The organism is Candidatus Binatia bacterium, assembly GCA_029243485.1.
Classification (GTDB): Bacteria; Desulfobacterota; Binatia; order UBA12015; family UBA12015; genus VGTG01.
Map to the genome: position 1 here is coordinate 113,050 of JAQWRY010000028.1, position 54,932 is coordinate 167,981.

At 65.8% G+C, this 54,932-nt stretch carries 56 protein-coding genes and 1 pseudogene (2 of these 57 only partly in view); 28 read left to right on the forward strand and 29 right to left on the reverse strand.

What is annotated here, in order from left to right:
* Both P8R42_09475 and P8R42_09480 read left to right on the forward strand, forming a co-directional pair.
* A protein-coding gene (locus P8R42_09475) for a protein kinase (protein ID MDG2304871.1) crosses the window boundary here: on the forward strand, window positions 1-1,270 show its 3' portion. It extends 719 nt beyond the left edge of the window; 1,270 of the gene's 1,989 nt are visible here — the last part of the coding sequence; its start codon lies beyond the left edge, outside the window; the stop codon is at window positions 1,268-1,270.
* A gap of 77 nt (window positions 1,271-1,347) precedes the next feature.
* Window positions 1,348-1,926: a histidine phosphatase family protein gene (locus P8R42_09480; GenBank protein MDG2304872.1), complete on the forward strand. Its 579-nt coding sequence runs from the start codon at window positions 1,348-1,350 to the stop codon at window positions 1,924-1,926.
* 24 nt (window positions 1,927-1,950) lie between these two features.
* Here P8R42_09480 and P8R42_09485 read toward each other — a convergent pair whose 3' ends face one another.
* The 3 genes from P8R42_09485 to P8R42_09495 form a co-directional block, all read right to left on the reverse strand.
* The gene (locus tag P8R42_09485) at window positions 1,951-2,982 is read right to left on the reverse strand and encodes an LLM class F420-dependent oxidoreductase (GenBank protein MDG2304873.1); all 1,032 of its coding nucleotides are present in this window, start codon (window positions 2,980-2,982) and stop codon (window positions 1,951-1,953) included.
* 22 nt (window positions 2,983-3,004) lie between these two features.
* Window positions 3,005-3,496 carry a hypothetical protein gene (locus tag P8R42_09490; GenBank protein ID MDG2304874.1) on the reverse strand — a complete coding sequence of 164 codons (492 nt, stop codon included), beginning with the start codon at window positions 3,494-3,496 and terminating at the stop codon, window positions 3,005-3,007.
* A gap of 83 nt (window positions 3,497-3,579) precedes the next feature.
* Complete coding sequence (locus tag P8R42_09495; protein MDG2304875.1) at window positions 3,580-3,795, reverse strand: hypothetical protein; 216 nt, start codon at window positions 3,793-3,795, stop codon at window positions 3,580-3,582.
* Window positions 3,796-3,992: 197 nt separating this feature from the next.
* Here P8R42_09495 and P8R42_09500 point away from each other — a divergent pair, with 197 nt between their 5' ends.
* Complete coding sequence (locus tag P8R42_09500; protein MDG2304876.1) at window positions 3,993-4,403, forward strand: hypothetical protein; 411 nt, start codon at window positions 3,993-3,995, stop codon at window positions 4,401-4,403.
* 368 nt (window positions 4,404-4,771) lie between these two features.
* Here P8R42_09500 and P8R42_09505 read toward each other — a convergent pair whose 3' ends face one another.
* From P8R42_09505 to P8R42_09515, 3 genes are read right to left on the reverse strand one after another with little or no spacing between them, the layout of a single operon-like run.
* Window positions 4,772-5,173 (reverse strand): hypothetical protein, encoded by a 402-nt coding sequence (locus P8R42_09505; protein MDG2304877.1) that lies wholly within the window; start codon window positions 5,171-5,173, stop codon window positions 4,772-4,774.
* Between the two features lie 12 nt (window positions 5,174-5,185).
* Window positions 5,186-5,863 carry an alkylhydroperoxidase-related (seleno)protein gene (locus P8R42_09510; GenBank protein MDG2304878.1) on the reverse strand — a complete coding sequence of 226 codons (678 nt, stop codon included), beginning with the start codon at window positions 5,861-5,863 and terminating at the stop codon, window positions 5,186-5,188.
* A 59-nt stretch (window positions 5,864-5,922) separates the two neighbouring features.
* Window positions 5,923-6,906 carry a hypothetical protein gene (locus P8R42_09515; protein ID MDG2304879.1) on the reverse strand — a complete coding sequence of 328 codons (984 nt, stop codon included), beginning with the start codon at window positions 6,904-6,906 and terminating at the stop codon, window positions 5,923-5,925.
* A 120-nt stretch (window positions 6,907-7,026) separates the two neighbouring features.
* On the opposite strand from P8R42_09515, the gene P8R42_09520 reads away from it, so the two are divergent.
* The 5 genes from P8R42_09520 to P8R42_09540 are packed head-to-tail and all read left to right on the forward strand — an operon-like array spanning window position 7,027 to window position 12,230.
* A complete protein-coding gene (locus P8R42_09520) occupies window positions 7,027-8,193 on the forward strand; it encodes an extracellular solute-binding protein (protein MDG2304880.1) in 1,167 nt (388 codons plus the stop codon).
* Window positions 8,190-9,011: a sugar ABC transporter permease gene (locus tag P8R42_09525; GenBank protein MDG2304881.1), complete on the forward strand. Its 822-nt coding sequence runs from the start codon at window positions 8,190-8,192 to the stop codon at window positions 9,009-9,011. The genes P8R42_09520 and P8R42_09525 overlap by 4 nt, the downstream gene beginning before the upstream one ends.
* Complete coding sequence (locus P8R42_09530) at window positions 9,008-9,811, forward strand: carbohydrate ABC transporter permease (GenBank protein ID MDG2304882.1); 804 nt, start codon at window positions 9,008-9,010, stop codon at window positions 9,809-9,811. The genes P8R42_09525 and P8R42_09530 overlap by 4 nt, the downstream gene beginning before the upstream one ends.
* Complete coding sequence (locus P8R42_09535; protein MDG2304883.1) at window positions 9,811-10,875, forward strand: ATP-binding cassette domain-containing protein; 1,065 nt, start codon at window positions 9,811-9,813, stop codon at window positions 10,873-10,875. The genes P8R42_09530 and P8R42_09535 overlap by 1 nt, the downstream gene beginning before the upstream one ends.
* A complete protein-coding gene (locus tag P8R42_09540; GenBank protein ID MDG2304884.1) occupies window positions 10,872-12,230 on the forward strand; it encodes an MATE family efflux transporter in 1,359 nt (452 codons plus the stop codon). Before P8R42_09535 ends, P8R42_09540 begins: the two co-directional genes overlap by 4 nt.
* A 6-nt stretch (window positions 12,231-12,236) precedes the next feature.
* On the opposite strand, the gene P8R42_09545 is transcribed toward P8R42_09540, so the two are convergent.
* Window positions 12,237-14,045 carry a cation:proton antiporter gene (locus P8R42_09545; protein ID MDG2304885.1) on the reverse strand — a complete coding sequence of 603 codons (1,809 nt, stop codon included), beginning with the start codon at window positions 14,043-14,045 and terminating at the stop codon, window positions 12,237-12,239.
* A 148-nt stretch (window positions 14,046-14,193) separates the two neighbouring features.
* Here P8R42_09545 and P8R42_09550 point away from each other — a divergent pair, with 148 nt between their 5' ends.
* The gene (locus tag P8R42_09550; protein ID MDG2304886.1) at window positions 14,194-16,374 is read left to right on the forward strand and encodes a bifunctional alpha,alpha-trehalose-phosphate synthase (UDP-forming)/trehalose-phosphatase; all 2,181 of its coding nucleotides are present in this window, start codon (window positions 14,194-14,196) and stop codon (window positions 16,372-16,374) included.
* Window positions 16,375-16,389: 15 nt separating this feature from the next.
* Here P8R42_09550 and P8R42_09555 read toward each other — a convergent pair whose 3' ends face one another.
* A complete protein-coding gene (locus P8R42_09555; protein ID MDG2304887.1) occupies window positions 16,390-17,403 on the reverse strand; it encodes a HupE/UreJ family protein in 1,014 nt (337 codons plus the stop codon).
* A complete protein-coding gene (locus P8R42_09560; protein MDG2304888.1) occupies window positions 17,393-18,427 on the reverse strand; it encodes a peptidylprolyl isomerase in 1,035 nt (344 codons plus the stop codon). The genes P8R42_09555 and P8R42_09560 overlap by 11 nt, the downstream gene beginning before the upstream one ends.
* Window positions 18,428-18,603: 176 nt before the next feature.
* On the opposite strand from P8R42_09560, the gene P8R42_09565 reads away from it, so the two are divergent.
* From P8R42_09565 to P8R42_09575, 3 genes are all read left to right on the forward strand, one after another.
* Window positions 18,604-19,515, forward strand: a complete 912-nt coding sequence (locus tag P8R42_09565) for an RluA family pseudouridine synthase (protein ID MDG2304889.1) — start codon at window positions 18,604-18,606, stop codon at window positions 19,513-19,515.
* A gap of 60 nt (window positions 19,516-19,575) precedes the next feature.
* Window positions 19,576-20,721, forward strand: a complete 1,146-nt coding sequence (locus P8R42_09570) for an acyl-CoA dehydrogenase family protein (protein ID MDG2304890.1) — start codon at window positions 19,576-19,578, stop codon at window positions 20,719-20,721.
* Window positions 20,722-20,818: 97 nt separating this feature from the next.
* A complete protein-coding gene (locus tag P8R42_09575; GenBank protein MDG2304891.1) occupies window positions 20,819-21,415 on the forward strand; it encodes a hypothetical protein in 597 nt (198 codons plus the stop codon).
* Here the strand turns inward: P8R42_09575 and P8R42_09580 are convergent.
* Window positions 21,412-22,410, reverse strand: a complete 999-nt coding sequence (locus P8R42_09580) for a GDSL-type esterase/lipase family protein (protein ID MDG2304892.1) — start codon at window positions 22,408-22,410, stop codon at window positions 21,412-21,414. The genes P8R42_09575 and P8R42_09580 overlap by 4 nt on opposite strands.
* 54 nt (window positions 22,411-22,464) lie before the next feature.
* A complete protein-coding gene (locus P8R42_09585) occupies window positions 22,465-23,103 on the reverse strand; it encodes a methyltransferase domain-containing protein (protein MDG2304893.1) in 639 nt (212 codons plus the stop codon).
* A 113-nt stretch (window positions 23,104-23,216) separates the two neighbouring features.
* On the opposite strand from P8R42_09585, the gene ftsH reads away from it, so the two are divergent.
* The gene (gene ftsH, locus P8R42_09590) at window positions 23,217-25,178 is read left to right on the forward strand and encodes an ATP-dependent zinc metalloprotease FtsH (protein MDG2304894.1); all 1,962 of its coding nucleotides are present in this window, start codon (window positions 23,217-23,219) and stop codon (window positions 25,176-25,178) included.
* A gap of 56 nt (window positions 25,179-25,234) precedes the next feature.
* Here the strand turns inward: ftsH and rsgA are convergent, their stop codons facing one another.
* Genes rsgA through P8R42_09605 form a run of 3 tightly spaced genes read right to left on the reverse strand, consistent with a single transcriptional unit; the run spans window position 25,235 to window position 26,885 of the window.
* The gene (gene rsgA, locus P8R42_09595) at window positions 25,235-26,281 is read right to left on the reverse strand and encodes a ribosome small subunit-dependent GTPase A (GenBank protein ID MDG2304895.1); all 1,047 of its coding nucleotides are present in this window, start codon (window positions 26,279-26,281) and stop codon (window positions 25,235-25,237) included.
* A gap of 41 nt (window positions 26,282-26,322) precedes the next feature.
* Complete coding sequence (locus P8R42_09600) at window positions 26,323-26,556, reverse strand: hypothetical protein (GenBank protein MDG2304896.1); 234 nt, start codon at window positions 26,554-26,556, stop codon at window positions 26,323-26,325.
* Window positions 26,553-26,885 (reverse strand): hypothetical protein, encoded by a 333-nt coding sequence (locus tag P8R42_09605; GenBank protein ID MDG2304897.1) that lies wholly within the window; start codon window positions 26,883-26,885, stop codon window positions 26,553-26,555. Before P8R42_09605 ends, P8R42_09600 begins: the two co-directional genes overlap by 4 nt.
* A gap of 453 nt (window positions 26,886-27,338) precedes the next feature.
* Between P8R42_09605 and P8R42_09610 the strand changes: the two genes are divergently transcribed.
* Complete coding sequence (locus P8R42_09610; GenBank protein ID MDG2304898.1) at window positions 27,339-27,797, forward strand: nuclear transport factor 2 family protein; 459 nt, start codon at window positions 27,339-27,341, stop codon at window positions 27,795-27,797.
* 8 nt (window positions 27,798-27,805) lie between these two features.
* The gene (locus P8R42_09615; GenBank protein MDG2304899.1) at window positions 27,806-29,122 is read left to right on the forward strand and encodes an aromatic ring-hydroxylating dioxygenase subunit alpha; all 1,317 of its coding nucleotides are present in this window, start codon (window positions 27,806-27,808) and stop codon (window positions 29,120-29,122) included.
* On the opposite strand, the gene P8R42_09620 is transcribed toward P8R42_09615, so the two are convergent.
* The 7 genes from P8R42_09620 to P8R42_09650 all read right to left on the reverse strand — a co-directional run bounded on the left by P8R42_09620 (window position 29,119) and on the right by P8R42_09650 (window position 35,909).
* Complete coding sequence (locus tag P8R42_09620; GenBank protein ID MDG2304900.1) at window positions 29,119-29,346, reverse strand: hypothetical protein; 228 nt, start codon at window positions 29,344-29,346, stop codon at window positions 29,119-29,121. The two genes, P8R42_09615 and P8R42_09620, sit on opposite strands and share 4 nt — an antisense overlap.
* Window positions 29,343-30,227 carry a VOC family protein gene (locus P8R42_09625; protein ID MDG2304901.1) on the reverse strand — a complete coding sequence of 295 codons (885 nt, stop codon included), beginning with the start codon at window positions 30,225-30,227 and terminating at the stop codon, window positions 29,343-29,345. Before P8R42_09625 ends, P8R42_09620 begins: the two co-directional genes overlap by 4 nt.
* A 504-nt stretch (window positions 30,228-30,731) precedes the next feature.
* Window positions 30,732-31,349, reverse strand: coding sequence for a glutathione S-transferase family protein (locus P8R42_09630; GenBank protein ID MDG2304902.1), 618 nt, complete (start codon window positions 31,347-31,349; stop codon window positions 30,732-30,734).
* Between the two features lie 148 nt (window positions 31,350-31,497).
* Window positions 31,498-32,508: an alpha/beta fold hydrolase gene (locus P8R42_09635; protein ID MDG2304903.1), complete on the reverse strand. Its 1,011-nt coding sequence runs from the start codon at window positions 32,506-32,508 to the stop codon at window positions 31,498-31,500.
* A 7-nt stretch (window positions 32,509-32,515) separates the two neighbouring features.
* A complete protein-coding gene (locus P8R42_09640; GenBank protein ID MDG2304904.1) occupies window positions 32,516-33,280 on the reverse strand; it encodes a succinate dehydrogenase/fumarate reductase iron-sulfur subunit in 765 nt (254 codons plus the stop codon).
* Window positions 33,277-35,211 (reverse strand): fumarate reductase/succinate dehydrogenase flavoprotein subunit, encoded by a 1,935-nt coding sequence (locus tag P8R42_09645; GenBank protein ID MDG2304905.1) that lies wholly within the window; start codon window positions 35,209-35,211, stop codon window positions 33,277-33,279. Before P8R42_09645 ends, P8R42_09640 begins: the two co-directional genes overlap by 4 nt.
* Window positions 35,211-35,909 carry a succinate dehydrogenase cytochrome b subunit gene (locus P8R42_09650; protein MDG2304906.1) on the reverse strand — a complete coding sequence of 233 codons (699 nt, stop codon included), beginning with the start codon at window positions 35,907-35,909 and terminating at the stop codon, window positions 35,211-35,213. The genes P8R42_09645 and P8R42_09650 overlap by 1 nt, the downstream gene beginning before the upstream one ends.
* Window positions 35,910-36,378: 469 nt before the next feature.
* On the opposite strand from P8R42_09650, the gene P8R42_09655 reads away from it, so the two are divergent.
* On the forward strand, window positions 36,379-37,203 hold the full coding sequence (locus P8R42_09655) for an enoyl-CoA hydratase-related protein (protein MDG2304907.1): 825 nt from the start codon (window positions 36,379-36,381) through the stop codon (window positions 37,201-37,203).
* A gap of 4 nt (window positions 37,204-37,207) precedes the next feature.
* On the opposite strand, the gene P8R42_09660 is transcribed toward P8R42_09655, so the two are convergent.
* On the reverse strand, window positions 37,208-38,041 hold the full coding sequence (locus tag P8R42_09660) for an SDR family NAD(P)-dependent oxidoreductase (protein ID MDG2304908.1): 834 nt from the start codon (window positions 38,039-38,041) through the stop codon (window positions 37,208-37,210).
* Window positions 38,042-38,275: 234 nt separating this feature from the next.
* On the opposite strand from P8R42_09660, the gene P8R42_09665 reads away from it, so the two are divergent.
* The 3 genes from P8R42_09665 to P8R42_09675 are packed head-to-tail and all read left to right on the forward strand — an operon-like array spanning window position 38,276 to window position 41,402.
* Window positions 38,276-39,547 carry a glycosyltransferase family 4 protein gene (locus tag P8R42_09665; protein ID MDG2304909.1) on the forward strand — a complete coding sequence of 424 codons (1,272 nt, stop codon included), beginning with the start codon at window positions 38,276-38,278 and terminating at the stop codon, window positions 39,545-39,547.
* Complete coding sequence (locus tag P8R42_09670; protein MDG2304910.1) at window positions 39,541-40,275, forward strand: class I SAM-dependent methyltransferase; 735 nt, start codon at window positions 39,541-39,543, stop codon at window positions 40,273-40,275. Before P8R42_09665 ends, P8R42_09670 begins: the two co-directional genes overlap by 7 nt.
* On the forward strand, window positions 40,275-41,402 hold the full coding sequence (locus P8R42_09675; protein MDG2304911.1) for a prenyltransferase: 1,128 nt from the start codon (window positions 40,275-40,277) through the stop codon (window positions 41,400-41,402). The genes P8R42_09670 and P8R42_09675 overlap by 1 nt, the downstream gene beginning before the upstream one ends.
* A gap of 85 nt (window positions 41,403-41,487) precedes the next feature.
* On the opposite strand, the gene P8R42_09680 is transcribed toward P8R42_09675, so the two are convergent.
* The 5 genes from P8R42_09680 to P8R42_09700 form a co-directional block, all read right to left on the reverse strand.
* Window positions 41,488-42,123 (reverse strand): class I SAM-dependent methyltransferase, encoded by a 636-nt coding sequence (locus tag P8R42_09680; protein MDG2304912.1) that lies wholly within the window; start codon window positions 42,121-42,123, stop codon window positions 41,488-41,490.
* Between the two features lie 42 nt (window positions 42,124-42,165).
* On the reverse strand, window positions 42,166-42,882 hold the full coding sequence (locus P8R42_09685; GenBank protein ID MDG2304913.1) for an acyltransferase: 717 nt from the start codon (window positions 42,880-42,882) through the stop codon (window positions 42,166-42,168).
* Window positions 42,872-44,377 carry a hypothetical protein gene (locus tag P8R42_09690; protein ID MDG2304914.1) on the reverse strand — a complete coding sequence of 502 codons (1,506 nt, stop codon included), beginning with the start codon at window positions 44,375-44,377 and terminating at the stop codon, window positions 42,872-42,874. Before P8R42_09690 ends, P8R42_09685 begins: the two co-directional genes overlap by 11 nt.
* A 575-nt stretch (window positions 44,378-44,952) precedes the next feature.
* Window positions 44,953-45,324, reverse strand: a complete 372-nt coding sequence (locus P8R42_09695) for a TetR/AcrR family transcriptional regulator (GenBank protein MDG2304915.1) — start codon at window positions 45,322-45,324, stop codon at window positions 44,953-44,955.
* Window positions 45,325-45,409: 85 nt separating this feature from the next.
* Window positions 45,410-46,279 carry a phytanoyl-CoA dioxygenase family protein gene (locus P8R42_09700; protein ID MDG2304916.1) on the reverse strand — a complete coding sequence of 290 codons (870 nt, stop codon included), beginning with the start codon at window positions 46,277-46,279 and terminating at the stop codon, window positions 45,410-45,412.
* A gap of 96 nt (window positions 46,280-46,375) precedes the next feature.
* Here P8R42_09700 and tauD point away from each other — a divergent pair, with 96 nt between their 5' ends.
* On the forward strand, window positions 46,376-47,281 hold the full coding sequence (gene tauD, locus P8R42_09705) for a taurine dioxygenase (protein ID MDG2304917.1): 906 nt from the start codon (window positions 46,376-46,378) through the stop codon (window positions 47,279-47,281).
* On the opposite strand, the gene P8R42_09710 is transcribed toward tauD, so the two are convergent.
* Window positions 47,194-47,895, reverse strand: coding sequence for a GMP synthase (locus P8R42_09710; GenBank protein ID MDG2304918.1), 702 nt, complete (start codon window positions 47,893-47,895; stop codon window positions 47,194-47,196). The two genes, tauD and P8R42_09710, sit on opposite strands and share 88 nt — an antisense overlap.
* A 426-nt stretch (window positions 47,896-48,321) precedes the next feature.
* On the opposite strand from P8R42_09710, the gene P8R42_09715 reads away from it, so the two are divergent.
* The gene (locus P8R42_09715) at window positions 48,322-50,103 is read left to right on the forward strand and encodes a CehA/McbA family metallohydrolase (protein MDG2304919.1); all 1,782 of its coding nucleotides are present in this window, start codon (window positions 48,322-48,324) and stop codon (window positions 50,101-50,103) included.
* Here P8R42_09715 and P8R42_09720 read toward each other — a convergent pair.
* Window positions 50,018-50,662 (reverse strand): GNAT family N-acetyltransferase, encoded by a 645-nt coding sequence (locus tag P8R42_09720; protein MDG2304920.1) that lies wholly within the window; start codon window positions 50,660-50,662, stop codon window positions 50,018-50,020. The genes P8R42_09715 and P8R42_09720 overlap by 86 nt on opposite strands.
* Window positions 50,663-50,917: 255 nt before the next feature.
* Between P8R42_09720 and P8R42_09725 the strand changes: the two genes are divergently transcribed.
* From P8R42_09725 to P8R42_09755, 7 genes and pseudogenes are all read left to right on the forward strand, one after another.
* Window positions 50,918-51,100 (forward strand): hypothetical protein, encoded by a 183-nt coding sequence (locus tag P8R42_09725; protein MDG2304921.1) that lies wholly within the window; start codon window positions 50,918-50,920, stop codon window positions 51,098-51,100.
* Window positions 51,085-51,237: pseudogene (locus P8R42_09730) on the forward strand (sigma 54-interacting transcriptional regulator). The gene P8R42_09725 and the pseudogene P8R42_09730 overlap by 16 nt, the downstream one beginning before the upstream one ends.
* Before the next feature lie 213 nt (window positions 51,238-51,450).
* Window positions 51,451-51,654 (forward strand): helix-turn-helix domain-containing protein, encoded by a 204-nt coding sequence (locus P8R42_09735; GenBank protein MDG2304922.1) that lies wholly within the window; start codon window positions 51,451-51,453, stop codon window positions 51,652-51,654.
* Window positions 51,655-51,708: 54 nt separating this feature from the next.
* Complete coding sequence (locus P8R42_09740) at window positions 51,709-52,341, forward strand: hypothetical protein (GenBank protein MDG2304923.1); 633 nt, start codon at window positions 51,709-51,711, stop codon at window positions 52,339-52,341.
* Between the two features lie 5 nt (window positions 52,342-52,346).
* Window positions 52,347-53,075, forward strand: coding sequence for a sulfite exporter TauE/SafE family protein (locus P8R42_09745; GenBank protein ID MDG2304924.1), 729 nt, complete (start codon window positions 52,347-52,349; stop codon window positions 53,073-53,075).
* A 31-nt stretch (window positions 53,076-53,106) separates the two neighbouring features.
* Window positions 53,107-54,783: a carbon starvation protein A gene (locus P8R42_09750; GenBank protein ID MDG2304925.1), complete on the forward strand. Its 1,677-nt coding sequence runs from the start codon at window positions 53,107-53,109 to the stop codon at window positions 54,781-54,783.
* 3 nt (window positions 54,784-54,786) lie between these two features.
* On the forward strand, window positions 54,787-54,932 hold the beginning of the coding sequence (locus P8R42_09755; GenBank protein ID MDG2304926.1) for an endonuclease/exonuclease/phosphatase family protein. Its footprint extends 1,381 nt past the window's final position; 146 of the gene's 1,527 nt are visible here — the first part of the coding sequence; its start codon is at window positions 54,787-54,789; the stop codon falls past the right edge of the window.

Genomic DNA, 54,932 nt, shown 5'->3' on the forward strand with positions numbered 1-54,932 from the left:
CCACAAGTCGGGAGTACGGCGAACCGCCGGGACCCCGGTCTACATGGCGCCCGAGATGGTCGAGGCGACCGGTGATGGCCTCGGTCCCTGGACCGACGTTTATCTGCTCGGAGGACTGCTGCACGAAATCCTCACGGGTCGTCCGCCGCACAAGGGTTCGAAGCTGCTCGATGTGCTCCTCTCCGCGTTCGACTCGTCGCCCCCGATCTTCGCGGCCGAGGTTCCGGTCGAGCTGCAGGACGTGTGTCGCCGCGCGCTCGCGCGGGAACCCGCCGATCGATACGCGACCGTGGTCGAGTTCCGCGATGCGGTTCGCGAGTACCTTGCGCACAGCGAGAGCCTACGAATCTGTCAGCGGTCGGCGCTTCGCCTGGCGGAGGCTCGAGAGACGCTCGAATCCGGGATCGACGTCGAGAATCGTGCGCAGGTGTACTCGGAGCTCCGTGACGTCATCGCCGGTTTCGCCGCGGCTCGCGATGTGTGGGACGAGAACCGGGTGGCGACCGAGGGGGAGTCCGATGCGCGCCTGCTCCTCGCGCAATCTGCTCTGGAGATGGGCGAGCTCGGGACCGCGGAGTCGGCGCTGCGCGGGCAGTCCAGTGACGAGGCCGAGACGCTCCGGGTTCAGATCGGCGACACCGCGCTTACGCGAGAACGGACGCTGCGAACGACCCGCCACGTCAGTGTTTCCCTGCTCCTGCTCCAGCTGGCGATTGGCCTCGCGCTCGCGTTCTGGGGTTTCTTCGAGCTGCGCGCGTACCACCACGAGGTCGAGGTCGCGGAGTTGAAACGGCTCACGCCGCTTGCCGCGCTGATCGTGAAGGGCGCCAGGACGACCGACTCCGCCGAGCTGAATCCCCTGATCGCTCGGATCGTTCGTGACATGGCGAGCCAGGGGCCCCTGCGGCTGACGGTCACGGATCCAAGCGGCGACGTCGTCGCCGATTCGGAAGCGGATCCGTCCGAGCTCCCGAATCATGCCACACGGCCCGAATTCATAGCGGCTGCTCGGCTAGGAGCAGGCACCTCGACACGGATGAGCAACACGCTGCATGAGGAGATGGTCTACTTTGCGCTGCCGGTCCGGGATGCGGCCGGGGAGCCAATACTGTTCGTGCGGGCCGCGCTACCGCTGGACTTCGTGACCACGAAGCTCCGGGCGCTCGTGGCGGCGGTGGGTGTGTCGTTTCTCGTCTCGATCGTGGCGATGTGCCTGGTCACGATGCTGCTGACTCGACATCTGACGCGCGCGATCGAGCGAATTCGTTAGCGGCCGGATCGACCTGGCGTCGCTCCGAGAAGCGTGCCGCGGATGTACTTGCCGGCGGGTTTCCGCGATAAGCGGGCATGAGATCCGAGCGACACAAGGTCGTCCTCGCGCGCCACGGTGAAACCGAGTGGAGCAAAGCGTGGAAGCACACCTCGTACACCGACATCCCGCTGACGGAGAACGGCCGTGCGCGCGCCGAGTCTCTCGTGACGCAGATGGCGAAGTGGGAGCCCGTTCTGGTTTTGTCGAGCCCGCTGGTCCGAGCGTTCGAGACCTGCCGGATCGCTGGCCTCGCAGACCGCGCTGAGATCGAGCCGGATCTGGTCGAGTGGAACTACGGCGAGTATGAGGGCATCACGACGGCGGAGATCCGCAAGACGGTCCCCGGCTGGACGGTATTCAGCCACCCCTCGCCCGGGGGAGAGACGGCGGAACAGGTGGCGGAGCGGGTCGATCGCGTGATCGCCCGCGCGCGAGCCGCCGATGGCGACGTCGTGCTCTTCGCGCACGGCCACGTCCTGCGCGTATTGACGGCCCGCTGGCTCGAGCTCGACCCCCGGATGGGAAAGCACTTCGTACTCTCCACCGGAACGGTGTCCGTTCTGGGGTGGGAACGCGACACACCGGCGCTCGAACTCTGGAACAGCGGCGGCTGAGCGCGCGGCCGGGCCGGCCCGTGGTCAGCGCGCGAGGCGCGCGATCAGTTCCATGGCCTCGGGCTGTGCGGCGTGGACCGTCAGGCCGGTCGCGCCGGAGTCCTGCCATGCGCGGAACTTGGCCGTGATGCGTGTCTCGTCGCCGATCATCGCGCCCTCGTCTAGGTACTCGTCGGGAACCGCGTCGACGGCCTCCTGCCGTTTCCCGGCGAGGAAGAGCTCCTGAATTCGGGTCGCGGCTTCGGCGAAGCCACGGCGTTCCATCTGGTCTTTGTGGAAATTCTTCTTCTCGTGGCCCATTCCGCCGACGTAGAGCGCCGTGACCGGCTTCATTGCGGCGAGTGCGCCTTTGACGTCGTCGGTGATGGAGATCTGGGATTGGGCCTGGATCTCGAAGTTCGCGAACGACTTTCCGTTGCCCGCGCGACGGAATCCCTCTTCCAGCCACGGCCGGTAGACCTTCATCATGCCCGGCACGAAGCCCATGGGCAGCCAGCCATCGGCGATCTCGGCGGTGAGTTTCACCATCGCTTCGTTGCCGGTGGCGAGCCAGATGGGGAGGTCCGGGTTCATGTGCAGGATCGACTTCAGCGGTTTCCCGATGCCGAGAGCGCCGTCCCCTTTGAACGGAAGCTGAAACTCCCGTCCGTCGTGCTCGACCGGTCCCTCGCGGCGGAACACCTTGCGCATGATCTCGACGTAGTCGCGCATCCGGTAGTACGGCTTACCCCACGGCTGACCGTACCAACCCTCGACGATCTGGGGTCCCGACACCCCGAGGCCGGCGATCGCGCGGCCGCGTCCGGCCAACTCGTCGATCGTTCCCATCTGCATCGCAGTCATCGCCGGCGTGCGTCCGGCGAGTTGGGCGATGCCGGTTCCGAGCCGGAGCTTCTCCGTCTTGCCGGCGAGGAAGGCGAGGGGAGTGATCGCATCGGAGCCGTACGCCTCGGCGCTCCATACCGAATCGAACCCGAGACGTTCGGCGTGTTGGATCCTCTCGACGGGGATGTCGAAGCGCGCGCCGGAGTAGTTGAGGAAGAAGCCGAGTTTCATGGGAGTCTCCTATTCGTCCCGGTCAGTTCGCGCTCGCGCTCGCGAAGGCGGCCCGGGCTGCGATCCCGAGCGAGAGGAGTACGAGAATCGCGGCGACGAACGCCGGCGCGAATCCGAAGACGCCGGCGAGGCTCGCTTCGCCGAATCGATTCGCTCCCATGCTGAGGGCGCGGTTCGGAGCCAGCGGCCCGAACGCGTAGAAGCCGACGTTTCCCCAGGCCGTGAAGAGGAGGCCCCAGGACACCCACTTCGCTGCGCGCAGCGAGAGCGACAACGTAGGCAGGGCCAGGGCGACGGCGACGACCATCAGGCCGTTCAGGATGGAGCCCGTGTGGGCGACGGCCCAGCCACGCGGTGTTCCGGGGATCGATGCGGCGACCGCCGGGAACGGCCAGATGTCGATCGCTTCCAGGAGAGAGAAGCCGAGCAGGAACCCGAACAGCATCCCGGCGATCATCACTAGGAAGCCGTGGCCGAGCATCATCGCCTGGATCCGTTTGGTGTCCGCGTCCATCCGAGCCTCCTTCGCTGCAAAGGAGCGGCACCGTATCAATCCGTCGGCGGGAAGCGAACCTTCCCGACCACCTAGTGCACGGCCTAGTCGAGCACGGCCGCGGGGCCCGGCTTCAGAACACCGCCTGAGTCGAAGAGGCCCCAGTGCGAGCTGACGCCGTCCCATTCGGTGTCGTCCTTCCACGGCTCGTCGAAGGCGGCGAACCTCGCTAGACCGACGTCCTCGTGCTCGCTCCAGGCGAGCACTTCGGTGAGGTGGCGCTCCTGGTTCTCAGGTGTCGCGACGGCGAGTCCGCTCACGAACCACCCGTGGTCGGTGCCGCCAGGCTTGTCGAATCGGCCGGCCCGGCCGCGTGGAGGTTCAGGGTCGATCCGAAAAGGTCGCCTGGGCGCGGCGCGTTCTGTCCGGTTCGCATTGCGGCGTGCGTTGTCTCGGCAATCGAAGCCTGGCAGTATACGAAATGAGGCCGACACGAGCCTCCAAGAGGAGAGAATCGATGACTCGCTGGAACGTATCGGGATGGATGGCGGCCGTACTGGTCGGAGGGACGATGTTGGCCGGGTGTACTGCAATCAAACGCGACAACGCCCTGCAGACGGAGCGCACGCTCGCCGCGGCGGGCTTTCAGATGAAGTTCGCCGATGACTCCGGCAAGCTCTCGAACGCTGGCCAGATCCAGCCGCAGCGCACGCTGGTGACGCAGAGCCTCGATGGCGAGGCACGCTTCGTTTATGCCGACGCCGAGTTCTGCAAATGCGTCTACGTCGGAACCCCACGCGCATATCAGCAGTACCAGAAGCTCGCGATCCAGCAGCAAATCTCGCAGGCCCGTCTGTCGGCCGCTCAGGCGCAGGCGAGTGCGGCGATGAACTGGGGCATGTGGGGCGGCTGGGGTCCCTGGTACTGACGGAGCTCTCTCCGAAAAGGAAGCGCGCGCCGCCCTTTGGTGTGGCCAGGCTGAAGCCATGATGGAACAGCGCGCGTTTCTTCGGATGGGGCTGGGCGGCGCGGTGCAGTCACGGTTCTCTCCGCGGGCCCCCGTGGCTGGCTTGCATTGCGAACGCCGCCGCAGCAGCGGGCGAAGGTCGCTTTGGGCCGGTCTTGGTGCCCGACGAGAACGGCATCCGGTTGCCGCGAGGCTGCAAGTCGCGGTTGTTGATTCGTTCCCCGGTGCTCAGCTCAGTGGCGTCGACAACATTGATGGGAGCCGCAGCGGTGATCTGATCATCGCGCAAGACGGCGGGAACATGGAACTCGTGGTGATTACGCCGCTCCTCATCGGAAGAGCTTCTCTAAGGTCTCCGTTTTGTGGTCTCCGCTCGTGGGACGGAGGTCGGTGTTCGATGCCCCGGCGTACGACTCGAGGCCGAGTGCCTCGCGGAACTCTCCGGACGCGTCGCGTGTGCCGTCATCGAGGGGGATGCCGCTGGCATCCGCGGTGCGAACCAGGCCGTTGAAGATGCCGACGATCCCTGCGGCCTCGACGAACCCGGCGGGGCCGACGGCTTCGATCAGTGCGTCTCGTGCCCCGCCGGCGTCTTCCCCCTTCGAGACGGCTTCACCGAAGCGAACGATCTCCTCGCCGTGCGGTAGGCCTCCACTCCCACCGCGGCCCACGGTCGCGTCCAGCGTAGCGTTCTCACCGATTGCCTCGCTGCTCGCACGGAGCAGCGTCACATGGGAGGTCGTTCAATAGAAGCACTCGTTCACGGAGGAGACGCGTGCGGCCAGGAGCTCGACCTGCGGGCGGCTGAGGGGGCCGTCTTCCCACACCATCTCGAAGAAGCTCTGTGGGCCGCCGTACATCGTCATGACGATCCCGAAGAACATCGCGTTTTGCGCGGGCACGAGACTGAGCGCGCGCCCGACGTTTGGTCCTTGCCACGGGTCCTGCAGCGGCACGTACGCGCCCGCGTCGACGGTCTGTTCGTTCTTTACGCCGTCGGGTTCGCCGGCCTGCGGTTCCGGGAGGGGCTCGCAGGGGACGCCTAGTGCCTCGGCAAACGTGTCGATCGCGCAGGTCGTGGCGACCAGCGCGGCGATCTCGACGTACGCCGCATCGCCGAGTTCCGAAATCTTTGGCTCGGCCCACGCTCGATCGATCTTGTGTGCGTCGGCGGCAATCGTCCGCGCGACCTCGACCGCTGCCGCTGGCAGGAGATCGCCGGCGTCGGGGAGGCCGTCGCGCAGCCACGGTGGATTTCTACGCTGACGGCGGGCCTCGCGCGCCTGCGTCGCGAGCGCGACGCGTTGGGCGCCGGTCCACGCGCAGCCTGCCGCGGCAATCATGTCCCACGCAGCACGCTGCGCCGCAATGATGTCTGCCCGCACCGGATGCGCGAGACCGCGGTAAGCGAACCGCTCCACGCCGCGTAGGCTATACCGAACCGGGCTACGAAGCGAGGCAGGAAAGAATCCTGGGGGCCTTACGCATCTCCCTCGAGAGTGCGCAGGAACTCGCTCAGGCCGTAGCCGACCTGGCCATCGAGCGTCCATTCCGTCATGCCTTCGCCGATCTGGGTGGTCATGCCGCCCCGTCGGTTCCGGAGCGGGATGAATCCCAGCACCTTGCCGTCGATGTGCAGCTCTTCGCCGCTTCCCGTTTTGACGTCGGCGCGCACCGTGCGGTGGAACGGGGTGCCTTCCTCGTACTCGGCGGTGACGTCCGCGTAGACGAGCGGTTCCAGCTTGTCGCCTCGGATCATGACGCCGCCGCGGCGGATGTTGTCCTCATCTCTCTTGATGACGGAGACCATGAGACCGAGATCCGGCCCGAAGTTCATGGTGAGCCACTCGTACGCCGCGATCGACTGCCAGTAGCGCGGGCCCCAGGAGTGATCGCGGAGGCCATGGCCGGACAGGTGGATGGTCTCGCCGTCGACTTTGAGCGTTCCGGAGACGGCCATGTGTTGCTCGTAGTGCGCCTTGCCGAACTGTTCCTCCGCCGGTCGGTCGGCCTCCTTCTTGTCCTTCGAGCCGCCGTACATCGCGCCGACCGCGTCGTGGACGAGGTCGAGCTCGATCTTCTTCGGGGTGTTTTGGGTGAAGGCGGCCTTGGGGTCGGTGAGGACGCGCGGTTCCTTCAGGTCCAGAACCGAACCGCGGTAGGTCGTGCGGAGCCTTTGTGCCGGCTCGATCACTTCGAACTTGAGGCCGCCGGCATCAAATGCGTCGTTGTTGGGGATCTCGGCGCGTTTGAACATGAACATGGCCGTGCCGTCGGGGCGGTACAGCGCCACCGTCATCTCCGCGCGTCCCTCGTTGGCGCGGTTGCCCAGGCGGACGAATCCGCCCATGCGCTTCGTCGGGTCGAAGAAGTTGAAGTACATCGACTCGTTGAAGTTGGTTTCGGCCCCGAGCGGGTGTGTGTAGTCGTCTTCGGGGACGAGGTTTCCGATGATCTTCGCCATGGTGCTTCTCCGTTGGATGAGGGCGGGGAAGGCCGCAGACCCACTGTCGGGGTGGGCGGACCTGGTTGTCAAATTCGGGGCTCGTATTGACGCGCCGGGAAGCGTTTCGGAGAGTGACGCATGGTGGTTCGGGGCGTATTGATCTTGGCGGTGGGGGTTCTCCTCGTCGGCTGCGTCCGTGCGCCGGACTCGTTGACCGTCGCCATGGCGCTCCTCCCGAGTGAGCTCGCGCCGTACCGGGCCATCCTCGCGGACTTTGAGAAGGCGACCGGGACGCGGGTCGTTCTCGTCCCGCAGCAGTATCCGGACATCCGGCGGGCGCTGGCCGCGGAGGCCGCGGCCGGGGAGGGGACTCTCGATCTAGTCGAGCTCGATGTCTACTCGCTCGCACCGGCCGCGAGCCAGGTGCGGCTGCTCGCCATGGACGGACTCGGCACGGAAGTGGACGCCCTCGAGCCTCAGACCGTGCGCGCCGGGACGATCGATGGACTGCGCTTCCTGCCACACCGCGTCTCCTGGCAGGCGCTCGTCTACGATCACTCCGTGCTCGGCGCGCCCCCCGCGACGTGGGAAGAACTCCTGGCGGTGGCGCGGGCGCATCCCGGGAAGATCGGGTTGAAGGGCGCCCTCTACGAGGGCCTTACGTGCGACGTCCTGCCGTTCGTCTGGGCCGCGGGGGGTTCCGGCGCCGATCTCGGCGACGCCGGCGCACAGAAGGCGTTCGAGCTCTTCTCGGCGCTCGCTCCGTACCTCGATCCGCGCAGCGCGGTGTTCAAGGAGGCGACGATCGCCGAGGCTATGGCGCGGGGGGAACTCGTGCTGCACCTGAATTGGCCGTTCGTGATGTCGCTGTACGCGAGTGAAGACCTCGCACCAGAGCGGTTTCGTGCGGCACCGCTGCCGCTGGGGCCGGACGGACGTGCCACCGTTCTCGGTGGCGGCTATATCGCGATTCCGGTCAACGCACCGCACGCGGACGAGGCCCTCGCGCTGGCTCGGTTCCTCCTCGCGCAAAAAACCCAGGAACGCTTCGCGCGAGAGTTGGGGTGGTTCTCGGCCCGGCGCGACATTCCATTCGGGGGTGGCTCGCCGCTTCTTGCCGGCTACGCCGACATGCGTTCCGAGGTTCGGCCTCGGCCTGAGCGCGCGGATTACCCGGAGATCAGTCGTCAGTGGCAACGCGCGTTTCGACGCGTTGCGTTCGAGGGTGTCGCACCGGAGCGCGCGCTGCGCGAAGGGCAGGCGGCCCTCGAAGCGAATGCCGACGCGCGGGGGAGTGCCGAATGAGAGCATGGCTTCTCGCCGTCCCGCTGCTGGTCTATCTGGCCGTCTTCCTGGTCTATCCGATGGGTGAGGCGGTTCGCTTGGCCTTCACGGATTCGGTCTCGGGGAGCTTTCCGAGCCTCGCGAGCTTCCGCATCCTTGCAGACGACCGGCTCTTTCGGGACGCGCTCGTGGTCAATCTTCTCTTGCCGATGGTCGCGGTCGCGCTCGAGGTGGTCGCGGGCCTCGGCCTCGCGCTGCTTCTTGCGGAGCGTCTGCCGGCGCGCCGACTTCTCCGGGCCGCCGTGCTCCTTCCCTTTGCTCTGCCGGAGATCGTCTTCCTGACGATCTTGCGGAACGTTCTGACCCCGCGGGGCTATCTGAACGGGGCCTTCGCGATGGTGGGCGTCGCGCCTGTCGATCTCTTGTCACCCGGAACCGCGTCGAGTTTCGTTTCGGTTGCCTTCGTCGATGCCTGGAGGACCACGCCGGTCGTTTTTCTGATCTTGCTCGGCGCGCTCGCTGCGCTTCCTGCGGAGATCGGCCAGGCGGCCCGCGTCGACGGCGCATCGAGCTGGAGGCGGTTCTGGCACGTGACCCTTCCGCTTCTGCGACCGGCCCTCGTCGCCGCCATTCTGCTCCGGGGACTCGATGCGCTCCGGCTCTTCGCGGCACCGCTCGTCCTGACCGGGGTCGAAGGGGTGCCGGTGCTTTCGACCTACGCCTATCACCAATGGTCGGATTACGGGGACGACGGGGCGGCCGCGGCGGCGTCGGTCGTGCTGGCGCTCCTGTGTCTTCTCGCGAGCGCGCCGCTTCTGCGGCGGCGGGTGACGGCGTGAAGAGACAGCTCCTCGTCGGGGTCGCGTTCGCGATCGCCACGGTGAACCTCTTGCCGCTGTGGCTCGTCGTGAAGCAGGCCGTCACGCCGGAGGGGGAGAGCTTCGCGTGGCCGCCGACCTGGGTGCCGCACGAGTTCACGCTCGCAAACTTCGGCGCAGCGGCAGATGCTGTGCCGCTGGGGCAGGGGCTCGCTCTGAGCCTCTCGGTCGCTCTCGCCACCGTCGTCTCGGCGCTCGCGATCGCGTTGCCGGCCGCCTGGCTCGCGGCTCGCCGCGAGAAGGCCGGCACGAGACTCGATGGCGTGATGGTGGTCGCCCGCCTGTTCCCGACGATCGCCATCGCGGTGCCCTTGGCCGTGATCTTCGTGCGGTTCGGGCTCTACAACGACCCGAATGGCGTCGGGCTGTGGTTCGCCCACACGTTGCTGGGCCTTCCGTTCGCGTTCCTCATTCTCCGTGCGGCGTTTCGCGGTGTGCCGACTGAGTTGGAAGACGCGGCCCTCCTCGACGGAGCCAGCGCGTGGAGCTCTTTCCTTCGGGTCAGTCTGCCGCTCGTCCGCCCGTCTCTTGGGGCGGCGGCGATGTTGGTTTTCCTCGTCTCGTGGGACGAGTTCGCGTACGCGCTTCTCCTGCAGGTGACCAATCGGACGTTGCCTCCGTTGCTCTACTACCTGTCGGCCTTCGGCTATCCGGGGCTGTCCAGCGCGGTTGCGGTTCTGATGTTGCTGCCGGCCGTGGTGATCCTGCTCTTGCTCGAGCCAGCTCTCCGTTCGGGAGTGTTGGCAGGAAGTGGTCGCTGATGGCACGCGCGCGAATCGAGGGTCTCACGAAACGCTACGGTGATGCCGTCGTTTTGGACGACTTCTCGCTCGACATCGCAGACGGCGAACTCGTCGTGGTCGTGGGGCCGTCGGGTTGCGGGAAATCCACGCTACTACGTCTCCTCGCCGGCCTCGATGAGCAGAGTGCCGGAGAGATCCATCTCGGCGATCGGCGGGTCGATGGGCTCGCGCCACAGCACCGCGACGTGGCCATGGTCTTCCAGAACTACGCGCTCTATCCGCACATGACTGTTCGCGGGAACGTGGAGTTTCCCCTGCGGATGCGGGGAGTGGGGAAGCGGGAGCGTCGGGTGCGCGCCGAGGAGGTCGCCGAACTCCTCGAGATCGGCGAATTCCTGGACCGAAGGCCCGCAGCGTTGTCCGGGGGCCAGCGGCAGCGGGTCGCGCTGGCGCGCGCGCTGGTCCGCGAGCCGGACCTTTTTCTGCTCGACGAGCCGCTGTCGAATCTCGACGCGCGCTTGCGCACAGACGTTCGCCAGCACATCCGGGATCTCCAGCGTCGGCTCGGCGTTACCACTCTCTACGTGACGCACGACCAGACCGAGGCGATGACGCTGGGGCATCGGGTCGTGGTCCTCGATCACGGCCGGACGCAGATGGTGGCGCCTCCGCTAGTCGCGTACGAGCGGCCCGAGAACGCGTTCGTCGCGGGATTTCTCGGGGCGCCGGCCATGAACCTCGTTCCCGGTCGGGTCGATGGCGGCACTCTTCGGTTGGGCGAGCAGAGCCTCGAGTTGCCGGCGGCGCTTGCCGAGGTACTCGCGACCGGCGTTGTCACCGTGGGCGTTCGACCGGAGGCGTTCGGGCCGAGCGTCGACGGCAGCCCCGACGTGCTCGCGCAGCCCAAGCCCGCGACGGTCGAGGCCCTCGGGAGTGAGACGCTTCTCGCGGCTACGCTCGCGGACCGGGACATCGCGATCCGTCTCCCCGGGAATGTGGAGACGGCCGCGGAGTCGTTTTCAGCTCCCATCGACGCGCTGCACTTCTTCTCTCCGGTGGATGGACGGCGGCTCGCGCCGTGAGCGCGCCACGGGCGGAACCGGACTCCGTTGAGAACCACGAGTTCGTTCGCGCTCCGAATCGGGCGCTCCTTCGTCTGGCGTTCCCGGTTCTGTTCTCCCTGATCGCCGAGCCTCTTACGGGCATCGCCGACACCGCATTCGTCGCCCGTCTTGGTTCGACCCCTCTCGCGGCGCTCGGCGTCGCGGTGACGCTCCTGAGCAGTCTGTTCTGGGTGTTCAATTTTCTGGGCATTGGGACGCAGACGGCCGTCGCGCAGGCGTTTGGTCGCGGCGAGTTGTCGACTGCGCGGGAAGCCGGCACGTCGGCGGCCGTCTTGGCGGTCGCCCTCGGTACGACGATGGCGCTGCTCGCCTGGCCGTGGCTCGATTCCCTCGCCTCGTTCATGGGCGCTGACGGGCCGATGGCCGACGACGCGGTCGCCTACCTTGGGATCCGTTTCCTTGCGGCGCCAGCGATTCTCGCGACGATGGCGGCCTTCGGCGCGTTGCGCGGCCTCCAGGACATGCGGACGCCCTTCTTGATCGCTGTCAGCCTGAACGTGGTGAACATCGCGCTCGATGGTGTCCTGATCTTCGGCCTGGGACCGGTCCCGGCGTTCGGCCTGCGCGGCGCCGCCTGGGCGACGGTAGCGAGTCAGTGGTTCGGCGCGACGTGGGCACTTCTTGCAGCGCGTTCCGCGCTTGGTGGGATGGCGCCGCTACGCCTTGCCCCTGTCACGGCCTTGCTCGTCGTGGGACGCGATCTCGCTGCTCGTACGGGGCTGCTCCTGGTGTTCCTTCTTCTCGCCACCCGGGCGGCAACGCAGATCGGGCCGCATGAGGGCGCCGCGCAGCAGGCGGTGCGGCAGGTCTGGATGCTGGCGGCGTTCCTCCTCGATGCGTTTGCTGCGAGTGCGCAAAGCCTGATCGGCTTCTTCGTAGGAGCTGGCGACCGTGCTCTGGCGCGACGGGTGGCGCGGGTCGCCTGTGCGTGGGGCCTTGGTGCCGGGGTCGGGGTCACGGTGCTCTTCGGCCTCGCCGAAAGCCAGATCGCGTGGCTTCTCGTTCCGGTGGAAGCGAGGGAGGCGTTCGCCGCCGTGTGGTTCGTCGCGATCGTCGCGCAGCCGTTGAACGCTCTTGCGTTCGTGACCGACGGTATCCACTGGGGGACGGGGGACTACCGGTACCTGCGCAACGTCATGGTCCTGGCGAGTGGCGTCGGTGCGCTGGTCCTCGCACTGCTCGATCGAAGCGAGGCGGGTGCCTTCGTTTGGGTCTGGATAGTCACTGACGTGTGGATCGGTGTTCGCGCGTCGTTCGGGCTCCTGCGCGTCTGGCCTGGGATCGGACGGGCGCCCCTTCGCGAAATGGGATGAGCCGGCTCAGGATGCCTCGGAGGGGCTCGAACCGCTGAGCAGGTCGGTGTGTAGGTTGCTGGTAGCGCCGCTCGGTCGAGCACAGGAGAGTCGGTCTCCGACGGCGAGAACCTCGCCGGCGGTCGCGACGAGTACGGAGTCGCCGCGCCGAAGCGCGATCGCGAACTCGCCTTCCGCGTACGGCAGCTCGGAGAGCTTACGACCCTTCCACTCCGCCGCCTCGACCTCGTGTTCCACGGTCTCCAGCCGGCCGAGGCGCACGAGCCTATTGGCCTCATCGACGCCCGGGAAGTTGCCGGGGAAGAGCTGGGAGTCGTCGTCCTCGCTGTTTTCATGAATGGCGAGAACGCGCTCGACCAAGAGGTTCTCGTGAACGCGTTTCGCAGCGAGCTCGTTCAGAGAGGCGTTCGTGGTGATCGCGAGCACGGTATCGGCGTAGCGTCCGCCGGCTCGCTCGAGGTCGTCGAGCGAGAAGGCGTCGCCGGTAATTGCGACGAGGCCTTCGCTCTGGGCGGCGCGGCACAGCGATGGGTTGCGGTCGACGAGGACGACGTTTCGCCCGAGATCGACCAGCGTTCGCGCAACCAGACGCGAGAAGCGGCTTGCGCCGATGACGAGTGTCCCCTGCAACGAGGGGAAGTCGATTTTCAGCAGGTTGGCGAGCGGTCGTGCGGTGAGGCCTTGGAGGGTCACGGTCGCGGCGACAGTGACAAAGACCAGGGCTTCGAGAGAAGCGCCTCCGGGGATCTCGGCCTCGTCCAGAAGGTTGTGGAAGAAGCCGGCGACGGCGGCCGCGACGATGCCGCGCGGACAGATCCACGCGACGAAGGCGCGCTCCTTCCAGGACAGGTCGCTGCCGATGGTCGAGAGAAAGACGCCCAGGGGGCGCGCCACCCAGGCGACGAGTGCGACGACGAGCAGCCCGTCCCAGCCGAGCGCGGTGACCTCGGACAGACTCAGGTCGGCAGCGAGGACCACGAAGAGGAACGACAGAAGGATCAACGTGAGCGTTTCTTTGAACTCACGAAGTCGGCCCACGTCCGGAACCGATCGATTCGCCATCGTGATGCCCTGGGCGACCGCGGCCATCAGGCCGGCTTCCGCCGAGATGCGGCTCGCGAGTGCGGCGACGACGACGGCGATACCGAGAACGCTCGGGTTCACGAGATCCTCGGGGATCCATCGTCGTTTCATGATCTCAGCGAGGATCCAGCCGGCGGCGAAGCCGACCGCGCCTCCCAGTGCCAGGCGGAATACGACGAGCCCGCCAGAGACCACCAGGTCGTGTTGGCCGATGACCCACTCCGCTGCGACCAGAGCGACGATTGCTCCGATGGGGTCGATCAGTACGCCCTCGCTCACGAGCAGCTCGCGCACACGCCGAGCGAGCTTGATCCGGGAGAGGAGGGGCTTCACGACCGTCGGGCCCGTCACGATCATGAGGGAGCCGTAGAGGATCGCTACGGATCCGGGCATGTCGAGGATGGCGTACGCGGCGAGTGTGCCGACGAGCATCGAGAGTGCCGCTCCGAGGGTCAGGAGGAGCAGGAGGCTCTTTTGCTGTGCCCGGAGCCGATTGATGTCGAGGGCGAGCCCGCCTTCGAAGAGGATCACGATGACGGCGAGCGTCACCAGGTCGGCCCGGCCGGCCCCGAAGGCTCCCGGGTCGAGCCAGCCCAGGACGTCGGGCCCCAGCAGGGTCCCCGCCACCAGGAGAAGGACGATGCTCGGAATCGCCATCCGGGCTGCGAGAACCTGGGCGAACATGCCGGCAGCGAGGGCGATGGCGGCGTTTGCGAACCCCAGGTCCTTCACTGTCGCCCGTTTCGCGCGCTGGGTCGCTTCGCCTGCATCGTCGTGGCCATCCTGGTCCGCTAGTCCTCGAAAAGTATCGGTTATCGGCCGATCTGCCGATCGTCCTTCCGCGTCCGCCTGATAGGGGCTAAGATCTCCCGTTGCAATCATGTCTCGTCTCCTGATCGTCGCCAACCGTCTCCCGATCGCCGTTTCCCGTGTCGATGGGGAACTCCATGTGGAGCGCAGCCCCGGGGGCCTCGCCACCGGTCTGTCAGGCCCGCATTCCAAGTCCGACGCCCTGTGGATCGGCTGGCCCGGGGACATTCAAGACGTCACCGATGAGGAGCGGGAGAGCCTGGGTAAGCGTCTGGACGAGCTTCGGGCGATACCGGTCTGGATCCCGCCGAACGACCTGAGGGAGTTCTACGAGGGATTCTCGAACGGCGCCCTGTGGCCGCTCTTCCACCATCTCCTCGATCAGATGCCGCTGCACGTCCAGGGTTGGGAGGCGTACGAGCGCGCGAATGGGCAGTTCGCCGACGAGGTCTGCCGCCACTACAACGACGGCGACCTGATCTGGGTGCACGACTACCAGCTCATGTTGCTCCCGCAGATGCTCCGCGATCGGCTTCCGGACGCCCGGATCGGGTTCTTCCTGCACATCCCGTTCCCGGCCTCCGAGCTCTTCCGCACGATCGCGCACCGCGAGCGCATTCTCGAGGGCGTTCTAGGCGCGGACCTGGTCGGGTTCCACACGGCCGGATACATGCGGTCGTTCTCCTCCTCGTTGCTTCGTGTTCTCGGAATCGCCTCGAACGTGGACCGCGTCTATCACGACCAGCGGGAAGTTCGGCTCGGTGTGTTCCCGATGGGCGTCGACACCGAGAAGTTCGCAACCCTGTCGGATTCACCCGAGGTGCAGGCGCGCGTTGCCGGACTCCGAGGCATGGACGACTGCGCGATCGTGCTCGGCGTCGATCGGCTCGACTACACGAAGGGGATTCGTCGTCGGCTCCTGGCGTACGAGAAATTCCTCTACGATCACCCCGAACTCCACGGGCGCGTGCGGCTCACCCAGATCGCGGTGCCGTCGCGAACCTCGGTAGAGGCTTACCAGGACTTCCGGAACGAGGTGGATGCTTCGATCGGTCGCATCAACGGTGCGTTCGGCACGTCGGAGTGGGCACCGATTTACTATCTCTACCGGGGCATCAGCGAGGTCGAGCTCTCCGCGCTCTATCGCGCGGCGGACGTTCTTCTCGTGACGCCGGTGCGCGATGGGATGAACCTCGTCGCCAAGGAGTTCGTCGCTTCCCGCACGGACGACGGTGGCGTCCTCGTTCTCAGTGAGTTCGCGGGTGCGGCGTCGGAACTCGCCGAGGCCGTGATGATGAATCCGTTCGACGTGGATCGCGCGTCGGAGGTCTTCTATCGGGCGCTGACCCTCCCGGCGGACGAGCGACTCGCACGGATGAAGGCTCTGCGGCGACGCGTTCTCTCCTACGACGTTCACCACTGGGTGCGCTCCTATCTGGAGTCGCTGGAGGAGGCGAGCCAGGGCGCGGAGCAGGTGATGTCCGCGCGAATGCGTGTGGAGCAACTGGCCGCGTTGAGCGAGAAGATGCGGGGCGCAGGCGAGCTCCTCCTGATCCTCGGCTACGACGGCACTCTCGTTCCGTTCGCGAGCGCTCCCGAGTTGTCCAAACCGGACGAGGAGCTGCTCGATCTTCTCCGCCGCCTCGCGGCCCGTCCCGCTACCCAGATTCATCTTGTAAGCGGGAGTTCTCGCGATGTGATCGAGCAACGGTTCGGTGGGATTCCAATCCATCTGCATGCGGAGTACGGATTCTGGGAGAAGGCGATGGGGACCTCGAACTGGGTTGGGGGTGAGCTGCCGGTTCAGGAATGGCGTGATCACGTAGTCCAGATCCTCGAGAACTTCACGGCCAGGACGCCGGGCTCACTCATCGAGGAGAAGACGGTCTCGGTCGCGTGGCACTACCGGATGGCCGAGCCGGAGTTCGCCGCGTTCCAGGCGAACGAGCTGACGATTCATCTTACGCAGTTGCTCAGCAACGAGCCGGTCGAGATCGTGACCGATGACAAGGTGATCGAGGTCCGCGCGACGGGTGTGAACAAGGGCATCGTCGTACCGCGGCTTCTGGCCGAGTCGCCGCCAGACACGTTCGTCGTGGCCATGGGTGACGACCGGAATGACGAAGAGCTCTTCGCAGCTCTCGAAGGCGAGGGCACGGCGATCCACGTCGGCGGCGGGACGAGTCGCGCGGACATCCGCGTGCCGAACATCGAAGCGGCGCGCCGTCTGTTGGCGAGCCTTCTCGACTGATTCCCGCCGGGCGATTCAGCGCAAGACGTCGGCGATGCGTTCGAGAACCCAGTACACCGAGAGGCAGCCGATCCCATAGACGGGGATCCGCTCGGACCAGGCGGGCAATCGTTCGAGCACGCGGCGGAGCACGAATCCCGCGAGCAAGACGACGAAGACGAAGGTCAGCTGTCCGGCCTCGATCCCGACGTTGAACGAGAACAACGACAGGGGGATGTCGTCCGGGGGTAGCCCGATCTCCCGGAGTGCTCCGGCGAAACCGAGCCCGTGCAGCAGGCCGAAGAGGAAGGCCATGACCCAAGGGAAGCGGCGCAGGAGGGTCGGTGAAGTGCGCTCTCCGCGGGCGAGTTCGACCGCAAGGATGAAAATGCTGAGCGCGATCAGGACTTCGACCGGTCCGGACGGAACTTGCGCGATGCCCAGCGCGGCGAGCGACAGCGTGATGCTGTGGCCCACGGTGAACGCCGTGACGGTTTCGATCAGAAGTCGCGTCGAGGTGGCCAGTAACAAGAGGCCGAAGACGAACAGCAGGTGGTCGAGCCCGGTCAGGATGTGGTCGAATCCGAGCTGGATGTAGCCGGTGAAGACGCTCGAGGGCCGCCCCGTTTCGGGGATCGTGAACTCGGCATCGCCCACGCGCAGGACCTCCTGCAGAACACGCCCGTCGGCGAGCGCGATGCGGAGCAGCGAGTCGTTCTTTCCGTCGCCGAGGCCGGTCACGCCGACGGTTTTCCCGACGAGCCCACCGGGGCCGCAGTCGACGGTGAACACCTCGACCACGCTCTCGCCCTCTTCGACGGCTTTTGAAGTGCCGACCGGTTTGCACTCGGGCGGCAGCGACGGCGCGACCTTGGAGCCGCGGACCTGGAGGACGGAGGTCTTCCACGAGACCTCGGCTTTTCCGTCACTCTGCTCGCGGATCTGAAGCAGGGCCGGCGCGAGGGGATGCGCGGAAGCGAGTCCCGGCACCATCGCCGCGAGGATCAGCGTCAGGAGGGCAGCGATGCGCACGCGAAGCTCAGGAAGCACCGGTGTCTCCTTCGGTATCGTCGGGTTCTTCGATCTGTACCTCGTAGAGCCCGCGCATGCGTGCGAGCTCGCGTTCGAGGACGGCAGCGCGTCGTTCGGCGGCGAGCCGGCGACTCACCTGGTTCTCGACCGATGCGAGCGGTGCGGGTTCGCTGGGGAGCGTTTCCTCCACGTACACGAGGTGCACGCCGTACGCGGATGGGATGGGCCCCTGCCAGCCACCCTCGTCGAGCGCGATCGCCTGCGCGGCGAACTCGGGTCCGAAGAGCTTCGCAAGTTGCACTTCAGAGCGCGCGCGGTGTCGGCGCCCGAGCGGGAACGGATCCCCGCGGTCGGCTACCCCGTCCGGTCCGACGTGCTTGATTTCGGAGAGAAGCGCTCCCGCGTCCGCGTCGAGCTCGGCTCCCCGACGATCTCGGCTGAGGAAGACGTGGCGGAGGCTGACACGCTTTGGGCGTGTCCAGTCGGCTTCGTTTTCTTTGTAGTACTCCTGGACCTCGGCCTCGGTCGGCTCGACGCTGCCCTCGGCGAGCTCAGCGAGGAGGCGCATCTTCTGGGCCATGATGCGTCGGATGACGACGTCGTTGTCATCGAGGCCGAGCTCTTTCGCTTGGGCGTAAAGCTGCTCGTCTCCGAGCTCGGGATCCTCGGCGACGAATCGCATTTTCTTGATCAGCCACCACTGGATGCTCCGGTCGGCGAGGTCGAGCTTGCGGGCGAGCGCCTCGCGGTAGAGCACCTCTTCGTCGATTTCCTGGTCGACGAGGGCATCCTCCTCGGCCGGATTCGGCGGGACGCCGTGGCGTCGTTGAAAATCCCGGCGGATTCGCGCGACCCGGTCGCCGTCGATGACGATAGCCTTGTTCTTCGCGTCGCGCGCTTCCATCTCCTCCTGGAAGCTCCACCACCGGTCGATGGTGAACAGGGCGATGCCTGCGATCACGAAGTGAAGCACGGGCGCCCTCGCGAGCCGTTTCATCCAACCCATCCAGAAGACCATCGGCGTCGCGGGCGATTGGGTCAAGCGGGCGTGGTCGGTGCGGCAGGCGGAACACGCAGTACCGGACGCAGACGAGCTCGAGGAGCCACGACCCGGCCGGAACCTCCGGTCCGCCCGGCCGCCAGCTTCAGAATGGGATAGAGCGCGAGGCTGCGGCGACGCAACTTGCAGAGGTGGGCTCCCGTGGCGAGGATCTCCGGATGGCCGGAGAACTCACCCAACCCAGCCGTGGGATCGCGGAACGCGTGCAGTTCGAAGTTTCGTCCGAGGACGGCGGGCTGCGCCTCGACCAGTTGATCGCGAAGCACGTCCCCGGGCTCTCGCGGCGGAAGGCGCGTCTGTTGATCGAGCTCGGCGGGGCGTTCGTGGATTGCGCGCGGGTGAAGGTGCTGGGCCGCAAGCTGTGGCCCGGACAGAAGATCGAGGTTCACCTCGGGGGTGCGATCGGGCGGGTGTCACCGGGGCTGGGCGCGGCGGCGCTCCAGCGCGATGGTGAGGGGTTGCCGCACCATGGGATCGTTCATGAAGACGCGCATGTCGTCGTCGTCGACAAGCCCTCCGGTCTGCTGACTACACCGATGCCGGAGAGTGATCGGAACAATCTTCTGGACCTCCTCGAGCGACGCACCGAGCCACCTACCCGGGCGTGGCCCGTGAATCGTCTCGACACGGAGACGAGTGGCCTTCTCGTGTTCGGCAAAACAGAGCTCGCTACCCGGGCGCTGTCGGAGAGATTCCGAACGCACGATGTGGATCGGCAGTACCTGGCCGTCGTGCACGGAGCGGTGCCGGCATCGCTCCGTCGCATCGAAGAACCGATCGACGGCCAGCCGGCGGCGAGTGAGGTGGCGGTCTTACAGCCGGCCGCTGGAGCCACCGTCGTTCGGGTTCGCACCGAGACGGGTCGCACCCATCAGGTTCGCATCCACATGGCAGGGGCGGGCCATTCCGTGTGCGGCGATCGCCGCTATGGGGAGCGCGGCGCGCTCGAGCCACCGCGCATGGCGCTCCACGCGACCCGGCTCGGCTTCGTCCACCCGGAGAACGGCGAAAGGATGGTCTTCGAGAGCCGGTGGCCGGCGGATTTGTCGGCTTGGATCGCCGGCCTCTGAGCGATCGACGGCCGCCGAACCCGTCTGGTCCGGGTCGGCCGATCTGCTAGTCTTGTTGCGATGTTCGATCCTACGTTGACCGAAGCGCAAGAGGCCCTCATCGACACGGCTCGACGGTTCGCCGCCGAGAAGATCATTCCGGTGGCAGGGGAGTACGACGAGTCCGGCGAGTTCCCAACCGACCTCTTCAAGGCGGCGTGGGAGATAGGTCTCATGAACGTCGAAGTCGAAGAGGACTACGGCGGCCTCGGGCTGAGCACGGTCGACGGGTGTCTCATCGCAGAGGAACTCGCGTTCGGGTGCTGCGCCGTCGCGACGAGCATCATGGCGAACCATCTGGGTTCCCTACCGCTGATGCTCGCCGGGACGGAGGAACAGAAGAAGCAGTATCTCGGTCGCCTGACGAACGAGTTCTCGTTTTGCAGCTACGCGTGTTCCGAGCCCGAAGCGGGGTCGGACGTCGCGGGCATGCAGGCCCGAATCACGCGAGACGGCGACGACTGGATCCTCAACGGCCAGAAGCGTTGGATCACCAACGCCGGTCACGCGAGCTTCTACACCGGCTTTGCAACGACGGATCCCGCGCTGCGCCACAAGGGCATCACGGCCTTCGTGGTTCCGAGGGACCTCCCGGGTGTTTCCACCGGGAAGAAGGAGAACAAGCTCGGCCAGCGCGCGTCGGACACCTCGGACGTGCTGTTCGACGATGTTCGCCTGACTCCGGAGAACATGCTGGGCGCGCCCGGGCAGGGCTTCGGCATTGCCATGGAGACCTTCGACAAGTCGCGCCCGATGATAGCCGCCCTCTGCGCCGGTCTCATCCGCCGGTCGATGGAAGAGTCGCGAGGCTACGCGCTCGAGCGAAAGACCTTCGGCGTGCCCATTGCCCAACATCAGGCGATCCAGTTCATGATCGCCGAGATGGTGATGGCTCACGAAGCGACGCGGATGCTCTACTTGAAGGCCGCGTTCGAGGTCGACAATGCGATCAAGCGCACGAGCACATCGGCCATTGCGAAGGCGCTGGGCGCCGACTGGGCGATGAAATCGGCCGTCGATGCGGTGCAGGTCTTCGGTGGCTACGGCTACACCAAGGAGTATCCCGTCGAGAAGTTGATGCGGGACGCGAAGCTGCTCCAGATCTACGAAGGTACGTCGCAGATTCAGCGCGTGGTGATTGCGCGCAACTACTTGTCGCGTAGTTGAGCCGGACGCCGGGCGTGGGCCCGGGTCCGTGGAGTCGAGGGAAGCGGTGGGGAGAACGGTAAACGCGAAACGGTCGAGGGGGATCAGGGCCCTCGTGATGCTCGCTCTCTTCGGTTCCCTCCTCGGCTGCAGTGCCACTCGCCCGACCCGCCCGAAGGACCTGTGCTCCATCTTCGAGGAACGCCCGGAGTGGTACGAGGCTTCCCGCGAGGCCTACCGCGACTGGGGCGTTCCCGTACCGCTGCAACTCGCCGTCATCCACCACGAGTCCGGGTTTCACTCCGATGCACGGCCGCCGCGCGGGACGTTCCTTTGGATCTTCCCCGGACCGCGGCCCTCGTCGGCCTTCGGATACGGCCAGGTTCTCGATGGTACGTGGGAGGGCTACCAGGACAGCACCGGAGAAGGGTTCGCCGACCGTGATGAGTTCGAAGACGTTGTTGATTTCATCGGTTGGTACGGCCACGTCGGCGAGCGGAAGTTCGGAATTCCGCGAAGCGATCCGTATTCGTTCTACCTCGCGTATCACGAGGGCCACGGCGGTTTCTCGCGTGGCTCCCACAAAGGCAAGCCGGGGGTGCGGCGGGTGGCCCGGGGAGTTGCGGTGATGACCCGTCGTTACGCGCTGCAGTATCAGGGTTGCCGGGAGGCGCTCGACGACTCCGTCGACGGCCCGTGGTGGTGGCCGTTCTAGCCGGCCGGAGGGGCTTCGGGGCCGATCATCGTGTGCTCCACCAGCCATTGCGAGATCTGCGCCGCCACAATCTCGTTTCCGAACTCGGACAGATGGACCTGGTCGAGGAAGATCTCGTCAGCGTCGTGCTCCCGTAGACTGGGAAGCAGGTCGATCGCGGGAATCCCATGTTCGCGCGCGAACTCCATGAGCTCACGTTGCGGCGCGTCGGTGTTCAGAGTCGTCAGCTGGAATTTGAACGGTAGGATCACCAGTCCGAGAGGGACCGAGAGCGCCTGTGCGGTCTTCGCCAAATCCTGCAGTTCGGCGGGTTCCGCGGCCATTCCCTCGCGGGCGAGCTTTGAGTCGGGAGCAAGCGTGAGCTTCCGCAGATAGGTGGCGCGTGCGAACGGATTCTCCGTTCCGGCCAGCGCATTCTTGGCCGCCGTGACGAGCGCCGACCGCTGCGCAGACCAGTTCAGAACGTTGGCAAGGCGAATCGAGGCGCCGAGCTCGGCCTGACCGCTCAGCAGCTCGGGGATGTCGTTCAGCACGACGGTTGCGAGAACCAAGTTGGGCTCGAGGGCCGCGCCGTTCTCTGCCAGGAAAAGACGGTGCTGCCGTGCGCACCAGCCCGGGATGGCGGCGTTGACGACTTCTACTGGGAGCCCGCGCTGGAGCAAGCTTCTCTGAAGGCGGACCGGGAGCGCCTTCTTCTCGACGACGTCGTACCCGAAGGCGACCGAGTCGCCGAGGAGGAGGATTCGCTGCCAGTCGAGCTTCGAGGAGATCTCGGGGCCGCGAAGGCCGAGCGAGTTCACGCGAACGAGTTTGAGGTCCCCGGGCATCACCCATTGTCGGTTGGGCTCCATCGTGTACAGCTCGCCACGGTCGGCCCACGAAAACCTGGGAGCCGTGCGCTGCGCTGTCGTGTGGCCGGCCAGCCGAGCGATTCCTTCGCCCGCGGCGAAGGACAGGACCAGGCTCGCAATCACGATGGCCGGTATGCGGAGCATTTGCATCGCCCCTAGGTATCCGATGCGCTTCAGCCGGGGAAGGCTCCGCGAAACTCAGGAGGTCGGCGTCGGCGCGAACACGAGGAAGCTCTGCTTCTCCACGAAGTCTTGTTCGCCCTGTAGCTGGTATCCCGCCGCCTTCATCTCATCGCGGATCTTTTGGGCCTCGCTGGCGTGCCCGAACCAGCGTTGGAACCAGCCGGAGTCTGGTCGGAGATCGAGGATGGCCACGCGTCCGTTCGGCGCGAGGTCGGTCTTCAATTTCGCGAAGTAGGCCGTCGGATCCGCGATGTGGTGATACGTGTTCGAGGTGAAGACGAGGTCGATCGCGCCGTCGGGGAGGCCAGGGTCGTCGGGCTTCGCCAGGATCGTCTTGACGTTCGACACGCTCTTCTCGGTCGCCAGTTCGTCGATCAAAGCGATCATTTCGGGATCGATGTCGACTGCGTAGACGACGCCGTCGGGTCCGGCGGCCTTTGCCAGGTCGAACGTGAAGTAGCCGCTGCCGGCGCCCAGATCGGCGACCTGGTCGCCAGGCTGGATCTCGAGCACCTCCATCACACGCTCGGGGTGCTGCCATCCGTCGCGGTCCATACCTTCGTAGGCGAACTGCTTCCACGATTTACCGCATCCAGCGATGAGGATGAGGGCGACGGAGGCGGTGAGGAATCGAGCGATGTGGGCGTCCTTCATGAGGCGTAGGTAGCCCGGAAAGCCGCTCGTGAACAACGCTGCGCGCCGCCTGCACAGGACCTCGGAGTGCCTTGCGGTGTCTTCAGGGCCCGGTTCGCGCTACATCTTCTGGGATGAACCAGCGGGCAAAATTCTCGGTCTTCTACTACTTGTGGGTCTTTCTTCTCATTCTCTTCCTCGAGTCGATGTTCTTCTCGGGGGCGTCGGTGAAGGAGATTCCCTACAGCGAGTTTCTTTCGCGGGTCGGGAAGAGTGAGGTGAAGGCGGTCGTCCTCACCCAGGAGGAGATCTACGGCGAGATGAAGGGGCCGCACGACGCGGCCACGAAGAGCGAGAAGACGGACGCCATCGAGTCGTCCGAGGCTCGGACGCCCTGGACGTTTTCGTGGGCGGCGATCAAAGGCTGGTTCGTCGAAAGAGAGAAGCAGGCCAAGGAGGCCCAGGCGGCCCGAAAGGACAAGATCGAGCGGCAGTTCACCGTCGTCCCTCTTGCGGACGACGATCTCGTCGAGACCCTGCAGGAGCACGGCGTGGAGTTCCGCGCGAAGGTCGAGTCGCACTTTCTGCGCAACCTCTTCTTCGATTGGATTATCCCGTTCGGAATTCTGTTCCTCGTTTGGGGCTTCATCATGAAGCGGATGGGGCAGGGGCCGAGCGCCCTCAACATCGGGAAGAGCAAGGCGAAGGTTTACGAGGTCGATCCGGACAACAAGGTTCGATACGAGGATGTCGCGGGCGTCGACGAGGCGATCGAGGAGACGAGCGAGGTCGTTTCGTTTCTGAAGGAGCCCGAGAAGTTCGAACGCCTCGGTGCGAAGCTGCCGACGGGTGTGTTGCTGGTCGGCCCGCCGGGAACCGGCAAGACCTTGCTCGCGAAGGCTGTGGCGGGTGAGGCGGACGTTCCGTTCTTCAATCTGTCGGGTTCGGACTTCGTCGAGATGTTCGTTGGTGTGGGGGCGGCGCGCGTGCGCGATCTCTTCGCCGAGGCGAAGAAGAAGGCGCCCTGCATCGTGTTCATCGACGAACTCGACGCGATCGGTCGTTCCCGTGGAGGGCAGGGTGGGATGCCGCAGAGCGGTGGCTTCGACGAGCGCGAGAATACTCTGAACCAGCTGCTGGTGGAGCTCGACGGCTTCGATGGTCGCTCGAACGTCGTCATCATGGGCGCGACCAATCGGCCCGAGGTTCTCGACAAGGCGCTGCTGCGACCGGGGCGCTTCGATCGCCAGATTCTCGTGGATAGGCCGGACAAGGAGGGGCGGCAGGCGATCTTCCGCCTCCACGCGAAGAAGCTCGAGCTCGCGGCGAATGTCGACCTCGACAAGATGGGGGCGCAGACGCCAGGGTTCGTCGGCGCGGACATCGCAAACATCTGCAACGAGGCGGCTCTGCTCGCCTCACGCCGTGACCACGACAAGGTGGAGATGGTCGATTTCCAGGACGCGTTCGAGCGGGTCATCGGTGGGCTCGAGCGCAAAGGGCGTGTCTTGAATCCGGCGGAGAAGAAGATCGTCGCGTACCACGAGTCCGGCCACGCGCTGGTGGGATACTTCACCCCAGGCGCCGATCCGGTCGAGAAGATCTCGATCGTCCCGCGCGGGCGCGGTGCGCTGGGGTACACGCTGCAGTCGCCGACCGAGGATCGTTACCTGATGTCGCGGTCGGAGTTGCTCGGGCGAATCCGCACGTTGTTGGGTGGCCGCGCGGCTGAGCAGGTGATCTTTGATCAGGTTTCGACGGGTGCGTCGGACGATCTCGAGAAGGCGAGCAAGATTGCGCGCAGCATGCTTACCGTCTACGGCATGAGCGAGCGGCTCCCGAACTTGTCTCTGGTGGAGCAACAGGAGGGATTCCTCGGCTTCGGTCCGCAGCAGACGGCGCGGTCCGCGGATGTCGAGAAGGTCATCGCCGAGGAGCAGCTCGAGTTGATCCGAGTGAGCTACGAAGCGGCGCAAGCACTTCTCGTCGAGCGGCGGGAGCAGCTCGAAGCGCTTGCGGCTCGACTGCTCGAGCACGAGAAGCTCGACTCGAAGGACCTCCTGGAGATCCTCGGCCCACGGCCCGAGGCCGCCTAGCTCATTGTCGGACCTCACCGTGACGAAACGTCTTCGGTGAGATCAATCCGCGCCGCTCATCGGCGGCGGGTGCGTTTTGTGAAGCGGCGGGCCTCGTTTCGTTCTTCGAGGCGGCTCTGGGCGTTGCGCCGGCTTTCGAGTTGGGCGAGTTCGCGGGCTTGCTTCTGATAGGACTCGAAGCGGTCGTGGTCGAGTTCACCGTTCGCGATGGCGGCGGCGATGGCGCAGTCGGGCTCTCCGCCGTGGGCGCAGTCCCGGAAGCCGCAGCCGGTCGCGAGTTCATCGATGTCCTGCCATCCGTCGGGAGTCGTCGATGCCGACCACAGGGCGAGTTCCCGCATGCCCGGCGTGTCGATGATGAGGCCCTGATCCGACACGAAGAGCTCGCGGTGTCTCGTGACGTGACGGCCTTTGTGCATCCCAGTTCGCAGGGGCCCGGTCGCTTGCTGTTCTGCTCCGAGGAGGGCGTTCACGAGGGTCGACTTTCCGACGCCGGAAGAGCCCACGAATGCGGCTGTCCGCCCAAAGCCGACGTGCTCCCATAAATCGGCCACCCGGATTCCTGCGACGGGAGAGACGGGCAAGATGTCGACCCCGCCTCCGAGGCCTCGGAGCTCTTCGACGAAGGGGGTCGCGTCGGGACAGAGGTCTATCTTCGAGAGCACGACGACCGGACGCGCCCCGCCGGCCCACGCGAGACTCAGGTAGCGCTCGATCCGGCGCGGGTTGAAGTCGGGGCCGGGCCAGGTGACGACGAAGAGAGTGTCGACGTTCGCCGCGATTACTTGCGCGGTGGTTCGCCGGCCGGCCGCCTGACGTACGAGCTCGCCGGACCGGCTCAGTCGACCTTCGAGCAGCGTGAGTCCGCCGGGTTCGTCGCGGATCGTGACCCAGTCACCAACTGCGGGAATGGTGAGAGGAGTGGACGCGTCGCGCAGTCGTCCACTCAGAATCGTGCGCCGAGACCGACCGTCGTGATCGATGACGGTGTACTCTCCCCGGTGCATCGCCGACACGCGCGCGGGCGCCACGCCGGACGCGCTCGCCGACGCGTACTCGTCGCGACGTTCCGGGGTCCAGCCGAGGGATTGGGGATCGAACACTGGACTCCGGTCGCGCGCGCGGCTTCTTTGGACGCGGTCCGCTATTCGGACTTGCAGCGGAGGCGCGTGGCGGCCTGCTTGACCTTGCAATCGCCTTCGTTGCCGCCGACCTGCGCGACGACGTCGACGCGGGTCGTTGCGCCGTGATTCAGGGTGATGGTGACGGGACCGGCGAGCGGGCCGAACCCGGTCTCGACCTCGGTCAGGTTTTTCCCTCGGATGTTGGGCCGCCAGACGTCGGGAAGGTTCTTCCAGCGCTTGATGTGCACTTTCACGCGGAAGCCCGACAGGTCGCTTTGCAGTACACGTCGGTTGCGCGGTGCTCGCACGCTTCGAGCGTCGTCGTGTGGTCGAAATCGCCGCCGTCCTGGACCTGGAGGGTGACCGTGTTCGTCCGCAGGTCGGCGACGAGTCCCTCGGTATCGTTGTCGTCGGTGATCCCGCGCAGGAAGAGCTGACCCGCAGTCCGGGGACCGGGTTGGAACGCCAGGTTCAAGCGGACTTTGCTGATGTCGAGCCCCTGGCGGTCCGCGCGGACATGTGTCGGCGAGAGCAGGAGCGCGCAGGCGATCAGGCACGCGGAGATCGTGGGCAACATCTTCATGGTCATCAATTCCTCCCACCCTCTAGATCAGTTGTGAGACCTCGAAAGTCAACGCGTTTCCTCGAGCGCAAGACCGAGCGTTCGTCGTGGGCTTCGATTGGCCGGGCGCACTCCGACGCGGTTTGCCCGGTGGGGGGCTCCCCGCGTGCCTCTGGCGGCCGTCGTGATCGTTGTTTTCCTCGGGCTGGACGGACATGGCCTGGCGCCGAAATCGGAATCGGGTGACGATGGATCCGACCGCCCGTCGGGATCAGCTCCTCCCGCGGGCGAAGGCCGGTTTCGTCGGGGGCTGCTTCGATGGTTGGTCTTGGTCCCCGGGGGGGGGCTGACTCGCATCGGCACGGGTACGCCCAGGAGGATGACCCGGGTGCGAGGTCGTGAGCGCTTGCGCCCGAGGCGTCCTTGGCCCAAACGAAGGCGACGAACTGTGCACGAACCGGAAAGGAACCGACATTGGGCGCACTGGAGAACCGGAAGCTGATCGAGGGCTGGTATCACGCGTTGGAGGAGGGGGACTTCGACACCCTCGCCGAAATGCACGCCGACGATGTCGTCTACAACCTCGTCGGTACGACCCCGGTCTCCGGTCGGTGGGTCGGGAAGGAGGAGTGCGTCAGTGGAATCATTCACGAGAAGCTCCTCCACTCGCTGGTCGCCGAAGAGGTTCAGTTCGGCAAGAAGTGGCGCATCATGTGCGCGGACGACGAGTGCGTCGTCGGGCTCATGCAGGGCGGCGGCCCGACGAAGTCCGGTGAACGGTACGACCAGACGTATTGTGAGATCTTCACGATTCGCGACGGCAAGATCGCCGAGCTTCATGCGTTCCTGGACACGGTGTTGGTCGAGCGATGCTTGAACGACAATCGGTTGACGAAGCCGGAGACGGGCCCGCAGCGTCCGTTCGAGTTCTAGGTTGCCCAATGAAGACAACGCCGCCGATTTCGCCGACAGCGACGCTCCCGGATCTCGGAGCGGAGCGGATTTCCGCCGAGCGCTTCACGTCGACCTCTTGGATGGAGCGTGAGTGGGCTCATCTCTGGCGTCGGGTCTGGAACATGGGCCCACGCGAGGCCGAACTGTGCGCGCCGGGCGACTTCGTCGTGCACGCGTTCGGAAGCGAGTCGCTCCTCTTCGTGCGTGGCCGGGATTCCACGATCCGCGGGTTCTACAACGTCTGCCAGCATCGAGGCAGCACGTTATGCACTGAGCAGGAAGCGGGGAGAGCGACCTCGTTCCGCTGCCCATTCCACAATTGGATCTACGATCTCGATGGCGCGTTGAAGCACGTTCCCGGCGCCGAGAACTTCCCTCTCCTGCGGCAGGGGACTACGCAGGGAGAGCTCTCCCTCAAGGAGTTTGCCGTCGACGCGTGGGGTGGCTGGGTCTTCTTTCACCTCGCGCCCGAGCCCGAGCCTCTGCGCAGCTTCCTGGGTGTCGTCCCCGAGCATCTCGATCCCTATCACCCGAGCGAGATGACGCTGTATGAGTACAAGAGCTTCGAGTGGCCGTGTAACTGGAAGGCCGCGTGCGATGCGTTCAATGAGACGTATCACTTTCGGGCGCTTCATCCGCAGATGAGCGACTGGGCGAACGAGGTCGCCCAGATCGAGCTGCTGGGGATCCACAGTCGAATGGTGAACCAATACGGCACGACGAGTCCCTCGCGCACGGGCGACACGGAGCTCGGGGCGGGCATGAAGAGCTACATGCGGACGATGGGCATGGAACCATCGACCTACGACGGGCGTCCCGTCGACGTGCGGTTGGAGATGCAGCGGCAGCTCCGTGCGTCTGAAGATGCGTCACCGTTCCCGGTGCGCGACCTGACCGATGAGCAGCTGTCCGACGTGTATCACTACACGTTGTTTCCGAACGTCTCGTTCAATCTGTTCCCGGCGGGAATCAACGGATTCCGATATCGGCCGCACGAATCGGACCCGCAGAAAATGTACTACGATCTTCTGCTCCTCGCGCATTTTCCCGCCGGCGAGGAGCCACCGTCCGCGGTGCATCGGACCTACCGGCTCGAGGAGCGCGTCCCGTATGGCGAGGCTATCGACGCTCCGGTTGCGCCGGAGGTCATCGAGGTCCTACAGCAGGACGCCGACAACATGGGTCGGGTGCAACGGGGACTCGCGTCCGAAGGTTTCGGAGGCCTCGTGGTCTGCGACCAGGAACTTCGCGTCCGCCATTTCCATCAGACCGTCGAGGCGTATCTGGAGAAAGAGCCCCTTTAGTAACGCCCGCCGAGTCTCGCGCCGCCGAGCTGAACGTCGGATGGGTACCATCCTGGAGGACCGTAAGGGTAGCCGTACCACGGGCTCGCGACGCTCACTCCTTCGTAGTACGGGCGATACGGCTCGGGTGCCTCGTAATCCGTGCTCTTGTAAAAGCATCCTGCCGTGCCGACGAGCAGCGCGGTCAGGGCAAGTAGGACGCGGGTGCGGGGCAGGATCGTCATCGGTCGCTCCTGGACTTGGTCTCGAGCGGGACGATGCCGATGGCCGCTCCTTGCGAGTCTGCGAGGATCGCGAGGTGTTTTCCGCGGATCAGAACTCGTCCCCCGAGCTTCTCTGCCTTCGTGAGCGTCTGCTCGACGTCTTCGACGCCGACGTAGGGCAGCCAATTCGGCTGGACGTTCTCCCAGGGGAGCTCGATCACGCTCGCGACCTCGGTGCCGTTCGCTTCGAAGAAGCCCTCGTCGATTTTGTCGTGGGCGAGCACCTCGCCGATCTCCCAACCGGCGACGTCACCGTAGAACTTGATCGAAACTTCATAGTCGCGCGCCCAGAGTTGCACCCAGTGGAAGTCACCGGCCTGCTCGGAGGCTGCGGCGGGATCCCCGTTCGGCGTGCGCATCAGGGCGAACGCTGCGCCCTCGAGATCTTCGACGATGGCGACGCGCCCGCGTTCGCCGACTCGCTTCGGCTGCCGCAGGACTCTGCCGCCGCCGCGCTCGGCCTGGCCCACCGCCCGGTCGACGTCCGCGACGGACATCGAGGCGAGCCAGATGTCGTCCGGCTTGGTGTCGTTCTCGGACTCGTGCTGGAGGATGCCGCCGATCGGCCGTCCACGATGGACGATCGTGTCGTAGCCCTGATCGCCGCCGTCGAGAGGCTCGAACGTCCAGCCGAACAACGGACCGTAGAACTTCTTCGCCTCGTCCGGGTTGTCGACGAGCAGATCGAACCAAACGAATTCGCCGACGCGGTGCTTCTCCGTGGCGGGAGAGGCGAGGGCGGGAAGGCCGGTGGGCCGTTGCGCCGCGCAGCCTGCCGCTGCAATCAGCGCGCATGCCGCGACGCCCCAGAGGCGTCGATCACGAACAAACCGAGAGATCATCCGGGGCTTGTTAGCACGCAGGCATCACCGCGCACCGAATGGTGCGGCGGTACCGGCGGGGTCTCTCTGTCTTCTCCAGCGAACAAGAAGTCGACGATCAGGGCCTCGACGTCCCCTTCGCCCAGGGCGCGAGTCGAGAGACAAACTGGTTCCCGGTGCCGCTCGTTGTCGTGGAACGCGAAGACGACAGAATATAGGTCATCCCGGCCACGAAGGTCTCGGCCGCGTGAACCTGAAACCGGCGTTCGACCAACACGCGGTCCACCATCTGGGAGAGAACGAACGTGGAACCACCCGTAGGAACAGAACTGGTGCCGCCGTCTCCAGTCGCACAGGCAAAGGTTCCTGTGCCTACGGAGCCGTCCGAGCGGGCTCCGATGGGGTCGCAGTGTGTCCGACACGCCCCATAGAACGGAGAGGCTGCTCTACGAAACGCCCTCGCGCGTGTTCTAGGCCCGTGCTCGCAGACGAGCGGAGTCTCGGAGAAGTCGTTCGGTCGAGCAGCTAGGCGGCGGCGCTGGGCCGGCCCGAGACGCGCTGGTGCCACGCGCGGAGGTTCGCGTGCTCCTCCTCGGGGTGCATTGCGTTCAAGTAGCCGGCGAAGTCGTACGTGCAGAGCGCTACGATGTCGGCGATGGAGTACTTGTCACCCGCGATGAACTCGCGTGTCGCCAATTGCTCATTGAGAAACGCGAAGTATCGCTTCACGACCTCTCGGTTCTGATCGGCGACCTCTGGGATCTGGTTCTTGATGATCGTGGCGGTGAGGGGGGAGCCGTGCACCCACACCATGCCCACCGGCATCATGAAGTTGAGCTCGATCCGCCGGAGCCACATCTCGGTTCGCGCCTGATCGCGCGGGGCGGCTCCGAAGAGCGGCTTGTCCGGGTGGAGCGCCTCGAAGTAGCGGCAGATGGCGATGGACTCCGCGATGTGAGAGCCGTCGTCCAGCTCGAGTACGGGCAGACCGCCCATGATGTTCACGCGTTCGATGAACTCCGGCTGACGGTTTTCCCGCTTGGTGATGTCAACCTTCTCGCAGGGCACCTCGATGCCCTTCTCGGCGAGATAGATGTGGACCCTCCGCGGGTTCGGCGCGTCCGGGTAGGTATAGAGCTTCATTCCACCGGAGCCCTCCCACGGCCTGCCCGGGAGAGCAAGCGATGGGGAGGTCGAGCGTTTGGCTGCACGGGAGGTGCGCGCAGAACTCGAGGCCCGCGGGGTCGGAGTCAGGCAGGATTCGGCACTCTCGGTGGAAACGCTATAGCGCCTAGCCGGTGTCGCCGAGGCGACTGCCGAGCCAGTCCAACACCCGCTCTTCCGCCCAGTATCGGACGCGGCCCGGGTGCGATCCCTCGACCCAGCCGACGTGGCCACCGCCTTGTGTGACTTCGACCTGAACGGACTCCGAGACGGCTTCCCTGAGCTCGTCGAGCACGCGGGCCGGCAGGAACGGATCGTTACGAGCGCTCACACACAGCGTCGGTGTGCGGATCCGCCCGACGAAGTGGATGGAGCTACACCGCTCATAGTAGTCGTCGGCCCCGTCGAACCCGTGCAGAGGCGCGGTTGCTACGTGGTCGAACGGGTGGAAGTCGACCGCGCGCTTGGCCGCGTCGAGGTCCATCCGTTCGCGGACTTCGGGATAGCGATCGGCGACGAGGAGCATCTTCTCGCGCAACGTTGGAAGGAACCAGCGCAGGTAGTAGCGGCCGAGCGCCGTCTCCATATGGCGCGAGGCGGCGCCCAGATCGTACGGCACCGACATCGTGGCCACCGCCGAGAGATATCTCTGGTTGGGGTTCTCGCCGAGCCACTTCAACAGGATGTTTCCACCGACTGAGACCGCAGCTCCGATCAGGGGTGCGTCGGGCTCACGCGCGGCGAGCCGGCGGATGACGACGTCGGGATCGGCGGTGTCGCCGGAGTGGTAGAGGCGCGGGCGCCGATTTGGAATCCAGGTCCACGTGTCGCCGGGGTCTCGCGCGCAGCTGCGAAGGTTGAGGACCGACACCCGCCAGCCTCGCGACTTCGCGAGGAAGGCCATGTTCTGGATGTAGACCGAGTAGGAGCTTCCCTCGAGGCCGTGCATCAAGAGCAGGCGAGGGGAGCCGCTCTTACCCTCGACGTGGTCGACGAGGACTTCGTCTCCGTCGGGTGTCTCGACGCTCTCGCGCTCGAAGTCGACCAGGCGCCGTGACCGGCCTACCTGCCCCCAGATGGTCTGGGCGTGCGGGCCGGGCAGCCACCACGCCGGAGCGAAGGATGCCGCGTCGCGCACCGGCGTCTTAGGAGCGGAACCCGGCGCGCAAGTACTCGCGTCGGAGAGCTGCGATGTTCTCGATCGAGATGGCCTTCGGGCAGGCGGCCTCGCACTCTCCGTGGTTGGAGCAGTCGCCGAATCCCTCGGCGTCCATCTGCTCGACCATCGCGAGTGCACGCTGCGAGCGCTCGGGCTGACCCTGCGGCAAGAGCGCCATCTGGCGGATCTTCGCACCGACGAACAGCGAAGCCGAAGCGTTCGGGCACGAGGCGACGCACGCTCCACAGCCGATGCAGGCCGCGGAGTCCATCGCATCTTCGGCGGTGTCCTTGCCGATCGCCAACATGTTGGCCTCGGGGGCCGAGCCTGCGTTCACCGAGACGAAGCCGCCGCGCCCGATCACGCGGTCGAATGCGGCACGGTCGACGATCAGGTCCTTGATGACGGGGAACGCGTTGGCCCGGAAGGGCTCCACGACGATGGTCTCGCCATCCTTGAACTCGCGCATACGCAGGCCGCAGGTGGTGAGGTGCGTCACGGGGCCGTGGGGCTTGCCGTCGATGCAGACCCCGCACGCGCCACAGATGCCCTCGCGGCAGTCGCTCTCGAACGCGACGGGTTCGTCGCCTTGTTTCACGAGGCCCTCGTTCAGCTGATCGAGCATCTCGAGGAACGACGCGTCCGGGTCGATGTCGGCGATCTGGTATTCGACGAGCCGCCCTTGGCTCGCGGCATCGGCCTGACGCCAGATCGACAGCTTGTACGAGCGAGTGTTCTTGGCGTCCGTCATTTGTAGTTCCGCACGGCCAGATGGACGTTCTCGAACTCGAGCTTCTCGCGGTGGAGGCGCGGCTTCGAGAGGTCGCCGGTGTGTTCCCACGCGGAGACGTGAGAGAAGTTTTCGTCGTCGCGAACCGCCTCGCCTTCTTCCGACCTGTGATCCAGTCGGAGGTGACAGCCGCAGCTTTCGTTGCGGTGCCAGGCGTCGATCGCGATCAACTCGCCGAGTTCGAAGTAGTCGGCCACGCGGCCGGCGTACTCGAGGTGTTGGTTCAGCTCTTCGCCGGAACCGGCGACGTGCACGTTCTGCCAGAACTCGTCCCGCAGCTCGCGAATCTTGTTCGCGGTGTCCGCGAGACCCTCGCTCGTACGTGACATTCCGCAGTTGTCCCAGAGCAGGCGGCCGAGTTCCCAGTGGAACTCACGCGGGGTCTTCTTGCCGCGAGCCGCCAGGAGCCGATCTATGTTGCCGCGAACGGTCGCCTCGGCCTCGTTGAAGGCCGGGTCGTCGGTGCTGGCCTCGCCCGGGGTCGTTTGCGCGAGGTAGTTGCCGAGCGTGTACGGGATTACGAAGTAGCCGTCGGCGAGGCCCTGCATGAGTGCACTCGCGCCGAGTCGGTTCGCGCCGTGATCCGAGAAGTTCGCTTCACCGATCACGTGCAGCCCGGGGATCGTTGACTGGAGGTTGTAGTCGACCCAGAGGCCGCCCATCGTGTAGTGCGGCGCGGGGTAGATCCGCATCGGCCGCTCGTACGGGCTCTCGGAGGTGATCTCTTCGTACATGTCGAAGAGGTTGCCGTACTTCTGCTTCACGTTGTCGTGACCGAGGCGCTCGATCGCTTCGGAGAAGTCGAGGTAGACGGCGAGGCCGGTTGCGCCGACGCCGAAGCCTTCGTCGCACGCCTGCTTGGCGGCGCGGGAGGCGACGTCGCGTGGGACGAGGTTGCCGAAGGCCGGGTAGCGGCGCTCCAGGAAGTAGTCGCGCTCGTCCTCGGGGATCTCGGCGGCGGGCCGCGCGTCGCCCTTCTTCTTGGGAACCCAGATGCGGCCGTCGTTTCGCAGGCTCTCACTCATGAGAGTGAGCTTGGACTGCGACGGCCCCGAGAGCGGGATGCAGGTCGGATGGATCTGCATGAAGCAGGGATTCGCGAAGTACGCGCCACGCTTGTGACAGCGCCAGGCGGCGGTGGCGTTCGAGTTCACTGCGTTGGTCGACAGAAAGTAGGCCGTCGAGTACCCGCCAGTCGCGAGGACCACGGCGTCGGCGGCGTAGCGCTCGAGCTTTCCGGTCACGAGGTTCCGAACCAGGATACCCTTGGCGTGCCCGTCGATCACGACGAGGTCGAGCATTTCGCGGCGCGGGAACATCTTCACGCGACCGGCGTCGACCTGCCGCATGAGCGAGCCGTACGCGCCGAGAAGAAGCTGCTGGCCCGTCTGTCCGCGGGCATAGAACGTTCGCGAGACCTGGGCACCACCGAAGGAGCGGTTGGCCAGATGTCCGCCGTACTCGCGGGCGAACGGCACACCCTGCGCGACGCACTGATCGATGATGTTCACCGAGCACTGTGCGAGGCGGTAGACGTTGGCTTCGCGGGCGCGGAAGTCGCCTCCCTTCACCGTGTCATAAAACAGACTCCAGATGCTGTCGCCGTCGTTCGGGTAGTTCTTGGCGGCGTTGATACCGCCCTGCGCGGCGACGCTGTGGGCGCGGCGCGGGCTGTCCTGGATGCAGAAGTTCTGAACGTTGTAGCCGAGCTGTGCGAGTGTCGCGGCGGCTGCGCCGCCGGCGAGACCCGTGCCGACTACGATGACGTTGTACTTCCGCTTGTTTGCGGGGTTCACCAGCTTCATGTCGAAGCGATGGCGATCCCACGCGGTCTGGATCGGGCCGTCCGGTGCCCCGGAATCCAGCGAGCCGTCTACGATCTCGAGATCCATCAGGAGGTCACCGTCGCAAAGAGAAGAAGATAGATCGGCATCACGAGGAAGCCGACGGCCATGACCACGGCGAAGACCGCACCCGCCGAATAGGCGAGGGGGCGGAGCCGCGGATCGAGCAGCCCGACAGACTGGAATGCGCTCCAGAAGCCGTGGCGCAGATGAGAGCCGAGAAGGACCATCACGGCGACATAGCCGCCGACCCAAAGGGGGTTCTTGAAGGTCTCGGCGACGAGGCGGTACAGGTCGCGTACCTCTTTGCCGTCGATTGTCGTGGTGTAGTCGAGCCCGCCGAAGATCCCGAAGCGGAACTGCGCCACGTGCAGGACCACGAATGCGAGCAGAACGCTGCCAGTGACGATCATGGTGCGGGAGTAAACGGTCTGCTTACTCGGGGCGCCCTTGCTCGCCACGACGCTGTTCTGGATCGAACGCGCCTTCTTCTTGTCACGCCACACCTGGATCGCCGAGATGGCATGCAGCAAGAACAGCGCTGCCAGGCCGAACTCGGCAACGACCAGAAGGCCCCCCAGCTGATGGAGGGTCTCGGTGTAACCATTGAACGCCTCGCTCCCTACGAAGAGGTTCAAGTTCCCCAGCAAGTGGGTGACGATGAACCCCATGAGAGCCAAGCCTGTCAGGCCGGTCAGGAGCTTCTTTCCGACCGACGACCAGATGTGGAATCGCGGCGTACTCATGAGAGTACCTTTCTTTTAGCGTCCCGTATCATCATTGCAATTCATCCGACCCGTCGTTTTCGCCCGTAAACGGGTCTGATCCTGTGCATTAGCCTGGTTTTTGGCCAGATCGCGAACCCTAGGGATAACTCCTGGGTCTTCGCTTGGCCGCTCCCCGGTGGGGCGGGTAGGGCGGGGGATTCCATTCAAGCGCGCGCGATCTGAGCGCGACGCGATCATCAAGGAGAAAGATCCCGTACTTCGTTTAAAAACTCTGGTTCTGGGGCTGGCGGTAGTCGGCGCGAGGACCAGGTCGATTCCGGCCAGAAGACGCTGAAGGCCGGCCAGGACACGCTCGATGCGACCAAGGGCCTCAAAGGCAACTGAGTTCGAGGATCCGAGTGCGCACTCCGCGGTCTTCGAGCTGGGGGTGCGCACTTCGCTCTGGTCGGCTGGAGCACGCCGCCTCCGCATTCGGTAGGACGGACCCATGACCTACCGCGATCTCACCGTCGACGTCGACGACCGAGTGGCTCTTCTCACGCTGAACCGCCCCGAGAACCGAAACGCGTTCTCGGGCGCGATGGGCGAATCCCTCGGGCGCGCATACACCGCGTGTGACGAGGACGACGCCGTTCGCGTGATCGTTCTCACCGGCGCCGGCGACGCGTTTTGCGCAGGCGCGGACTTCTCCGAAACCGGCGGCGAGACGTTCGGCAAGCAGGACGACACGTCGTTCAGCTCGTCTCCGGTCGAGCCGCCCGCGTTTAAGATTCGCAAGCCGGTGATCGCTGCGGTGAACGGCCACGCGGTGGGGATCGGCCTGAGCCTTCCCATGCAATGCGACATCCGTATCTTCGCACGGGAAGGCAAGTACGGATTCCTCCATACGCGCCGAGGCGTACTGCCGGACGCGTATGCGCATTTTACCGTTCCATTGGCGGTCGGGTTCGCGCGCACCGCAGAGCTCTTTTTGACCGGACGTCGCTTCCAGGGCGACGAAGCCGCCGCACTCGGTCTCGCGACGCGCGTGTTGCCGTCAGCGGAAGTTCTTCCGGCCGCACTCGAGACGGCGCATGACATCGCGACGAACGTCGCCCCGCTCTCCGCCGCCGTGTGCAAGCGCCTCCTGTGGGAGTCGCGCTCGATGGGCCCCGATCAGGTCGAGAGCATGGAGACCGCGTTGCACCAGGTGGTGATGGGGAAGCCCGACGCGATGGAGGGCATCATGGCGTTTCTCGAGAAGCGCGATCCGAACTGGGCGCTGTCGGTGCCCCGCGACTTCCCGAACCCGTGGCCGAAGCCGAAAGGGTAGGCGGCTACTCCGTGTAGTCCGCGGAGCCGTCGAGCGTGCGCGGTGTGCGGCCGAGTTCTTCGAGGATGTCTCGTGTCCGAACGACGCGGCCGTTGATCGCCCCGGGCTTGCCCGTGCACATCGCGAGCGCCGCCTCGACGGTGACCTCGAGTGGTTCGACCAGCGTAGGGTCGTCGGGGAGGAGGCCGAGCGCCTCGCTGCCCGGGGTCCGCACGGCGGCGACGGGTGCGAGGGAATTCACCGAGATCCCTTCGCCGGCGACTTCGGCGCCGAGTCCGGTACTGAATCGATCGAGGGCCGCCTTCGTCATGCCGTATAGGGTTCCGCCGCCGTTGCGGGTGAAGTCGTCGTAGTCCGGGCCGACGGGGTGATGGGCCGTATTCGCCGAGATGTTGAGGATCCAACCCTTCTTTCGCTCCCGCATGCCGGGGAGGACCCCCTGGGCGAGGTCGAACGGTGCGCGCACGTTGATCTCGAACGCGATGCGGTACCGCTTCTCGGAGTAGCGCTCGAACGGCATGTAATAGGCAGCTGAGGCGTTGTTCACCAGTATGTCTACGCGCCCGAGTCGACCGAGCGCGTCTTCGATGATTCGCCGTCGGGTGAGCGCGTCGGCCAGATCGCCGGGAAGGGCGACCGCACGGCCGCCGAGGTCGCGGATGTCGAGCGCCGTCTGGCGAAGCGTGCCGGGCAGGTGCGGGTGGGCGTCCATGCTCCGGGCAACGATGCCGACCTCGGCGCCTTCGGCGGCCAGTCGTCGCGCGATGGCGGCGCCGATCCCTCGACTGGCACCCGTCACGAGGGCGACCATACCGTCTGCTGATTTCGTCTTCGGCATCCGTTCGTCTCTCAGCGGTCCCCCTTTATCAACGAACCGGCTCCCTCATCCAGTCCGGCCGTCGGCCGATCGTTCTCCGTAGAACGGCGTTCCCTCGATGTTTGCAAACGCGAGACCCAAAACGTATCCAAGGCGGCTGCGGGCCGGTCCGGCACGAGAGAGGAGCGCCTTGCTCCTGTGAGGCGAAACCGGCTGTCCGCACTCAACAAATAGGTCGCGATCCGAGGTACTCGCATGTCCGGGGAACCGCTCCGCATAGCTCTGCTCACCTACCGGGGAAATCCACGCTCCGGGGGTCAGGGGATCTACGTCCGCTTGTTGAGCCGCGAACTCGTCCGTCTGGGCCACCAGGTCGACGTCTGGAGTGGTCAGCCCTACCCCGAACTCCTCGAGGGGGTCGGCCTGGTGAAGGTTCCGAGCCTCGATCTCTGGAACGAGAAGGCTTTCTTCCGGTTCCCGACGATGAAGGAGCTGAAGGATCCGATCAACTTATCGGAGTACGCGCACACGGTGACCGGAGGCTTCCCGGAGCCGTTCACGTTTGCCCAGCGCGTCGCCCGCACGCTCACCCAGATGAACGGCAGCGGGCCCAAGTACGATGTGCTTCACGACAACCAGACCCTCGGCCCGGCCCTTCTCGGACTGCAGACCCAGACCCCTCTCGTCGCGACGATCCACCATCCGATCACACGCGATCGCCGCTTCGCACTGCAATCGGCCAAGGGCATTCGCACCCGTTACGGGCTCTTGCGCTGGTACACGTTCGTTCCCAAGCAGCTCCGCGTGTCCCGCGAACTGGACCGGGTCATGACGGTCTCCGAGGCCTCGAAGGTCGATCTTCAGGAAGAGTTCGGCATCACCGGAGACCGGATCAAGGTCGTCGGCATCGGCATCGACACGGACGTCTTCTACCCGCGTCGCGAGATCCAGCGTGAGGACGAGCTCCTGGTCTGCACGCTCTCGGCGGACTCCCCGATCAAGGGCTTCGTCTACCTGCTCGACGCGCTTTCGATCCTGCGCAAGACCCGCCCGAACCTGAAGCTCCGCGCCGTGGGCGCGCCGGGCCGCAAGACGATCACGCAGAAGCATCTCGACCGCCTGAGCCTCCAGGATGCAGTCGAATTCACCGGCAAGGTCGAAGCGCACGAGATCGCCGAACTCTACGGCCGCGCGACGGTTGCCGTTGTCCCGTCGCTGTACGAAGGCTTCGGACTCCCGGCGGGCGAGGCGATGGCGTGCGAGGTTCCGGTCGTCGCGACGACGGGGGGCGCCCTGCCTGAAGTCGTCGGACGCGATCGGAAGGCGGGAATCCTTGTCGAGCCGGGTTCCGGAGAGGCTCTGGCGGGTGCGATCAGTGAGTTGCTCGACGCGCCGGATCGTCGTCGCGAGATGGGCCTTGCCGGTCGCCAGCGGGTCGAAGAGTTGTTCACGTGGCGTCGCGCCGCCGAGCGTCGCGTCGAGATCTATCGCGAGGCCATCGCGGAACGAAAGAGCCTCGGATGCTGACGGTCGAGTTCGAACGGCTCGGCCTCGTGCCGGGATCTCGCGTGCTCGACGTCGGCTGCGGTGGCGGACGACATCTTCGCGAGACGCGTCGTCATGCGGGCATCACCGCGATCGGCGTCGACCTCGGAACGCAGGAAGTCGTCGATGCACAGAAGGCTCTGCGGGAGATGGACGAGCTCGCGCCCGAGTTGGGCGGCACCGTCGAAGGCGCCGGCCCCTGGTTGTCGATGCAGGGAAGCGGGTACCAGCTTCCGTTCCGCGACGATTCGTTCGACTGCGTGATCATCTCTGAGGTGCTCGAGCATCTCCACAACGACGAAGACGCACTTCGCGAGGTCTCGCGCGTGCTGAAGCCGGGCGGCGTGCTTGCCGCTTCCGTTCCCCGCGAGGGGCCGGAGGCCGTGTGCTGGACGCTTTCCGATGAGTACCCCAACTCCCCGGGTGGGCACGTTCGAATCTATCGCGGCGACAAGCTGCCCAAGATGATCGAGCGTGGCGGGTACGAAATCGTGGGCACGCACTACGCTCACGCCCTGCATTCCCCCTATTGGTGGCTCAAGTGCCTGTTCGGCCTCGACAACGAACAGGTATGGCCGGTCAAAATCTATCACCAGTTCCTGGTCTGGGATCTCATGCAGCGTCCGTGGCTCACACAAGCCCTGGACTCGATGCTGAACCCCCTGATCGGCAAGAGCGTCGTCTTCTACGCTGTCAAAGGAAACGCATGATGAGCAACAACCGGCGGCCCCTTTCCACCGAGCATTTCGAGGCCACCGGCCAGTGGATTGCGGATCGTCAAGAAGCCGGCGGGGTTCTCCCGTGGGTTCCCGGCGGCAAGTTCGACCCCTGGGATCACGTTCATGCAGCGATGGGCCTGACTCTCGTCCAGAAGTACGAAGAGGCGCGTGTGGCGTTCCGCTATCTCGCCGAGATTCAGGAGGCGAACGGTGCGTGGGTTGCCGAGTGGAATGGCGATAAGATCGTCGACGGCACGTTCCAGTCGAACCACGCCGCGTACCTCGCGGCGGGTCTCTGGCACTACCACCTGGCTACGAACGATACGGACTTCCTCGCGGAGATGTGGACCACGATGCGCGGCGGCATCGATTTCGTCGCCGATCTGCAGGGCCCCTGCGGCGCGATGGCGTGGGCCGTGAATCCCGTGGGCAAGCCCTGGAGCGACCCGCTCGTCACCGGCAGTGCTTCGATCCATGGCAGCCTCGTCTGTGCGATCCGCATCGCGGAGCGTCTCGATCACGACGCGACTGCGTGGCGGCTTTGTCGCGAACGCCTCGCGAACGTTCTCCTGAGAAACAGCGAGCGCTTCGAAGATGTCGACTTCCCCAACGGCGGACCGGGTCGTCATTCGATGGACTGGTACTACCCGGTGCTCGGTGGTGCGGTCCGTGGCGCGGCCGCGCAGGTCCGACTGCAGGATCAGGATCAGATTGACTCGTTCCTCGAGGAGGGCGTCGGTTGTCGCTGTGTGATCGAGAACCCCTGGTACACCGTGGCGGAGACGTGTGAGCTCGTACTGGCGCTCGATGCCGTCGGTCTGACGACGCGCGCGGAGGAGGTTCTCTCGTGGGTGCAGCCTTTGCGCACCGAGGAGGGTGGCTACTGGACGGGAGTCACGCACCCCGACCGCATCTACTATCCGGAAGGCGAGCAGACGCCGTGGACGGCAGCGACCGTTCTGATGGCGGCCGACGCACTCGCAGACGAAACGGCGACCGCGAGCTTCTTCCGCGACCTCGCCGGCGATGATCTTCGTGATGTCGACGCGGCTCTGGGTGAAGGCGAAGACGTCGAAGAGAACGAGATCGCGGCTTCCGGGGTCGAAGCGAATCCGTAGGCCTCGCTCGAGGCAGGCAGGCTCGGGGCCCCGCCGGAGTTCTGGCGGGGTCGCCCCACCTCCGCCCTTCTGCGAGGTGTGAGGCTCAGCGCCGGCGCAGTGCGCCGAGCGTCTTTGTCGTCGGCAGCTCGTTGAAGAGCTGGGATGCGACGGCTTGCCGGTAAATCGTGATCGGTGCCTGGCCACCGTCGTCGGGGTTGGGGAACAGGTCGTGGATCGCGAGGATGCCGCCGTGGGCGACCTTGCCGGCCCAGCGCTCGTAATCGATCTGGGCGGCCTCGAAGCTGTGGCCGCCGTCGATGAACACCATGCCGAGAGGCACGCTGACCAGGCTCGCCGCGGCCGCGCTGCTCGAGACGAGAAGCATGGCGGTATCTTCGAGGCCGGCCTCGCGGATGGTTCGCCGGATGACGCGCAGGCTGTCCATCGCGCCCTGTTCGGGATCGAAGAGGTCCGAGTCGTGATACGCCTCGCCGGGCTGTTGCTCTTCGTTACCGCGGTGATGGTCCACGCAGACGAGTTTGCCGCCTCCGGCACGTGCGCCGGCGCCCACGTATACCGACGACTTTCCGCAGTAGCTGCCGATTTCGACGATGGGGCCGAGCGCCGCGCTTTCACGCGCGAGGTCGTGCAGGCGTAGACCTTCCTCTTCGTCGAGGAAGCCTTTGCAGGCGCGGGCAACCTCGAGGGCGCGCGGGTCCATGCGATCTTCGGCAGACATCAACGGATCCAAGCTGTCGCTGTGGCTCGAAGCAACTTGGTTCTACATGTCGCGCGTGGGCGCGAACATCGAGCGGAGCCAACCCACGAAGGTGTTGTCGGTGAGGAAGCGCCGTTCCATCTCGTCTTCGAATTGGTCGTACGGCTTCTCGCTCTCGAACATCTGCATTCGGGTGATGAACTTCCCGTCCGGGTCGAGATCCCGAATCGGCCGGGCCGGGTTGCCGGCGACTACCGTGTTGGGCGGAACGTCGGACGTCACGATCGCGCCCGCACCGACCACGCTGTTCTTTCCGATCGTCACGCCTTTGCAGATCGTGGCTCCGTCGGCGATCCAGACGTTCTCCTCGAGCTTCACGGGTGCGGTTGGCCCCGGAGGGAAGATGCGATCGTAGAAGTCGTGCCAGTCGCAGTCGGTGATGAACACGCGCTCGGCTATGAGCGCGCCGTCGCCAATCTCGATGGAGCACGCACTCTTGATCCGAACTCCGGGCGACAAGGCGACGTAGTTCCCGATCTCGATCTTGCCCTGAGTCTCCATCCATACGACGAGGCTGATCGGCGATTCGTTGGTCGCCATCGCATGGAGGTGGTTTCCGGCGGTGATGTTGCGACCGAGGAGTTCGATCTTCCGCGGGTTCCGGAAGACGGGTTGCTCTCCGAGCGCGTCGAACTGGGGGTGGAGCACGCGACGACAGTAGTTTTCGTTCACGCGGTCCATCCACTGTTTCAGCCAGTAGGGTCGCTGATCACTGCGCATCGGAAGGCTCCGGAAGTTGGTTGAGGTGTTCTTGAAGGAGGGCTGTGAGTCCCTCCCGTTGATTCTCTCGGGCGTCGCGCTCCAGGCGCCGGAGGCGGAGCCAGCCCACGCCCCAACCGTCGAACGTGGGGTCCGAGGCGATGGAATCGCCGAGGCGTGAGACGAAGGCGAGCCATTCGGGATTTGCCTTCTCGTGGAGCGCGCGGCGCGAGTCGAGCACGTTCGCATATTCGGTGGCGATCCAGACGAGCGCTTCTCCGTGTGGGTGCGTGCTCGTCGTCTCCTGCAGCTTCGCGATGCGCCGTCGTGTTTCGATCGACGCGGCGTTCGCCGCCGGCAGGTCGCCCTGGTCGACCTTGGCCTCTCCCTCGAGGGCGAGGCCGATCACTTGGAGCATCGGGGAGCGACGGCTTGCGAGCGTTCGCGCGGCGGCGAGCGCCTCCGTCGGCCGATTCTGCAGAAGCAGGAACTCAGGCCACGTCGAATGCCAACTCTGCAGCATAGGGTCGGGGATCGGAGTTTCGAACGCCTCGCGCAGCGACGCCTCGGCGTCGGCGTTGCGGCCGGTGTGTAGGTAAGCGAGTCCGAGGAGCGTTAGGTTGTGGACGCGGTGCCAGTCGTGGCTGGTCGGGAGCCCCTCGCGCTTCGCGAACTGTTCTTCGATCCGGCTCGCGGCTTCGAGTTCGGCGACGGCTTCGGTCCAGCGGCCGATCCGGGGCAACGTGTGCGCGTACATGTGGCGGGCATGTGGGACCTGCGGGTTCGCCTCGGCATAGATCTTCGCGTGGCGGACCGCATCGGCGGATTTCTCGATGTTCTCGTAGGTGTGGGCCATGTAGTGGTGGGCAGCGAAGTGGTTCGGCGCCGCGCGCAGCGCGCCCTCGTAGAAGGGAAGGGAGGTCTCGTCTCCGCCCTGTCCGCGTCCCCACGGACCTTCGCTGGCGTTGCCGCGCAGTAGCCAAGCCTCTGCGTCGCTTTCGTCTGCGGCGACCAGCGCATCGAGCGCGGTCTGATAGGCTGCTGACGCCGACTCTTTGCGCCCGGCGTCCGCGGCGAGAGCTTTGCGCTTGAGCTCGTACGCCGCGACGTACTGCTGCTCGCGCGGGTTCGTCAACGGCAGTAGGCCCTGCGCCTTCGTGAGTTCGGCGTCGGCGGCGCCGTCGTCTTTCAGCCCTTCGTAGGCTCGTGCCAGCCCGACGTGCGCCATGGCGAGCTTCGGGTCGAGCCGGAGAGCTTCGTGGAACGACCGCGCGGCTTCGATCCACCGGTACGAGTGCAGGTGCGAGAGGCCCTGGTCGTAGAAGGCCTGCGCGTCTTCGGATTCCGTCGAAACCTTCTGGTGAACCGGGCCGATACCGGTCTGCAGCGTCGTGGGCTTGGTGACGACTGCCGTGTCGACTTTCGCGGTGAAGGGGCCACCGTGGGCCGCGGCCGTAGCGGCTCCGGCGAGCACGAGGCACGCGATCGCACCTCGGAGGGCAGGGGGGCGAGGCATCCCCACCTTCTAGTGTACCGCCGGGGATATCGCATCAACGGATTTTCGTTGATCGGCGTTCGTCGCGCGGAACGACGACGCAGGAATATCGGCAATCTTCCGAGGAGGCGGGGCGCCGCGATGGACGCAGAAGGCCGGTAATGCATTGATGCGATATCACCTACGGTGCACTGGCCGCCGTGTTGCGCGACGTGGTCTTCTCGTTCGACCGGGTAGCCGGCGCTTCGCACGAGGCCCGCGAGGTCGGGGATCGCGGTGGTCGACGTCTGGGTGAACAAGTACGCGATCGCCGCGAGGGGAAAGCGGGCGGCGGCGCGGGCGGCCCTTATAATCGCACTCTTCGGTCGCACCTCGTCCGCAACGACCAGGCGTCCGCCCGGCCGAAGGACCCGACTCGCAGCGCGCAGAACGTAGAGCCGCTCGTCGGCGCTCGTCTCCGAGAGCGCGAGGGAGGACGCCACGGCGTCTACGTCCTGGTACATCGCGTCCACCCCGCCCAGGGACAACAACCGGATTCCCATGTCGTACCGACGCGGCGCGGACTCGAGGATGCGCATGTAGACGTAGGTGCTCCCTCACTTCTTTCCCGGCGGCGCCAATACGCGGCTCTCGGTCCTGTCGTGGACGAGCTTCCTCCGGGACGCAGCCGCGGTGCTCCCCGGAGCGATGAGCTCCTGTAGGAACAACCCGTCGATGCCGCCCAGAACGATGCCGGCCATCGCATCGGGCGAGCCCTTGCGGAACTCTCCGGCGCGCTGTCCTTCCCGAAGGATCTCTGCGATCGCATCGCGCGCGGAGAAGTAGTGGTACCGGCTGCTCTTCCCCATGCCCGCTGCCTTGGCGACTCGGGCCAGATTGGTGCCGCGCATGCCGTGCTTAACGAAGGTGGCAACGGCCGCCGACAGGATCTCCCGGCGCTTCTCTTTCACATCGACGACCCTGGGCATTTATTTTCGACGCCCTGGTCGACGAAAAAATATGTGAGTTCCAGAACGGGGTGAATGGGAAATCGAGAGGGCTAGGAAGAGCGGTTCAGGAGCCTGAGGGGTCGGTTCGCTTGGCCGTCGCCGAGGCGAAGTCTCCGAGCCCGGCCTCCTCCCCGAGGGACTCGCGCAAGGCCTTCAACGGGTCGCGCATGTCGTCGATGTATCCGAGCGCGTACGCCCCGCGGGAGTATCCCATCAGGCGAAGAAGTGGCTCGGGCAAGTCTCGCGCGATGTCCTGCGGCACCGTCAGATACTGGTTCTCTTCCTGGCGGAGCCAGCTTCGGGCGTAGGTGATGTTCATGCCGTAGCGCGTGGCATCGGAACGGTTCGGTCCACCGCCGTGGTAGAGCGCGCCCGTGTAGAGAAGCACCGATCCGGCGTCCATCTCGGCGGGCTCGGTGTCGGCGATCGTGAACTCCTGCTTGTCGGGGAACTTGTTACTCCCCGGGATGACGCGGGTCGCACCGTTTTCTTGCGTAAAGTCCGTCATGGCCCAGAGCGTGTTGCACTGAACCTCGTAGCCGGACGGGAAGGGGAAGAAGTCGAACGCCCACTGATCGCGGTGTATCGGTTGTTCGCTCTCGCCGGCTTCGATCGCTATGATCTGCGTCAGGTGCAGGTGATAGCTCGTCGCGTCGGCGAGGAGGCGGTGGGTCGTGCCGAGCACCAGTGGGTTCTGGATGACGTCGCGCGCCGTCTCGGATCGGGCGATTAGAGCACCGGTTCGTTTCGTGTGGTGCCCGGTGAACTCGTCGGGGCCCAGCCCGTTCGCTGCGAACCAGGGCTCGAGCTCGGCGCGGATCCGGTCGAAGGTCGTCGGGGATTCGAGTCCATCGATGACGACGCATCCGTCTCGATCGAGGATCTCGGCGGCCCGCTCGGGCGTCGTGTTGGGGCTCAAGTGCTCTACAGCCATGGCTCTAGAGTCGCGGAAACCGCCCCGCCAGGCAACGCGTTGGAGGCCCGCCAAACGTGGGTGACCCGGCGGCCGCCGCATGGTTCAATCCAGGTCGTGTTGCGCGTGAAGCGAATCTCGAAGGCCCTCGGGGCGGAGGTCGACGGTGTCGACCTGTCTCAGCCGGTCAGCGGCGCGGTACTCCAGGAGATCGAGGCGGCGCTCGCGGAGCACGAAGTCCTGTTCTTCCACGACCAGGATCTGTCGCCCGACGCGCACCGCGCGTTCGCGAGCCTGTTCGGTTCCCTGCAGACACATCCTGCCTATCCGCACGTGGCGGGCGTCCCCGAGCTCTCGATCCTCGAGTCGGACCGCGAGAATCCCTCAAAGATCGAGAAGTGGCACACGGACATGACGTTCCGTCGCGATCCGCCGCTGGGTTCGATCTTGCGAGCGAAGGTGGTTCCGGCCAAGGGCGGCGACACGTTGTGGATGAGTCTCTCGGCGGCCTACGAGGCTCTGTCGCCGACGTTGCGTGGCTTTCTCGATGGCCTGACTGCTGAACACTCTTTCGAGCACGGGTTCCGCGAGAGCCTTGCGGAGCCCGGTGGCCGAGACCGTCTCGCGGAGGCGGTCGCCGCGAACCCGCCCGTCGAGCATCCGGTGGTTCGGGTTCATCCGCTGAGCGGCCGACGCTGTCTCTTTGTGAACAGCCTGTTCACGACGCGGATTGTCGACCTCAACCGCGAAGAGAGCGACGCGTTGCTCGCCTTCCTGTTCGCGCACATGGAACGCGAGGAGTTCTCCTGTCGCTTCGCTTGGCGCGCGAACTCGATCGCCTTCTGGGACAACCGGTGTACGCAGCATCGCCCCATCAACGACTACTGGCCGGAGAGTCGGCGAATGGAACGCATCACGATCAATGGCGACGTGCCCTACGGCGCTCGGAAAAACGAAGCGATCCAGCCTGCAAACACCTCGCGGTCGGTCCCGTCATCGAGGGACGCGACGGCCTCGCGGTAGAGCCCGTCGCCGAAGGCTTCGCGGCGCATCTCATAGAGGGCGCGCGCGTACTCGGGGCTGAACTCCGGGTGGGCCTGGACACTCATGATGTGAGTGCCGATACGGTAGAGCCCGATCGGGCAAGCATCATTCCCGCCGATGAGTTCCGCACCCGGCGGGAGCTCCGTGACCTGGTCTTTGTGCGAGTGGATGAGTCGCGTCGCGCTCGCGACGTCCGACGCCCAGGGAAACGCGGTATCGACTTGGCTTCGTTGGACCCCGATCGTCCAGCCGCGCTCGGCGGGCTCGGTCTTTCCTCCGAGCGCGCGGGCCACCAGTTGATGGCCGAAGCAGACGGCGAGGAGCTTCGTCTGGCGCTCGTGCAGGCGCACCACGAAATCTTCGAGCGTTCGGATCCATGGCATCGGATCGTAGACGCTGTGGCGGCTCCCCGTGATGAGGTACCCGTCGCAGTCGTCGATCGCGTCGGGGTATTCGTCGTGCTCGACGTCGAAGGAGCGGAACTCCAGGCCCGGGTCGGCCGGTCCGATGATCTGCGGGAACATCTCCGTGTACTGCCCGAAGTGGGACAGCTGCGGGAGAACCGTGTCGGCTTTCAGGATCCCGATGCGCATCGAGAAGTACCGTAGCCGCCCCCCGTGCGATGCCAAAGCGGAGCGTCGGTGGAAGTGGCCCACCGACGCTCCGCCCGGGTCGTCCGATGGAGTTGCCGCCCGGGGAGGGCGGGTAGATTTATCGCTGGCATCGTCATCGGTTTGGTTCTTTTCACCTTGCCCGGAAACCCTCGATTTTCGGGCTCCGGGCCTTCCTCGGTCACGAGCTCGTGCACGCCTATCAGTACGCGGACGGGCGCTAGAAGCTGGGTAGCCGCGAGATCTCCCGGCGCGAGATTCTGGCATACGCGTGGGAGTTCGATCACCTCGAGCCCGACGTTCGCTCTGGCTACCGCGGCGACGCCTTCGTGAATCGGCGCATGTACGGTGAGATGCTCGGCGACTGAGTCGTCGGCATCCGTTCGCCGATAGGCTATAGACGCCTGAATGAGATCGGCGATCGCGCTTCTGATTCTTCTGGCCCACGTCCTTGGCCCCGGCGGGGCCCGAGCGACGGAGCCGGAGGAGGCACCGAAGACCGGGACGTTGCGTTTTCGCGTGCTCGACGGCGCGACGGGCGAGTCCACGCCGGCCCGCGTCTCGGTCGTGGATGAGGCCGGGCGTTCGCACGTCGCGCCGTCTGCAGTTCCCGTCGCCGGTGAGTGCATGCAGCCGGCGCCCGCGGGCTGGGCGCGCGCCGCCGAGGGCGGGCTTCCGGGAGCCGGGCTTCGTGATCCCGGCAGTGGTGCGAAGATCTTCTACGTCGATGCAGTGGTCGAGATGGAGGTGCCGATCGGCCGGTATCGCGTGAGTGCGACGAAGGGCTTCGAGTGGGAGACACGTTCGGTGGTGATCGAGGTCTTGCCGGGCCGCCAGGGTGCTGCGGCGCCGCTTCAGCTCTCGCGTTGGATCGACATGCCGGCGGCGGGTTGGGTTTCGGCCGACGGCCACCTGCACATCGGGCGTCCCTCGCCCGCGCTCGACCCCGTCGTCGCCACGTGGATGGCGGCCGAAGACCTACACGTTGCGAACCTGCTGCAGATGGGCCGCGAGGGCGAGGTGGTGGGCGCGCGTCAGTACGCCTTCGGCGAAGCGGGGCGGTATCGTTCCGGCGAGGTCGTGCTTGCGCCCGGGCAGGAGAATCCGCGCACATGGTTGCTCGGCCACGGGATGGTCTTCGGCGCGTCGCGGTATATCGACCCGGGGGAACGCTACCTGGTCTACCAGCCGGTCTGGCGCCAGGCGCGCGCTGAGGGAGGACTCGCAGGCTACGCGCATTGGCAGCCCCCGGGCGTCCTCATCGACGCACCCACGGGGCTCGTCGATTTCCTGGAGGTTCTGCAGTTCGACACGCCGAACTACGAGATGCTCTACCGCCTCTGGGGGCTCGGGCTCCTTGTCGCGCCGATCGCCGGCACTGATTTCCCGTGCATAGGGGATCTGCCGGGCGCGGATCGGTTCTACGCGCGCGTCGGGAGGCCGTTCACGTGGGAGCGGTGGCTCGACGCTGTAGGCGAGGGGAGGACGTTCGTGACGAACGGCCCGCTCCTCGAATTCGAAGTGAACGGCGCAGGGATCGGAGATCGCATAAGGATCGACGTGCCCGGTGTCGTGCGGGTCGAAGCGTCGGTTCGGTTCGATCCGACGCGTGACGACGTGGAGGCGCTGGAACTCGTGCGGGACGGCAAGGTCGTACACCGCGTGACCGAAGTCACTGAACTCGGCCGAATCGCGTTCTCGCTTCGGCTGCCGATGGAGCAGTCGGGCTGGCTGGCGCTTCGTTCCGATGGAGCAAAAATCGACCGCCGGCCGATTCACGACGACATGGGGGGGGCGATCAAGCTTCGCCCTCGCAGTTCCGCGGCGCACACGGGTGTGATCTCGGTTCGGGTCGCCGGGACGCCGCCACTGGGGACAGGCACGGCCGCCCGCCGCCTGGCGGAGGCGGCTCGCGAAGAGATGGCTGCGCTGCACGAGCTCTTCGAGAGTTCAAAGGAGCACACGGTGCTCTCGAGTCCGAAGTGGGCGCGCGGCGTGTCTCGCGAAACTCTGCGGGCGAGCCGCTCCGAGCTTCTGGGCGAGATCGGACTTGCCGAAGCCTGGTACGGTGACAGAGCAGGGTCGGTCGGGCTGGGCGATGGCTCTACAGATCTCGCAGCATTCGACGAATCCCTGGACTTCCGAACGTCGCCTCGAATTCCGGGTGGCGCTTCTCGTCCTCGACCTTGAAGCCGGCGCTCTCGTAGGCGCGCTGCGCCGGGTGGTTGTCGATCAGGAGGGAGATCTGCGAGCGCCGATAGCTCTTTTGCTTGCCTTCCTCGAGAACCCGTTCGAGCAGCGATCGAATGAGGCCGCGGCCGCGAAAGCCGTCCGTGGTGGCGACCCATTCGACGATCCACGCGTCGTCGGGGGAGTCCGGCGCGCATTTGAGGAACGGGCCCATACGCCCGAACGCGCCATCGACCTCCTCGGGTGTCCAGCCGGCCCCGCGGAGTCCTTCGGACATCGCCGCCGCGAACGTTTCATGGCCACGCGTCGTTGGTTCGTAGCCCGAGAGCCCGGCGACAGGCTCGCCATCGACGTCGGCCACGAAGAAGCCCGACCAGTGGCACATCGAGAGCGTCTTGGTCGCACAGACGCGCTCGATCAGGCTGAGCCGCTGCTCCTCCTCGCCGGGAAAGGCGAGGTCGAAGAACCCTATGGGAACATGGGAGCGTGCTGCCGCCAGCTGTACCCAGGCGATGAAGCTCGTGTCTTTCTCTTGCGCGCGACGAATCTCGGTGCTCATTTGGGTCGTCCTCCTCCTCCTCCGACGGGTACCGGCTGTCCGCACAGGCGGCAACCCGGTTCGAGACGCGATGCGTCCGACGCGCGTTTCGTCCGATACAGAACAGCAGAGGAGTGCCGGGCCGGGAACGGACGATGGTCGACTAGACCTGCTGTACGAATGGAGCCTCGCCTTTGCGGCGCGTACCGAACTGGCTGAGCTGATCCCACTTGTGATCTCCAAGACCGGCGAGGTGCTCGACTCGGCGGGGATGTCGTGCGGACGGGGGAGCCCCTGCGGGTTCCAGACGCCGCCTCGGACCCGCGATTCCACGATTCGGCCAGCCTCGCGACCGGCGTCAGCGTTTCGATCGAGAACGCGCGTCTGTACGAGTCGCTGCGAGCACGCGAAGAGGGGCTTCGCGCCGAGGTCGGCGCGGGACGCCGCGCGTCGCGGTGAACTGCGCGGCGCTGCCCGAGTCGCTCCTCGAGAGTGAGCCCTTCGGGCACCGGCGCGGTGCCTTCACCGGCGCGACCCAGGATCGAAAGGGGCTCTGCGAAGCGGCGGCGGGCGGCACGATCTTCTTGGGCGAGGTCGAGGCCGCGCGGATGCGCGCGGACCTCTGTATCGCCTGTCCGGCTTCCCCATCCGCCTGCCGCCCCTCGACCACCGCAGGGACGACATCCCGCATTTCGTGTCGCACTTCCTGGCCGTGGAATGTGCGTCAGCTTCGAAACGAAATCGAGCGATGCGTGGCGCTCGCCCGCGACGGCGATACCGTCGGGGCGCGGCATCTCTCCCGACGGTTGATGGGAGGCGGTGCCGGGACGTCCGCCGACGACGGCGGGGCCGCACCCGGCTACGACCTCCGGTCTGCTCGAGCCGAGTTCGAATCTCGACATATCCGTTTCGTTCTCGCAGCCCGTAGCGGAAACGTGTCGCGCGCCGCGGAGAGTCTCGGGCTTTCCCGATCGATGCTGCAGAAGAAGATGAAGGAGTACGACCTGCGCTGACTGCCGCCGGTCTTCGTTTTGAGGACGGCGCCGGGTGCTGTACAAGCGGCTGCCATGAGGCGTCAGAAGGCGTCCCCCGCGCCCACGGCGGCGCCGGTGCTGCGCCGGTCGTCAGTTGCGGCGGCGGTGGAGAAGGCGGTCCGCGGCGTGCGGATCATCGGTCCCGTGACGGACCCGCGCTACGGCATGAGCCTCCCGATCGACAGGCTCCTGTTTGATTGGCCCCAAGCGGCACGGCTCCTCGCCGAATGGGAGTATGGCGTTGCAGTCGACTTTGGCCGAGACACGGAGGCCGAGGTGGGTCACTGCCTCGCGGAGTGGACCGAGCGAGTTCGGGCGGTGGCCGCGGCGAACGAGGAGGAAGTCACGTCTCTCGCGAGCGCGTTCCCAAACTTGCACCCCGCGGGTGTCGGTGCCCGGTCTGATGCACCGGCAGCGTGCGAGCTTCTGGCGAATCGCCTGGCGCTCCTCGGCGCGACGTTTACGCCGTTCGCGTCGCGCTCGCGGGTGCTCGACCAGCCGATCTCCTCGTGGGAGGCCCCGCGCGAGACCGTCCGCGACGTCTTGACCGATCAGTATCGTGAACGAGCGGATGCCTGCCTCGGCGCTCCTCGGCTCGACGTCGAGCGCGATGCGAAGCTCCTACTCGGCGGCGCGGTCGCTCGTTTCAGCGGTCTCGACGGTTGAGCGAGATGCTCGTCGTCGTCGTCGCTGCCACGGCGCTCGCTGCGATGGCCCAGACCGTCGCGGGCTTCGGCTTCGCGCTCATCGCCGTGCCGTTCTATGTGACGGTGTTGGAGGTCTCCGAGGCGGTGGGGGCGGTCGCCGTGCTGAGCTTCGTGAACGTCGCGATGGTGGCACGCAGCGTTCGCGGGCACGCGCCGTGGCCGACCGTGCGCTACCTCCTGGCCGGCAGCATCTGTGCAATGCCCTTCGGCCTCGTACTGCTGCTCTCCGTGTCTGGCGACGTGCTGCGGATCGCCGTAGGTACGGTGTCGATCCTGATGGCCGCGGCGATCGGTGCCGGCTTCACGTTGCACGCCGCGGGTCGGGTCGGGACGTTTTTCGTCGGTGCCGCGTCGGGCGTCCTCTGTACGAGCATCGCAATCAACGGGCCCCCGGTGGTCCTTTTCCTGCAGGCTCTTCGGCATCCTCCGGAGGTCTTTCGGGCGGCGATCTCGACGTTCTTCATGTTCAACGGACTGGTCTCGCTGTCGATCTTCGCTTTTGCCGGGGTCGTGTCGACCCACTCTCTGGGGATCTCACTCACGGCGTTTCCGGCGCTGCTCGTTGGCCATTGGATCGGGCACCGCCTGCTGCCGCGGTTCAGTCCGGAGACCTTCCGGCGTTTCGTTCTAGCGCTCCTCGTCGTGAGCGCGTCGACGTCGCTGATCGACGGGCTTCTCCGTACCTTCGGTTGACCGCCATCGCCGCCGAACATAGGAGCGCAGGATGAACGCCGCCGTACTTGCCGGGGTCACGTTCGCGATCTTCGTGATCGGGTACCGCTACTACTCCCGCTTCCTCGCCGAGCGTGTGTTCCAGATCCATGCCGACGAGCCGGTTCCGTCACGGGAGCACGAAGACGGTGTCGACTACGTTCCTACCCGCCTCGGAATCCTCTGGGGCCACCACTACACGTCGATTGCCGGTGCCGCGCCGATCGTCGGCCCGGCTTTGGCGGTGATCTGGGGCTGGGCGCCGGCGCTGATCTGGGTGACGGTCGGAACGGTGATGATGGGTGCCGTGCACGATTTCTCGGCGCTCGTGCTGAGCGCACGGCATGACGGCCGGTCCATCGGCGACATCTCCGGCGTCGTGTTGAACGAGCGGGTCCGGACCCTGTTCCTGCTCATCATCTCGCTTCTGATCTGGATCGTGCTGGCCGTGTTCGCGTTCATCATCGGGACGCTCTTTGTTTCGTATCCGGGGGCGATCTTCCCGATCAACGTTCAGATCGCGATCGCTCTCCTGCTCGGGTGGCTGGTCCATCGGCGCGGACTTCCCGCGCTCGTTCCCTCGTTGGTCGCTTACGGGATCTTGTTGGTCTGCGTGTTCTACGGGGATGCGTTCGCGGCCGCTTTCCCGGCGATTGCTTCGCTGACGGTCCTGCAATGGGTGTGGGTGCTCCTGCTCTACTGCTTTGTCGCTTCGGTGCTGCCGGTCTGGTTGCTGTTGCAGCCGCGCGACTACATCAATTCTCATCAGCTCGTGACCGCGCTCATCCTGCTGTCACTCGGGTTGCTGGTCCTGCAGCCAACCGTCGCGGCGCCCGCGTTCAATCCGAACCCCGAAGGTGCACCGTCCATCCTTCCGTTCCTCTTCATCACGATCGCGTGCGGAGCGATCTCGGGGTTCCACGGCCTCGTGTCGTCGGGCACGACGTCCAAGCAGCTGGCCTGTATGAGCGATGCCCGTCCGATCGGCTACGGCGGTATGCTGGGGGAAGGCGCTCTCGGTATGCTCGCGGTTCTGGCGACGACCGCCGGATTCGCCTCGACCGAGGAGTGGTACACGCACTACGCGAGCTGGGGGGCGGCGCAGGGGCTGCCCGCCAAGCTTGGCGCGTTCGTGCAGGGGAGTGCGACGTTCGTCTCGGCGTTAGGGATTTCGATGCAGGCGGCGGAGACGTTCATGGCGGTCATCGTGATCGCTTTCGCGGCCACGTCGCTCGACACCGGTGCGCGCATCCAGCGCCTGGTCATCGGCGAGCTGGGGGAGACCTACGGGATCGCGCCGCTGAAGAACCGCTTTGTGGCCAGCGCGACGGGAATTGCCCTGGCGCTGGTGCTCGCCCTGACCCAGGCGGGTGGGAAGGGTGGGCTCATCCTGTGGCCGCTCTTCGGAACGACGAACCAGCTGCTCGCGAGCGTCACGCTGTTGCTCGTGTCGGTGTGGCTTCGTCGCAAGGGCCGGCCTGTCATCTATACGTTCCTGCCGATGGTCTTCGTTTCGGCCGCGACGCTGTTCGCCATGCTCGGTGAGGTGCGAGTTTACTTCGAGAGTGGAAGCTGGCTTCTCCTCACTTTGGGTCTCGTGATCCTGGTGTGTGACGTCTGGGTGATGTTCGAGGGGCTCCGGATCTTCCGCGATGCGAAACCCGAGCCTCCCTCCGGCGCGCCGGCTTGATCGATGGCGAGTCGGGATTTCCTCGTCTGTGCGCTCGCCGGCCTCGCACTGATGCTGAGCGGGTGCCCGCAATCGTGTGACCCCGCGCGCCGGGCGGGGTCACCGGAGGTGTTCATCGACGGTCGCTTCGCGGAGTGGGTCGATGGGGC

What these genes read in the sequence shown, in the direction of transcription:
- P8R42_09650 (MDG2304906.1), bottom strand. Translation starts at nt 35,909, where the DNA reads ATGAGTACGCCGCGATTCCACATCTGGTCGTCGGTCGGAAAGAAGCTC.
- P8R42_09740 (MDG2304923.1), top strand. Translation starts at nt 51,709, where the DNA reads ATGAGGCGTCAGAAGGCGTCCCCCGCGCCCACGGCGGCGCCGGTGCTG.
- P8R42_09720 (MDG2304920.1), bottom strand. Translation starts at nt 50,662, where the DNA reads ATGAGCACCGAGATTCGTCGCGCGCAAGAGAAAGACACGAGCTTCATC.
- P8R42_09550 (MDG2304886.1), top strand. Translation starts at nt 14,194, where the DNA reads ATGTCTCGTCTCCTGATCGTCGCCAACCGTCTCCCGATCGCCGTTTCC.
- P8R42_09630 (MDG2304902.1), bottom strand. Translation starts at nt 31,349, where the DNA reads ATGAAGCTCTATACCTACCCGGACGCGCCGAACCCGCGGAGGGTCCAC.
- P8R42_09665 (MDG2304909.1), top strand. Translation starts at nt 38,276, where the DNA reads ATGTCCGGGGAACCGCTCCGCATAGCTCTGCTCACCTACCGGGGAAAT.
- P8R42_09520 (MDG2304880.1), top strand. Translation starts at nt 7,027, where the DNA reads ATGGTGGTTCGGGGCGTATTGATCTTGGCGGTGGGGGTTCTCCTCGTC.
- P8R42_09695 (MDG2304915.1), bottom strand. Translation starts at nt 45,324, where the DNA reads ATGCCCAGGGTCGTCGATGTGAAAGAGAAGCGCCGGGAGATCCTGTCG.
- P8R42_09490 (MDG2304874.1), bottom strand. Translation starts at nt 3,496, where the DNA reads ATGGACGCGGACACCAAACGGATCCAGGCGATGATGCTCGGCCACGGC.
- P8R42_09570 (MDG2304890.1), top strand. Translation starts at nt 19,576, where the DNA reads ATGTTCGATCCTACGTTGACCGAAGCGCAAGAGGCCCTCATCGACACG.
- P8R42_09525 (MDG2304881.1), top strand. Translation starts at nt 8,190, where the DNA reads ATGAGAGCATGGCTTCTCGCCGTCCCGCTGCTGGTCTATCTGGCCGTC.
- P8R42_09745 (MDG2304924.1), top strand. Translation starts at nt 52,347, where the DNA reads ATGCTCGTCGTCGTCGTCGCTGCCACGGCGCTCGCTGCGATGGCCCAG.
- P8R42_09675 (MDG2304911.1), top strand. Translation starts at nt 40,275, where the DNA reads ATGAGCAACAACCGGCGGCCCCTTTCCACCGAGCATTTCGAGGCCACC.
- P8R42_09500 (MDG2304876.1), top strand. Translation starts at nt 3,993, where the DNA reads ATGACTCGCTGGAACGTATCGGGATGGATGGCGGCCGTACTGGTCGGA.
- P8R42_09640 (MDG2304904.1), bottom strand. Translation starts at nt 33,280, where the DNA reads ATGACGGACGCCAAGAACACTCGCTCGTACAAGCTGTCGATCTGGCGT.
- ftsH (MDG2304894.1), top strand. Translation starts at nt 23,217, where the DNA reads ATGAACCAGCGGGCAAAATTCTCGGTCTTCTACTACTTGTGGGTCTTT.
- P8R42_09585 (MDG2304893.1), bottom strand. Translation starts at nt 23,103, where the DNA reads ATGAAGGACGCCCACATCGCTCGATTCCTCACCGCCTCCGTCGCCCTC.
- P8R42_09565 (MDG2304889.1), top strand. Translation starts at nt 18,604, where the DNA reads ATGGCCGGAGAACTCACCCAACCCAGCCGTGGGATCGCGGAACGCGTG.
- P8R42_09625 (MDG2304901.1), bottom strand. Translation starts at nt 30,227, where the DNA reads ATGATCTCTCGGTTTGTTCGTGATCGACGCCTCTGGGGCGTCGCGGCA.
- P8R42_09700 (MDG2304916.1), bottom strand. Translation starts at nt 46,279, where the DNA reads ATGGCTGTAGAGCACTTGAGCCCCAACACGACGCCCGAGCGGGCCGCC.
- P8R42_09615 (MDG2304899.1), top strand. Translation starts at nt 27,806, where the DNA reads ATGAAGACAACGCCGCCGATTTCGCCGACAGCGACGCTCCCGGATCTC.
- P8R42_09655 (MDG2304907.1), top strand. Translation starts at nt 36,379, where the DNA reads ATGACCTACCGCGATCTCACCGTCGACGTCGACGACCGAGTGGCTCTT.
- P8R42_09580 (MDG2304892.1), bottom strand. Translation starts at nt 22,410, where the DNA reads ATGCTCCGCATACCGGCCATCGTGATTGCGAGCCTGGTCCTGTCCTTC.
- P8R42_09620 (MDG2304900.1), bottom strand. Translation starts at nt 29,346, where the DNA reads ATGACGATCCTGCCCCGCACCCGCGTCCTACTTGCCCTGACCGCGCTG.
- P8R42_09605 (MDG2304897.1), bottom strand. Translation starts at nt 26,885, where the DNA reads ATGAAGATGTTGCCCACGATCTCCGCGTGCCTGATCGCCTGCGCGCTC.
- P8R42_09750 (MDG2304925.1), top strand. Translation starts at nt 53,107, where the DNA reads ATGAACGCCGCCGTACTTGCCGGGGTCACGTTCGCGATCTTCGTGATC.
- P8R42_09645 (MDG2304905.1), bottom strand. Translation starts at nt 35,211, where the DNA reads ATGGATCTCGAGATCGTAGACGGCTCGCTGGATTCCGGGGCACCGGAC.
- P8R42_09515 (MDG2304879.1), bottom strand. Translation starts at nt 6,906, where the DNA reads ATGGCGAAGATCATCGGAAACCTCGTCCCCGAAGACGACTACACACAC.
- P8R42_09575 (MDG2304891.1), top strand. Translation starts at nt 20,819, where the DNA reads ATGCTCGCTCTCTTCGGTTCCCTCCTCGGCTGCAGTGCCACTCGCCCG.
- P8R42_09685 (MDG2304913.1), bottom strand. Translation starts at nt 42,882, where the DNA reads ATGCGCAGTGATCAGCGACCCTACTGGCTGAAACAGTGGATGGACCGC.
- P8R42_09690 (MDG2304914.1), bottom strand. Translation starts at nt 44,377, where the DNA reads ATGCCTCGCCCCCCTGCCCTCCGAGGTGCGATCGCGTGCCTCGTGCTC.
- P8R42_09680 (MDG2304912.1), bottom strand. Translation starts at nt 42,123, where the DNA reads ATGTCTGCCGAAGATCGCATGGACCCGCGCGCCCTCGAGGTTGCCCGC.
- P8R42_09535 (MDG2304883.1), top strand. Translation starts at nt 9,811, where the DNA reads ATGGCACGCGCGCGAATCGAGGGTCTCACGAAACGCTACGGTGATGCC.
- P8R42_09670 (MDG2304910.1), top strand. Translation starts at nt 39,541, where the DNA reads ATGCTGACGGTCGAGTTCGAACGGCTCGGCCTCGTGCCGGGATCTCGC.
- P8R42_09485 (MDG2304873.1), bottom strand. Translation starts at nt 2,982, where the DNA reads ATGAAACTCGGCTTCTTCCTCAACTACTCCGGCGCGCGCTTCGACATC.
- P8R42_09710 (MDG2304918.1), bottom strand. Translation starts at nt 47,895, where the DNA reads ATGCGCATCGGGATCCTGAAAGCCGACACGGTTCTCCCGCAGCTGTCC.
- P8R42_09735 (MDG2304922.1), top strand. Translation starts at nt 51,451, where the DNA reads ATGGGAGGCGGTGCCGGGACGTCCGCCGACGACGGCGGGGCCGCACCC.
- P8R42_09715 (MDG2304919.1), top strand. Translation starts at nt 48,322, where the DNA reads ATGAGATCGGCGATCGCGCTTCTGATTCTTCTGGCCCACGTCCTTGGC.
- P8R42_09480 (MDG2304872.1), top strand. Translation starts at nt 1,348, where the DNA reads ATGAGATCCGAGCGACACAAGGTCGTCCTCGCGCGCCACGGTGAAACC.
- P8R42_09660 (MDG2304908.1), bottom strand. Translation starts at nt 38,041, where the DNA reads ATGCCGAAGACGAAATCAGCAGACGGTATGGTCGCCCTCGTGACGGGT.